This is a genomic window from Moritella sp. 5 (genome assembly GCF_018219455.1).
Taxonomy (GTDB): domain Bacteria; phylum Pseudomonadota; class Gammaproteobacteria; order Enterobacterales; family Moritellaceae; genus Moritella.
In genome coordinates this window covers 4,439,399-4,497,069 of sequence record NZ_CP056122.1, presented here as the reverse complement: position 1 = coordinate 4,497,069, position 57,671 = coordinate 4,439,399, and the positions used below count along the sequence as shown (strand labels likewise).

Below are 57,671 nucleotides of genomic sequence, written 5' to 3'. Positions count from 1 at the left end.
TCAAAAAATGTATCAAAGGTGATGACCATTTCATGCATCTCGGCAAAGTTTGAAAAGATATTACCCACAACTAACATTGTTTTAGTTTTCATAATTACTCTCCAACCTGTTGATTCTATTTTTGATAAAAGCGTTTGGTAAATAGTAAAGATTGCGAATTGATTATAGTGATGAGGTGTATAATAAGGCGCCTTATTATATTAACCATGCTTAAATTGTATTGTCAATGGCTTTTTTATATAAAAGTGGGTAGTCATTTAGTGGTGTTTTGATTGGTAAGATAATAATGTATTGCTTGTTAAATGTAGTTAGGTGTCATACTATATTTTTGAGCTGCAGGTTGTATACAATATAAGGGAAGTATTTATTACTTTAGAATGTGACTGCTGATAGGGCTGTGGCGATAGGTATTATCGGTTTATTCTAGATAATAAACCGATAATCAATGATAACTTAACCGTGTTACAGTTAGTCTACGTCTACCAATGAATATGGTAATTGCATGAAGGCTAACGTTGATTCGTTATCGGTAATTTTAAACACGCTATCTGCTTCAAGGTTATTTGGCATCACACTTGAAATCAATTGCACGCCGTCACTATAACGGTAGCTTAGGTTTACTTTACCGCTGCTACGCCAGTTCTCACCCAGTTGCAATTCAATGTTATCGCCACTGTTTACTTCAGTAGCTGTTGCACCAGTTAAGATCGCCATGGCACGTTTGTTGGTACCACGGTATTTAGCACGAGCGACTGTTTCTTGTCCTGTGTAGCAACCTTTCTTAAAACTAATACCATCATAAGCTTGTAAGTTGAATGCTTGTGGGATCTGCACGCTGCTCATTGCTGCGCTCACAATCGGTGCTGCGGCTAAAATATCTAACGCATCCCAGAATGAACCATCATCGGTTGCTGCTTCAGCTAAGTGTTGGCTGATTTGTTGCAGAGAGGCATCACTTTTTTGTAATAAGACTAAGAAACGCGGTGTTTCACCAATAAGTCGCATCACAAAACCATTTGGTAAATGAGTAACAGCTTCTTCGCCTAACGTCATTGCAAAAGTCTTATTCAACCACTGCTCTGCTTGTTCGCCAGCGACACCGTAAAGGTTACAAAATGCAGAGGCATCGGTAAGTTCTACTTTTGAGAATACCGCGTATTTCTTTAGTTCAGGCAGGGTGATCGCTAATGCGTCTTTGCGCATGATGAAATAAAATGAATTGCCTTTTTTAGCTACTTGGAATGTTGACCACAGTTTGCCTTTTGGATCGCAATGACCACCCCAAGTTGTTTGTTGATCTTCTAAGCCCACCAGATCACAAGTCAATTGGCCTTGTAAGTAACTTAAACGCTGCTCACCTGTTGCAGTCATCAATCCCCAGTGCGATAGTTCGCTTACGATCACATTTGGTAATGCGTCTGTTGATGCTAGGGTCAGTTTATTAAATTGCGTCATTGTTTACTCTTCTCTGGCTGGTTTTCTCTATGGTAGATTGAACGCAAGCATTTGTCTTTATAAGATCTTGTTTATTTTTATGATAGAATTAACTTATGGACAATATGATAAGGGAAAAAGATGACTAAGTTAGATTCAAAGGCGCGTTTACGCTGGGCTTGTCGCCGTGGCATGCTAGAACTCGATGTATTATTTCGTCCGTTTGTGGATGAAGCTTATGATGATTTATCAGATGAAGATAAATTGATTTTCCAACGCTTGTTAGAAGGCGAAGATCCAGAGTTATTTGCTTGGGCAATGGGTCATGAAAAGTGTGAAGATCCAGAGTTAGCCTATATGATGAATAAAATTGTCTCAAGAGTTAAAGTGTAGCGTCACGTTACGCCCATCTAAATACTGGTTGTTACTGTGTATTGTAATACATAGTTTGGTGCTCGGTTTGCTGCTTATTTGGCTAGCACTTGTACCCCTGCAATTGGTTTATTCCGTAGTCATTATTGCTTTGTGTGGTTCTCAATGCAGGCAACATTGGCTACGCCGTCCCAGTTTTACCTATTTCACCAATGGTTACATTCAGTTTGACGCTGGGGGTGAGTTATTTGCAATTACCCCATGTTCACGCAGCGCCGACCTTTTTATTCAGTTAAGTTATATCAGCTTAAATAAGGGGCGCGTTCAGTCATTATGTATAATGCGTGATGCTATCGACGATACTGATTATCGCCGTCTAGTTCGGACTATTAAAATTTTAAAATAGCAGCTTGAAGTAACTTGGGTATACACTTTATTTGAGCGTAAAGAATTGTTTAAGTACTGGTAAGTTCATCTTCAAACTGTAACTGTTCACGTTTATTCTGCAATAGCTTTACTTTTTTATTAAGAGCGATAAATGCCAACGTCTACTTCTGAATCATTACCACTTATTATTGCTGGACCGATATTACGTCATTGCGATATACAACATTTCACTTTATGGTTTGTGAGTTCAACGTTGTTAGCTGAATTGAATTTAACCTTACAGGGAGCCAGCTTTTCACGTCAGTTAACGGGTGATGAAGTACACACGATTCAACTCGGTAAGCATGCCTATCAGTATTTAATTAATGTGACAGCCGAGGTGTTATTGCCTGCGGAGATTGAAGTTAAATATCAACTCTGTGATGCGATATCAGGAAATGTTTTTGCTCAAATTGAAGGGCTTTGCTACACAGATATACACGCTGTCGATAATACAATACCTCCTCTGCCAAGTGTTATTGTTAAGCCGACAATTAATGATTTGTTGCATGGCTCATGCCGTCAGCCTCACCATGATAGTGCTGATGCGTTAGTCGCTGCTGATACTCGATTGCAGCAAATGCCTTCATTAGATGAGCGACCTGCATTATTGATGCTGAGTGGTGATCAGGTTTATGTCGATGATGTGGCTGGACCCATGCTATATGCTATCGGGAAAGTAATTGATTTATTAGGCTTACCAGATGAGACGTTTCTTTCGGCAAATATTAGTAATAGTCGTGAACTGGGTTATCAGCCAGAAGATATGTATCAACGGCATATAGACCTATTACCCCGCACTGAATACCCCGCTAAAACAGCACTGCATAATTGGTATGTTAATCATGCTGTTTTTACTTCAACATCGGCAGAAAACCACTTAGTTAGTGCCAGTGAAGTGATGGCCTTATATCTACTCTCTTGGTCACCAGAATTATGGCAACAGATCTCGATTCCCCGTGACGTAGAAGGCTTAACCGCTGAACATTTGACGCGTTGGCAGCATGAATGGGATAACTTACTAGTCTTTAAAGCGGGGCTAAGTAAAGTTCGTCGCCTGATGGCTCATTTACCGACTTATATGATGTTTGATGATCATGATGTTACTGATGACTGGAACCTGACTGCGAAATGGGAAGAAGCCGCTTATGGCCATACATTTTCGAAACGGATCATTGGTAATGCGCTAATTGGTTATACTTTGTTTCAAGGTTTGGGGAATAATCCACAGTGTATGATTGCTAATTTAAGCGTGCCATTAGCAGGTTACTTCAACTCACCCTCGATGCAGACTCAGGATGACTTAATTACCGCCTTACTTAAGTATGAACAATGGCACTATACCTTAGCAACATCGCCTAAATTAGTGGTCTTAGATACACGTACAAGGCGTTGGCGCAGTGAATCTAATTTAGCTAAACCTTCAGGGCTTATGGATTGGGAAGCCTTGATGGAATTTCAGAATGAGCTAGTAGGGCAGGATAAAGTCATTATAGTGTCGCCTGCGCCAATGTATGGTGTAAAAGTGATTGAAACGATCCAGCGAATTGCGACTATGTGCGGGGCTTCGTTAATGGTTGATGCTGAAAACTGGATGGCACATCCGGGTACAGCTAATACCTTGTTGAGTATTTTTATGCACCGTAAAACTCCGCAGCAGTTTGTGATCCTGTCGGGTGATGTACATTACTCGTTTGCGTATGAGGTCGGTATTCGCTTTCGCCATGGAGGACCGAAAATATACCAAATCACTTGTAGCGGACTTAAAAATCAGTTTCCCGAAAAATTGTTATCGTGTTTTGATAAGCTCAATGCTTGGTTATACGGTTATTATTCACCTCTGAACTTTTTTACTAAGCGTAAGCGTATGACAATTAGAGGTTGTAAACCTAATAATGCCAGAGATAAACGTTTGGTAAATCACAGTGGTATTGGCATGGTTAGTTTTGCTGAGAATGGTGCTCCGAGCAAGATCGCAGTATTACACAGTGATATGACTGAAACTCAGTTTGTTCCGCCCAAGCATGATTAAAAAAAGCAGCTGGTTAGCTGCTTTTTGGTGATGTTTACTGACGGTATGACGAAACAGTTGTATTGTTGATTATACCTTAGGCTGTAATATAGTTGGTTGTGGTTCGTTGAATTGTTCTGGGTAGTCGAGCGTGTAGTGCAAGCCGCGACTTTCTTTGCGATCTAACGCACAACGAATGATCAAGTCTGCTACTGTCACCAGGTTTCTTAATTCCAATAAGTTATTACTGACGCGGAAATTACTGTAGTACTCATCAATTTCTTGCTGCAATAGATTCACACGGCGCAGGGCGCGCTCTAGACGTTTTGTCGTTCTTACAATCCCCACGTAATCCCACATAAATAGACGTAGTTCGTGCCAGTTATGTTGAATAATGACTTCTTCATCTGAGTTCGTCACTTTACTCTCATCCCAGGCTGGAATACGGTAATCTTTACGGGTTTTATGCAGTTTTGATAAAATATCGTCTGCCGCTGCGTGGGCAAACACAATACATTCTAATAATGAGTTACTGGCTAAACGGTTTGCACCGTGTAAACCCGTATAAGCTACCTCGCCAATCGCGTATAAACCGCGCATATCAGTTTGACCCGTTAAGTCAGTCATTACACCACCACAGGTATAATGTGCAGCGGGTACTGCTGGGATTGGGTCGGTCGTGATATCAATACCTAACTTCAAGCAACGCTCATAAATAGTCGGGAAATGACTAATAACGAACTCAGCAGGTTTATGACTGATATCTAAATACACACAATCACTACCTAGACGTTTCATTTCAAAGTCGATAGCACGGGCAACAATATCACGCGGAGCCAATTCTGCACGTTCATCGAAACTTGGCATAAAACGGGTGCCGTCTGCATGACGTAAATAGGCACCTTCCCCACGTAGTGCTTCGGTTAATAAGAAGTTTTTTGCATCCGGGTGAAATAAACAGGTAGGATGGAATTGATTGAATTCCATATTGGCGACACGGCAACCTGCGCGCCATGCCATAGCAATACCGTCACCACTAGAGACATCAGGATTACTGGTATATTGATAAACCTTACTTGCACCGCCCGTTGCTAAGATAACAAAGCGTGCTTTAATCACTTCTACTTTCTCGGCTTCTCGGTTCCACACATAAGCACCGACAATACGGTTGGTCGCTTGGTTAAGCTGTTTAGTCGAAATAAGATCAACCGCGTTAAAACGTTCCATTAAGGTAATGTTAGGATGTTGACTGACATTTTCGATTAACGTGGTTTGTACCGCTTTACCAGTGGCATCTGCGGCATGCAAGATACGGCGATGGCTATGACCACCTTCTTTGGTGAGATGATAATGTTGTTCACCATTATCATCGGCTACTTGATCAAATGGTGCGCCTTTATCTATTAACCAGTTTAGGCTGGCGGCCGCGCTGCTTGCTGTAAAGCTAACGGTATCTTCATCACATAAACCAGCACCTGCCACAAGGGTATCGGATACATGGCCTTCAACACTGTCAGCTTCATCAAAAACGGCGGCGATACCACCTTGTGCGTAGAGAGTTGAGCCTTCGGTTAAGCTACTCTTACTTAATACTGTCACTTTAGCGTGATCTGCGAGTTTCAAGGCAAGTGAGAGTCCTGCGGCACCACTGCCGATAATCAGTACATCGCTTTGGTATTCCGCATTTGTTCTCATAGTTTCCGCTCTATTTGTAGTATGCTGTTATGTCTATACCCAAGTTACGTCAAAATGCTATATCAGAGATGAGCAGGTTGTGCATCTTGAGGTTGTTTAGGTATAACTCTAAGTAGGGCATTATAAGCTTTAAATCTCGGGCAATAAAAAGGTATTTTGATTTATTTGTCCTTATTTTGATTTAATTAGCACAATGGCGAACTTTATTTGGCGTTAAAACGAACTTTATTTATATAACGCAGTCTGAAAAATACACATTAGTAATACTAGTGTCATCAGAATAATAAGAGGTTATGAGTTACTAATGAGTGAAAAAGAGACGGACTTGCAATTAGTCGAGCGAGTTCAAGGCGGTGACAAAGCCGCATTTAATTTATTGGTGACTAAATACCAACAGAAAGTGGCGAACCTGATCTCACGTTACGTTTCAGCCAGTGGTGACGTTGCCGATGTGACTCAGGAAGTGTTTATTAAAGCGTATCGTGCGTTGCCTAATTTTAGAGGTGATAGCGCGTTTTATACTTGGCTATATCGGATTGCCAGTAACACAGCTAAAAATTATTTAATTGCGCAAAGTAGACGACCACCTGCAAATGATGTTGATGCTGCAGATGCGGAGTTTTACGAAGGTAATGATGGCATGCGCGAGTCATCAACACCAGAACGGATTATTTTGGCGGAAGAAATGAAAGCGGTAATTTTTTCTGCTATTGACGCGTTACCTGATGAATTACGTACAGCGATAACATTACGTGAAATGGAAGGCATGAGTTATGACGATATAAGTATTGTCATGAGCTGCCCAGTGGGTACTGTTCGCTCACGTATTTTTCGAGCGCGTGAAGCGATTGAAGTAAAATTAAAACCCTTACTTCAACAGTAAGTTAAACACAGATTACGGACGAATAAATTTAGGTAATTAATTATGATAGAAAAAGAACGTTTATCCTCCTTAGTAGACAATGAATATATCGATGCTGCACTACTTGATGAGTTAGGTAAGGATGAAGCATTATCTTCAAGTTGGCAGCATTACCACATGATAGGTGATGTGATGCGTGGTGAAACACCTGCAACGGTTAATTTAGATCTTACCCGTGCCATCACAGCTGCTATTGCCGAAGAACCTGAACTGACAATGCCAAAAGAAAGTGCAAACGACAGCTCTTTCTATCAGAAAGTAATCCAGCCTTGGCTAAAAACAGGTGGTCAATTTGCGATTGCGGCATCAGTTGCGTTAATGGTGATTACGGGTGTGCAATACAGCAATACCGAAGCTCCAATAACAGGACTTGAACCAGCGCTGAATGTGATGCCGTTTGCCGGTGTTGCATCACCAGTTAGTTTTAGTGTTGAATCACCTGATTCGCGTCAAGTACAGCCAGAATTTACGGATGAAGAAAAGGTAGAACAAGTGCGTCGTATTAATGCATTTGTACTTGATCATCAATTACAAAAACGCATCCAGCAATAATAGTGAGCCAGTAATGTTCAAGAAAAGTGTTGGTTTGTGGATATTGTTGTTTTCATTTTTTACGCCGCAGGCATGGAGTGAAGCAACGTCAAGCAGTGAACAACGCGATAATAGTGTTGCTAATAAGAGTGTTTCAGGACAACCAAAATTATCCGCTGACGCATTGCTAGACAACATGAAAACGGCGTTTAAGCAGTTAAATTATGATCTGTCTTATGTCGAAATTGAACGTGGTAGAATTACCCCTATGCGTTATAGTCATGGGCTAATTGATGGTGTGTCTGTTGGACATTTACTGTCATTAAATGGTAATCCACGTGAATATTTACGCCGCGGTAATATCACCAGTTTCTTTGAAGCTGAGCAGCCAGGTTATTCGTTATCATCAACCGCTATACCGGGGTTATTATTTGATTTAATGGCAACTGAATTGACGCTTGATGATAGCTTATACCAAGCGATATATGTTGGTGGAAAATCACGTGTGACAGGGCGTTTAAGTCAAATTGTACGTGTTGTGCCGAATGATAAATATCGCTTTGGTTATTTAATCTGGATAGATTTAACTACCAATTTACCGCTGCGTGTTGACATGATTAAAGACAGTGGTGAAGTTGTGTTCCAAGTGATGGCTATTTCACTGTATCAATTCCCTGATGTGACGCCTTGGTTAGAGCAGCTCAATGCGGTAAAATTACCACCTGTATTATCAGCAATGCAAACACAAGCATTAATGCCTGAACCAACGAAATCGGAGTGGAAAGCGACTTGGATACCTGATGGTTTCAAACAAATTGTGAGTAACAAACACCAGATCGCAGGTATAGGTCAAACAATTGATTATATGCAGTTTTCTGATGGGTTAGTCGATATATCTATCTATGTTAATACTAATGCGAAAGCGGGTAGTTTAAGTCAAGGGTTAGGTGTATCGGGACAAATTAGTTTACAATCTAAAATTACAGACGACATTGAGATTGTCGTGGTGGGTGAAGTGCCTAGCTTTACCGCCAAGAAAATTGCTGAATCAGTCGTCCGTAATACTGATAACTAATTTTTCTAGCATGCGTAACCGCGTTTAACAATAAAAGGTTTGTGTTGTTAAGTCGGTTACGATTGTTTTATATAAGGCATTTACCGTATGATTATTGAAACAGCTATCGTTCAAAGTGTTACTGGTGATCAGGTTTCGGTACAGTGCGAAAGCCAATCTGCTTGTAACCATTGTCACGCGAGCGATAACTGTGGTACCGGGACAGTAGCTAAAGCATTCCCACATCGTACTCACCGTTTTACGGTCACTAAAACAGCAGATGTTGTTACGGGTGACAAAATCGAAATTGGTTTACGTGAAAAAAATTTAGTCACCAGCGCAATGCTGGTTTACTTGTTACCATTAGCGGCAATTTTACTCTCACTTGGTCTTGGTCAGTATTTATCACAAGTTTTCCAATTTGAAGGTGAAGGCTTGGTTATTCTCGCGGCTTTTGTTGGTGGTTACATTGGTTTTAGTTGCACGCGAAAAATAAGCGTAATGTTTGATCAACGCTTTGATTTTAAACCTAAAATGCTAGGTATCGTGGCTCAATCGGAAGTGATAGGGCAATGGCGCGCTGATTAAAAGCAATGAAAGATAGCAGTCATCCCTTAAATCCGTTAAAATCTGCCTCATTAAGTGTCATATCTACTAAGTATTGGATATTATCTAACTCATGAAACACATTCGTAATTTTTCAATTATTGCCCATATCGATCACGGTAAATCTACTTTATCAGATCGTTTGATCTCATTTTGTGGTGGTTTATCTGACCGTGAAATGGCTGCACAGGTTCTTGACTCAATGGATATTGAGCGCGAGCGTGGCATTACAATTAAAGCACAAAGCGTAACGCTGGATTATAAAGCGAAGGATGGTGAAACTTACCAACTTAACTTTATTGATACGCCAGGGCACGTGGACTTCAGCTATGAGGTTTCTCGCTCATTAGCAGCTTGTGAGGGTGCTTTACTTGTTGTCGACGCTGGTCAAGGCGTAGAAGCACAAACTCTCGCAAACTGTTATACCGCGATGGAGATGGACCTGGAAGTTGTGCCAATCCTCAATAAAATCGATTTACCTGCCGCTGATCCTGATCGCGTAGCAGAAGAAATCGAAGACATCATCGGTATCGATGCAATGGAAGCGACACGTTGCTCTGCAAAAACTGGTTTAGGTATCGAAGACGTACTTGAAACAATTGTCAGAGAAATTCCATGTCCATCAGAAGGTTCTGAAGACGCACCGCTGCAAGCGCTGATTATTGATTCATGGTTTGATAACTACCAAGGTGTTGTATCTTTGGTACGTATTACTAACGGTGTATTACGTAAAGGTGACAAGATTACTGTTATGTCTACGGGTGAATCTCACCTTGTTGATAAAGCCGGTATCTTCACACCAAAACAAACGGATACAGGTGTACTACACTGTGGTGAAGTTGGTTTTGTTATCTGCGGTATTAAAGATATTTTAGGTGCTCCAGTAGGTGATACGCTAACAAATACGCGTAACCCTGCTGATGCACCCGTACCTGGTTTCAGTAAAGTTAAGCCTCAGGTTTATGCGGGCATGTTCCCAATTAGCTCTGACGACTATGAAGCGTTCCGTGATGCACTGGGTAAACTCAGTCTTAACGATGCGTCTTTATTCTATGAACCAGAAAGTTCTTCAGCACTTGGTTTTGGTTTCCGTTGTGGTTTCTTAGGTCTATTACACATGGAAATCATTCAAGAACGTTTAGAACGTGAATACGATCTTGAATTGATTACGACTGCACCAACGGTTGTTTACGAAGTCGAAACCAAAAAAGGTGAAGTTATTTACGTTGATAGCCCGGCTAAATTACCAGCAATCAATGACATTGAAGAAATCCGCGAACCAATTGCAGAATGTAACATCCTCGTACCACAAGAATACCTAGGTAATGTAATTACCCTTTGTATTGCTAAGCGTGGTGTACAAACGAAGATGGATTATCACGGTAAGCAAGTTGCATTAACTTACGAGATCCCAATGGGTGAAGTAGTGATGGACTTTTTTGACCGTTTGAAATCGACAAGCCGTGGTTATGCGTCACTGGATTATTCTTTCATCCACTTTAGCGCTGCTGACATGGTACGTGTTGATGTATTGATTAACACCGACCGTGTTGATGCATTAGCGATGATCACTCACCGTGATAACGCGATGAATCGTGGTCGTTTACTGGTTGAAAAGATGAAGGAACTTATTCCTCGTCAAATGTTTAATATTGCAATTCAGGCGGTTATTGGTTCACAAGTTATTGCCCGTAGTACCGTTAAACAAATGCGTAAAAACGTAATTGCAAAATGTTATGGTGGTGATATTAGCCGTAAGAAAAAACTGCTACAGAAGCAGAAAGATGGTAAGAAACGCATGAAGCAAGTAGGTAATGTTGAAGTACCTCAAGAAGCCTTCTTGGCTGTGTTGCATATCGGAAAGGATTAGATAAATGGCAACCTATTTTTCACTAATATTGGTATTGGTTACTTTCGTTAGCGGTATTATTTGGGCGTTAGATAAACTGATTTGGGAAAAGGCACGCGCTGAAAAAGTCGCGTTTGCTCAATCTCAAGCAGAATTACCAGCGGAAGCTATTGCAAAATTAGGGCAAGAATCGTTTATTGTTGAAAATGCAAAATCGATCTTCCCTGTGATTGCAGCTGTGATGGTATTACGTTCATTTTTATACGAACCATTTCAAATTCCATCAGGATCTATGATGCCAACTTTATTAGTTGGTGATTTTATTCTGGTTGAAAAATTTAGTTATGGTGTTAAAGATCCGGTATTACGTTCTACACTTATCGAAACAGGTAAACCAGAGCGTGGTGATGTTGCGGTATTTAAATACCCGCCACAGCCAACTGTTGATTACATTAAACGTGTGGTCGGTTTGCCGGGTGATCGTATAGCCTATCGTGGAAAGCAGGTTTTCATTCAACAAGCATGCAGCGGAACAAACTGCGCAGGGTTTAAAAAACTCGATCTTAGTTTAGTCGAAATTGGCAAATTTAAAGATCAAATGGTTGAATTACAGCAATACACAGAGCAACTTGGGGATGTTAAACACAACATTTTAATTAACCCTAGCCGTCCTGATTTAGTGCGTGATTTTTATCAGCAAGATAATCCGCCAACCCGTCAATATGAATGGGTTGTACCGGATGGTCATTACTTCATGATGGGTGATAACCGTGATAATAGTGCTGATAGCCGTTTTTGGGGTTTTGTTCCGGAAGCAAATTTAGTCGGAAAGGCTGTGTTCATTTGGACGAGTTTCGAATTTGAACGCGACCCAGATTCTTTATTACCTAGTTGGATCCCAACAGGTATACGCTTTAGTCGTATTGGCAAGTTAAAATAATTATGACAATTATATTAGAAAGATTACAAACTGTATTAGGTTACCAGTATAAAGACGCTAGCCTACTGCAACAAGCGCTGACGCACCGTAGTGCTTATTACAAACATAATGAACGTCTTGAATTTTTAGGCGATTCGGTACTTGGCTTTATTATCTCAGATGCATTGTTTTGCCAGTTTCCTGAGGTGCCAGAAGGTGATTTAAGCCGTATGCGTGCCACCTTAGTGAAAGGGTTAACGCTCGCTGAAATTGCGCGTGAGTTTGAACTAAGTGAATGTTTAATCTTAGGCCCTGGTGAATTAAAAAGTGGTGGGTTCCGTCGTGAATCTATCCTTGCAGATACAGTTGAAGCCTTAATTGGTGCTATGTATCTGGATAGCGATATCGAGAAAACGCGTGAACGTGTACTGGCTTGGTATGCATCACGTTTAGCAATGATCAAACCAGGTATTGGTCAGAAAGATGCTAAAACACAATTACAAGAATGGCTGCAAGGACGTAAGCAAGCTCTTCCATTGTATCAAGTAGTGGAAGTTAAAGGTGAAGCTCATAATCAAGAATTCACTATTCATTGCGTTATTGAAGGCCTAGAGCAACCTGTTGAAGGTAAAGGTACTAGTCGTCGTAAAGCAGAACAAGAAGCAGCTCAAAAAGCATTGGAGCAATTACAATGAGTGATATGACTTATAGCGGCTTTGTTGCTATCGTTGGTCGTCCTAACGTAGGTAAATCAACGTTACTAAACCGCATTTTGGGACAAAAGGTAAGTATTACCTCGCGTAAACCACAAACGACTCGTCACCGTATTCTAGGTATTGATACTGAAGAAAATCGTCAAACTGTATATGTTGATACTCCAGGTCTGCACATTGATGAAAAACGTGCAATCAACCGTTTAATGAACCGTGCTGCTAGCAGTTCACTAAAAGATATAGATGTTGATGCGGTGATATTTGTTGTTGATGGTACCCGTTGGACCGAAGACGATGACATGGTATTAAACAAGCTACGTGATATTAAATGTCCAATTTACTTGGCGATTAATAAAACAGATGCGATTAAAGATAAAGCAGAAGAGTTAATGCCACACCTTCAGGTATTGGCGTCGAAGTTTAACTTCGCGGAAATTATCCCTATCTCTGCAACGAAAGGGACTAACGTAGAAATGCTACGTGGTATTTGTTCGAAGCAGTTACAAGAAGGTGATTTTTACTTTCCTGAAGATTATGTAACGGATCGTTCTTCACGTTTCATGGCATCTGAAATCATTCGTGAAAAATTGATGCGTTTTACTGGCCAAGAATTACCTTACTCAACCACGGTTGAGATCGAGCAGTTTAAAGTCAGTGAAAACGGCACATTCCATATCAATGCGTTAATTTTAGTTGAGCGTGATACTCAAAAACGCATGGTTATTGGTAATAAAGGCTCGAAACTAAAAACCATTGGTACCGAAGCTCGACGTGATATGGAAACTTTGTTTGATAATAAAGTATTCCTAGAATGTTGGGTGAAAGTGAAATCTGGTTGGGCTGATGATGAACGTGCACTTCGTAGCTTAGGTTACGGAGATGAAGTGTAAATAGCTTTATTGCATGGACTTACAAAACGCTTTTGTACTGCACCGTCGACCTTTTAAGGAGTCGAGTTTACTCATCGACTTCTTTACCATTCACGATGGTAAAATTTCGTTAGTGGGACGAGCAGGCCGAGGGCGTAAGAACAGTCAAAGTGCAATTTTACAGCCGTTTACCTTACTTAATATCGCCTATGCCGGCAAAGGTGGATTAAAATCTATGCGTCAGGTAGAGGCGGTATCTAATTCATTACCGCTCTCAGGTCGGCATCTCTATGCTAGCTTTTATCTTAATGAATTACTCTATCGCTTATTGGCCAGTGAACAAGCGAACCCCGAACTATTCTCCCATTACCAAAATGCATTATTAGCGTTAGCCAAACAACAACCCCTTGAACCCTTATTGCGTGAATTTGAACTTAATTTAATGCAATGTTTAGGTAACATTGGTGCGTTAAGCTATTGTGCTGATACCATGGATGCTGTGTACCCTGACCGTATGTATAAATACGTACCACATGTTGGGATTGTGCCATCTATTTATAAAGTTGCAGTGGATAGCTCATTTTTAGGTAAAGATTTACTCGCCTTTGAGCAAAGATTATTTAACCAAGAGAATTTAGCGGCTGCAAAACGCTTTTGTCGACAAATGTTGTTACCCTATTTGGGCAATAAGCCGCTGAAAAGCAGAGAACTATTTATTAATAAGGGAATTAAACGTGAATAAGATCTTTTTAGGTGTCAACATTGACCATATCGCAACCCTACGCCAAGCTCGAGGCACTACTTACCCAGATCCTGTGCATGCAGCATCTGTCGCTGAATTAAATGGCGCAGACGGTATTACGGTGCATTTACGTGAAGACCGTCGTCACATTGTTGATCGCGATGTTCGCGTATTAAAAGAAACCATTCAGACCCGCATGAATCTAGAAATGGCAGTGACTGCTGAAATGCTGGATATTGCGTGTGAGATCAAACCTGAGTTTGTTTGTTTAGTTCCTGAAAAACGTGAAGAACTAACAACTGAAGGTGGTTTGGATGTACTTGGTCAACAAGACAAGATAACTCAAGCGGTTAAACGTTTAAGTGAAGCTGGTATTCTTGTATCGTTATTTATCGATGCCGATAAAGAGCAAATTGATGCAGCGGTTGCGACTGGCGCGCCGTACATTGAAGTGCACACCGGTGCTTATGCGGATGCAGAATCTGAAGGCGAGCAACAAGCTGAATTGAAGAAGATCGCAGCTGGTGTGAGCTATGCGCATAACGCAGGATTGAAAGTAAACGCGGGTCACGGGTTGCATTACCATAACGTACAACCTATAGCGGCTATTCCTGAAATTTATGAATTGAATATCGGCCATGCAATTATTGCACGTGCGGCATTTGATGGTTTAGGTAAAGCGGTAAAAGACATGCAAATTATCATGCAAGAAGCGCGTAATAACAGCTAAGTTATTACCGCGTATACGTATGTAAAAAAGGAGCCGTGGGCTCCTTTTTATTGTGTGGTTGTTAGTAGATTTAGATTAGTGGTTAATTGGGTAAATAGGGCTGTGCTTCCTTAATCACTGTTTCAATGGCTTCTTGTAGTTCAAATATTTCGGGTTCAACATCTTCGATGTCTGCGCCCTTACGTAAACCACGCTCAATCTGATCGGCTAAATTCTGGATCGGTAATACCCCGCAACATGCTGCGCCACCGTGAAATTTATGGATGATTTTCTGAAATTCTGAGCGTGACAAACTCCGTGCTAAGGCTTGTTCAAGGTGCTCACTGATCTCAGGTAAGCTATTGATGAACATCTCTAGCATATCCACCGCAAGATCTTCTTTACCCATTGAACGTTGTAAGGTCAGTGGCCAATTTAAAATATGGTTTTTGACCGTACTGTTATCATGTGAGGAACTGCCCCATTGCTGTAAGATACGCTTTAGAATAGACTCATCAATTGGTTTCGTTAAGTAATCATCCATACCTTTACTCAGTAGACGGTCACGTTCGCCACTCATGGCATGTGCGGTTACTGCAATAATCGGTGTTGATTGATTACGGCTGCCAGAACGAATCGATCTGCAGGCGCTAATACCATCCATAATTGGCATTTGAATATCCATAAAGATAATATCAAAATCCATTTTATTGGCTTTGGCAACAGCTTCGGCACCGTTGCTACAGATTTCAATGCGAGTGACTGAATCTGTCAACATTGCACTAATAAGTTTTAGGTTCGCAGGATTATCATCGACCGCTAAAATTGACAGGTCAACTTTAGCTTTTGGTTTTTCAATCTTCAGCTGCGGGATTGGCTGTTCAGCTGTTTTTTCTAAATAGGCTAATGCATTAACAAGTTTACGGTGATTACATGGTTTCGTGAGGCAATGCCTTGCGCCAGTTTGAATGATTTCTTCTTGTAAACAAGGGTCTGAAGAGTTAATTAATACCACGACAGCCGCATTAATATCATGACACTGGCTCATCTTGTTATACATAGGTGTTAGATTGTTTTCATCGTTTTGAGCGATAATCACGCAGTGGTAAGGTTGCTCGATATAATGTTGCCACTCGGCTTCGTTAGCACAATGTAAAACGTCCAGATCCCAACTATTCAGCAAGGATATTAACGAACGTGCGGAGTAATTATCTACTTCATAGAGCAAGACTTGTTTACCTTTAAAATCACTGACTGGCAGCGGTTCAGATAATGAAGTCGAGGTCATATTAAATTTAAGCGAGAATTTAAAGTTAGAACCTTGGCCTAAGTCAGAATCAAGCGAGATCTCACCGCCCATAAATTCAACTAAGCGTTGGGTAATAACAAGACCGAGTCCGGTACCGCCATAACGACGTGAAATACTGGTATCGGCTTGGTTAAAGGCTTCAAAGAGTTGCGCTTGTTGTTGCTCTGAAATGCCAATGCCGGTATCGCGGATATTCGTTTGAATAGTGACGCTATTATGTGTGGATTCCAGTAATTCAATATGGATATCAATATTACCACTTTCGGTGAACTTGATGGCATTACCCAGTAAGTTGGTGATCACTTGCTGGAATCGGAATGGATCACCAATAATGCCATCAGGGACATTCTTATCAACATGGAGGGATAGCTCAAGGCCTTTATCATGCACTGTTGGTGCGAGTAATATGGCGGCTTCTTCAATCGTGTCGCGTAGATTGAATGGGATCTGCTCTAGGGTTAACTTACCCGCTTCAAGCTTAGAAAAGTCGAGAATGTCATTAATGATGTTAAGCAAGTTCTTGGCTGATTTCTCAATGGTCTGCAAGTAATCGGTTTGATTCGGACTGAGTGACGTTTTTAATAGCTGGCGAGAGAAGCCAATCACCCCGTTAAGTGGTGTTCTTAACTCATGACTCATATTGGCCAAGAATTCAGATTTCACTCGTGCGGCTGCTTGAGCACGTTTTTTTGCCATATCTAATTCAATATTTTGAATTTCAATCTGCTCTAAGGTTTCCCGTAAATCAGAGGTTGCTTGGTCAATATTTTGCTGCATTTCTTCGTGATAAGCCGAGAGTGACTTTGCCATCGAGTTAATACCATTCTTGAGCAGTGCTAGTTCACCCGTTTGTTCACCGATTACTCTGGCATCGAGCCGGCCTTCTCTGATCCGATCAACGACGGTGACCATGTCGGTAATGGGCTGGGTAACGTTTTTAACTAATCGCCAGGAGAAGATAAGCGCGGTAAAGAAGCCCAGTAATACAATAAATACCGAGACGGTGGTATCGCGGTATTGCAGTAATATCGCTTTGTCACGAATGAGCTGAATAGATAAATAACCGAGTATCTGTTCCGGATTTTCTAAACTTAACGGGAAATTGGTATTGTCAATTTCGGCAATAATCGGAGAACGCAGAATGATGTAATCATCAAGTACTTCGACTTGGGTGATTTCCGGCAGTTTGTTGTTGTCGGGGTTCTTCAGCACGGAAAAATTACGGTGATAATTACTGGTTACAAACAGTTTATTATTGTTATCAAAAATGGCGATACTTTTAATCGTCGGCGCAAACTTGCGGTGGGTTAAACCGAGTAGCTTTTTCAGTGATTCTCGGCTGTTTTGTAACATGCCGTACTCACTCGCGATGGCCAGTGGCTCAATGATATTAATGCCCTGTTCAATAAGTACTGTCTCTAGCTGCTGATAGCGGTTAAAGGTGAAATAGCTGGCTAATAATGTCCCGATCAAAACTGTCGGTAAAATCGTCAGCGCCATTACTTTGGCACGAAGTCCGTATTTAGTCATAAAGTCATCTTATTGGTATCTGGTTTAATGCCATCTACAGAAGTTATTTAAGTATAAAGCGGGAAAGCAGGTTAGAATAATACCCTAATGATGACATAGGCAATAGTTGTATATCAATATGGCGCAAATTTTTAAAGCAAAAAAAGTACATAAAACTCCGAGTAAAGCGGTCGAGATCACTATTGAAAAATTAGATCATCAAGGTTTAGGTTTAGGTCGCCTTGATGGCAAAGCGGTATTTGTTGCTGGTGGATTACCAGGTGAACGCGTATCAGTGAATATTATTGAACAAAAAAAACAATACGCAAAAGCGATCTTAAGAAAAGTAATAACGCCATCTGAGCAACGAATCGAACCAGCATGCCCGCATTATGCAACGTGTGGCGGCTGTAGTTTACAAACATTAGATAGCCATGTTCAGGCTGATTATAAACAAACGGCATTGTTTAGTTTATTACAGAACTTCAGTAAAAATGATGATATTGAATTTGCTGAGCCTATATTATCACAGCCTTGGCAGTATCGTCGTACTGCACGTTTAAGTGTGATGTTTGATCGTAAAGCCAAGCAATTGGTATTTGGCTTTCGTGAACGTAACAGTAAATCCCTAGTCGCAATTAATCAGTGTCCGGTATTAGTACCCGCCTTGTCAGCATTGATTCAACCTTTACGCCAATTACTTGCTACGCTTAGTGTACGTCGTGATTTAGGCCATATTGAGTTGTTTGCTGTGGATTCTGGCATTATTTGCTTATTCCGAATTTTAAAACCCTTGAAGGATAAAGATCAAGCTTTACTGCAAGCCTTTGCTGGTGAACATCAGTTAAGTATTTACCTACAACCTGAGCCTGAATCGATACTTCAATTAACCCCTGATACGCCAGCCGCTTGGTATCAGCTTGCTGATGGTGAATTTAAATTAAGTTTTACGCCGGGTAATTTTATTCAAGTTAACCCTGTGGTTAATAACCAAATGGTGGCGCAAGCACTCGATTGGCTCGATTTAAGCCCTGAAGACAAAGTATTAGATCTGTTCTGTGGTGGTGGTAACTTTAGTTTACCAGTTGCGCGTTTATGTCATTCAGTCGTAGGTGTGGAAGGTGTTGATGAAATGGTGCGTCAGGCACAAGTCAATGCAATGGCGAACAATGTTGATAATGCGGAATTCTATCAAGCGGACTTATCGGCTGACTTCTCTAAGCTATCTTGGGCAAAAAATAGGTTCGATAAAGTATTATTAGATCCTGCTCGAGCGGGGGCGGCAGAAACAGTGCAATATTTACATAAACTAAAAGTGAATAAAATTGTCTATGTATCTTGCAATCCAGCAACATTAGCGCGAGACTCGAAGTTGTTGATGGAAAAGCATTATAAATTAACACGCCTTGGTATGATTGATATGTTTCCACAAACGGGACATGTTGAGTCAATGGCGTTATTTGAACGCGTTTAGCGCGTGTATTTTTTGGTTTAATCTTGTTAGGAATTAAGACATGGTTGCGGTACGTGATTCTCATTTGACCAACCCGGAAGACTTTGATGCGAAGACCTGGACGTCTTCGTTAGCACTCACCTCGACAGAGCAAGATGAATTATTTGAGTTATATTCTCAATTAGCATTAAAAGAAGCAGCTGAATCCTTAGAGGATGAAGCTGAAATTCATTTCCCGTTACTTGCTTACGGGGTGGAAATGGTTGAAATATTGATGACCATGGATATGGATATGGAGACCTTAAAGGTCGCTTTGCTGTATCCATTTTTTGATGCCAAGTTATATGATAACGAACAAATTGACACCTTGTTTGGCTGCAAGCTACTACCCTTATTAGTCGCCGTTGTAGAGATGGATGCGATCCGTACGCTACAAGCAAAATCACAAAAGCCATCGGAAAGTCAGGTGGATAATCTACGCCGTATGTTAATGGCGATTGTGGATGATGTACGCGCGATTGTGATCAAATTAGCTGAACGTATTTGTCATCTTCGTCAGGTCAAAAATAAATCTGAAGAAGAACGCGTATTGGCTGCGAAAGAAATTTCAGATATTTACGCGCCTTTAGCCAACCGTTTAGGTATTGGCCAGCTTAAGTGGGAATTAGAAGATCTATCATTCCGTTATTCGCATCCTGATACCTATAAACAAATTGCGAAACTATTACTTGAACGGCGTATTGATCGTGAAGAGTTTATCGACAGCTTTGTAGCGCAAGTTAAAACGGGTGTTGAAGCTGCTGGTGGGAAAGTTGAAGTTTACGGTCGTCCCAAGCATATCTACAGCATTTGGAAAAAAATGCAGAAGAAAAACTTGGATTTCACCGGCCTCTATGACGTGCGAGCAGTACGTGTGATTGCCGCTGAATTACAGGATTGTTATGCTGCTTTGGGTGTTATTCATAATTTATTCCGTCCTATTCCCAGTGAATTTGATGACTATGTGGCAAATCCAAAAGCCAATGGTTATCAATCAATTCATACTGTTGTCGCGGTTGGTGACGAGAATAAAGCGGTTGAGGTACAGATCCGTACTAAACAAATGCACGATGACGCAGAGTTAGGTGTTGCTGCGCATTGGCGTTACAAAGAAGGTGCTGATACTACCAAGAAAGGCAGTTACGAAGAGAAAATTGCTTGGTTACGTAAATTATTAGCATGGCAAGATGATATGGCTGAAAGCGGTAGCTTAGTTGATGAGTTACGCAGTCAGGTATTTGATGATCGTGTGTATGTGTTTACCCCAAAAGGTGATGTGGTTGATATGCCACAAGGTTCAACGCCGCTTGATTTTGCTTACTATGTACATAGTATGGTTGGTCATCGCTGTATTGGAGCCAAAATCAGTGGTCGTATTGTCCCGTTCACGTATGAACTACAGACTGGCGACCAGGTTGAAATTATCACCCAGAAAAATCCCAATCCAAGTCGTGATTGGTTATTACCGAATCTCGGTTATGTGAAATCTGCACGCGCACGAGCCAAGATTAATACATACTTTAAGCGTCTTGATCGTGATAAGAATGTCGCCGCTGGTAAAGACATGCTAGAAGGTGAGTTGCATAAACTTAAACTCCAGCTGTCTGATGCGAGCTGTGCCTTCGAGCGTTTTAACTCTAATACGCTAGAAGATTTATTGGCCCAAGTTGGTAGTGGCGATGCGCGTCTTAACCAAGTAATTAACCATATTAAAGTGCTGCTATTACAGCCCAGTGCGGAAGAAGAAGATAAGCTTGCGCTAGAGTTGGTTGACCAGCAAGTACAAAAATCACAAAACCAGCAGAAGAAAAAACGCAATAAAGATCATATTGTGGTGGAAGGCATGGGAAATTTGATGACCCATATTGCGAATTGTTGTCAGCCGATCCCAGGTGATGACATTGTCGGTTATATCACGCAAGGCCGTGGTATCTCTATCCACCGTCATGGCTGTTTACAGTATGTTGATTTAAGTAATCGTCAACCAGAGCGTATTATTGATGCAGTTTGGGGCGACGATTTTAGTGGCGGTTATCGTGTTACTCTGGTGGTACATGCAACGGATCGTAGTGGTTTATTACGTGACTTAACGACTATCTTTGCTAATGATCGTATCCATGTCGTGGGTATGAATACGCGTTCTGATCCTAAGTTACAAACAGCGACGTTAGAAATTAATATCGAGCTGTATAATATTGATACCTTAAGCCATTTGACCAATCGCATGAGTCAGGTAAAAGGGGTGATTTACGCGAAGCGTTTAAGATAATTGATTACGTAAAATATGTATCTGTAATGTAGTGATCTATAAAGCCGGGATTGTGATTTCAATACCGGCTTTTATCTCAGAAATAATTTTACTTGTCGGTATGTCTACATCTGAAGTATTAGGGTAGGTATTATAGGCAAGTCTTTTTCTTGTCATTTTGCATGTTATTTCCTTCTTACCAAATAAAACTCACACCACAAAACATACTTTAATCCACACGTTAGAAACTCCTATCACCTAATTACTTGATGTACATCGCATTCCCTTTATTTTTATCGAATACTCTTTCTAATTAGACAGAGTGCTCTGTTTATTTGCGGTAGCGTATGAAAAGCATGCTTTAAAGTTGTATAAAGTCATTGAATTTAAGGAAGAATAGCGATGAAATTAAGGAAGTTTTCACTGCGCTTTACTGTCGGTACCATGTTTGTGCTTGCAACACTTATCACTGGATTTGTTGCGGTATCTTTGCAATACCATTTCAGCAAAAAAATGGCGATGGAACACACGTTGCAAAGTTTATCTAAGGCATCTTTCGATTTATCAGTATATATACAAAATTTAGAACGTGATGCCTCTAATACGGCACGCTTATTGGTTGCGATGAACCAGATGTTTGATATTCAATCTAATGAGACAGATCTTCACAATATTCTGGCCGAAGTTATGACCGAACATCCATTATTTTATAGTATCTATATTGGCTCTGATAATGATGATTTTTATCAATTAATTAACCTTGAGTCTTCGCCAGTTGTACGGGATAAAATTGCTGCCAATCGAGATGACCGCTGGGTCGTTATCAAGATAACGGGTGACAGAAATAATCGAGTTCGTGAAACTTATTATTATAATCGTGAATTTCTATTACGAGAAATGGTTACTACAAAAAGTAACTATTTCCCAACTGAAAGACCTTGGTATGAGGCTGCAAACACAGATTCAGTATTTAAAACCAAGCCCTATTTATTTCAACATTTAAAAGTTACGGGTCAAACTTACTCACTTAAGTTTAAAGAAAAAAATAACCAAATTCAGAATAGTATCTTAGGTATTGATATTGTATTGTCTTCAATCGCAGAAAAGCTATCAAGTAATTCATTCGATTTAGGTGATACCAGTGGCGTAGCGTCTTATCTATACACAAAATCTGGCGAAGTTATCTCTTCAAGTCGTGAAGTGGCTAAGAATGTTGTCATCCCTAAGTCCAACATGTTGGCGTTAACAGCGTACCAACGTAGCATTATCAGCAAAAAATCTAAAATTAAGATATCAAACCAAAACGACTGGGCGCCGCTTGATTTTTCTTTATCCGGGCAACCTCAAGGATATGCTATTGATATCTTGTTGTTGATTGAGGAAATGACTGGAATTGATTTTGAGTTTATTAATGGCTTTTCTTGGGTTGAGTTAATCGGCAAGTATAACAATAACTCTCTAGACGGATTGCACTCGTTACAGAAGAATAAGAACCATGAATATACGGGTGTATATAGCGATCCTATTTATGACTTTAACTTTGGTTTAGTGACGCGTACCACTAGTGCTGATATTCATAATTATGCCGAATTGGCAGGGCGTAAAGTCGCTATCTTATCGGGTTGGCCTATTGCAGCTAAACTACGCCAAGATTTTCCTAATATTGAGTTGATTGAATTTGCTGATAGATACGTAGCATTTGAGTCTGTTTCGAAGGGGCAAACGGATGCATTGCTAGATGTTAAACCTGTACTTATTTCTGGGTTATCACAATATTTTCACCAAAACCTCAAGTTACATGATGATATTATCGATTTAGAGAAAGAATTTTCGTCAAAATTCTATATTTTACTTAAGTCTGAAAATAATGACCTTATTCCTATTATTAATGCTGCGATAGAAAATATTAATGATAGCCAACGGGCTGCACTCACGAGTAAATGGCTTGGGGATAAAGCCATACGAGACAACATTATGGTGCCTTATCAAGACTTAGTATCACTAATAGACTTGCAAGGCAATCACGATCAAATTATTGAACGTGTCATTAATGATCAGGAAAAACTTATCTATATCAGTCCTGTTAAAGTGAACTCTAAGTCAGAAGAGTTCTTTGCTGTTGTTATCCCTAAGGCTGTGATTTATAGCAAGGTGACTGGCCAGGTACAAATATCTATTTTAGTTACAATTGTTTTCATGTTACTGATGTTGCCCGTAGCTTGGTTGTTTGGGGCTCCAATTGTACGGCCAATCCGTCAATTACGAATTGAAACTAAAAAAGTACAAGAGCGCCAGTATGATGATGTTAAATTAGTAAGTACGCCGATAAAAGAAGTCTGGGAATTATCTGAAGCCATGATGGAGATGTCAAAAGACTTACAGCAATATGAAATAGCACAAGAAGAATTCTTAGAAGCGTTTATTAAGCTTATTGCGCAAGCGATTGATGATAAATCGAAATACACGGCTGGTCATTGTAATCGTGTGCCAGAGCTTGGCATAATGTTAGCAGAGGTTACTGAGCAATGTGATTCTGCGTTATTTAAAGATTTCAAATTTGCTAACGCGGATGAGAAACGTGAATTTAGAATTGCGGCTTGGCTGCATGATTGTGGCAAGATCACGACACCTGAATATATTGTCGATAAGGGCACTAAATTAGAGGCTAATTATAACCGTATCCACGAAATTAGAACACGGTTTGAAGTGTTATGGCGTGATGCTGAAATTACCGCGCTCAAACAACAAATCGTATTACCAGAGCATAAGAGTACGATTGATGCTGCGCTTAAGGCCAAACAACAGAAGTTGACCGATGATTTTGCGTTTATTGCGGCATCGAATGTTGGCGGTGAGTTTATGAGTGATGATAAAGTTGCCCGTGTGAAGGCTTTATCAGAACAAACATGGTTACGTCATTTCGATGATAGTTTAGGACTGTCTTCGGTTGAAGAGCTGTTGAAAAAAGAATCGTTAAATACCCGTTTACCTGTGATTGAAAAATTGCTTTCAAATAAAGCCGCGCATATTGTTGAGCGAGATCGTAAAGTGGAGTTTGACCCTAAGTTTGGTATTAAGATGGATGTTCCAGAGCATCAGTATAACTTAGGAGAAGTCTATAACTTAACGATTAGCCGCGGCACGTTAACCGCGGAAGACAGGTATAAAATCAACGAGCACATGATCAGTACCATTAAGATGTTAGATAATCTCCCCTTTCCACCAGAATTAAGTCGTGTCCCGCGTTATGCTTCAACTCACCATGAAACATTAAAAGGCACGGGTTATCCGCGTAAATTGACTGCTGATGACCTTTCTATTCCTGAACGAATCTTAGTGATCGCGGATATCTTCGAAGCCCTGACCGCGTCTGACCGTCCTTATAAGAAAGCAAAACCGGTTAGTGTTGCCGTTGATATCATGTACCAGATGGCCTTGGACCAACATTTAGATATTGAGTTATTTAGATTATTCTTACAAAGCGGCACGCATATTAAATATGCGCAAAAATACCTTAACACTGAACAACTCGATGAGATTGATTTAAGTAAATATCTGCAACCAGAACAGTTAGATAATGTTGATTTAAGTAAAAAATGGACTGCTTAATAGCATCATAACGTACTGTTGATCATCATCAGATGATTCATCGTGCGTTATAAACCCTTCCTAGATCATTTAGTCACACTTCTCCAAACGTAATGAATATCATTATATACTCACTGATAAATCATTTAGTCTCAGTTATGGTTCTATATAAAGTAATGAGTCAGGATCTTGGGATTTCACATAAAAGTTGAATTAATAGGATTTATTTTGAAAGAAAAGTACACGATTAATGATTTACGGCATATTGTTGAGAAATTACGTAATCCAGATACAGGATGCCCTTGGAACCTGCAGCAAAGCTTTGCATCGATAGCTAAATTCACTTTGGAGGAAGCTTATGAAGTGGTTGATGCTATTGAACATCATGATCTAAAAGGTCTAAAAGGTCTTAAAGGTGAAGTCGGTGATCTGCTTTATCACGTACTCTATTATAGCCAATTAGGACAGGAAGAGGCGTTGTTCAGCTTCGATGACGTTATTCAGCAGCTCGCTGAGAAATTAATCCAACGTCACCCATATATTTTTGGTGAAATAAAACTACAGTCTGAATCTGAAGTTATTGCCGCATGGCAAAAACAAAAGTCGAAAGAGCGTTTTGAAAATCATAAAAAACCGGCTCAACACAGTGCATTAGACAATATTCCCAATGTTTTTCCTGCACTGGTTAGAGCGGCTAAAATACAGCAAAGAGCTGCCGATGTTAACTTTGACTTTGAAGAGTATAAGCAAGCATTATCAAAGGTTTATGAGGAGGTTGACGAAGTTGTTGCAGAAGCGGATGCTGCGGTTGTTGATCAGGCTAAGTTAGAAGAAGAATTAGGTGATTTATTGTTCTCTGTAGTGAATGTCACACGCCACCTAAAACACGATCCTGAGCAAGCACTTCGTAAGGCAAATGAAAAGTTTGAAAAAAGATTTAGACAGGTTGAAGTACTTGCATTACAGAATGGTAAGATACTAAGTGATTGTTCTGTAGAGGAAATGGAGTCATTTTGGCAGGAAGTGAAATAAAATTACAACATATGATCTACCGCACAGTTATCGAAAAACGACAATGCTATACTTGTCAACATTGTGGGATGAGGGGGATTTGTTTATAATGTCGTCCCTTCTGGTATATATTCAATAATACACATTTAATCCCTAACAACTTCAGGTTATGTATGACAACTAAGTACGTTTTTGTTACTGGTGGGGTAGTATCCTCATTAGGTAAAGGTATTGCGGCAGCATCATTAGCAGCTATTTTAGAAGCACGTGGCTTAAACGTCACAATGATGAAACTAGACCCTTACATTAACATTGATCCGGGCACAATGAGCCCGATTCAACATGGTGAAGTATTCGTAACGGACGATGGTGCTGAGACAGATCTAGATTTAGGTCACTATGAGCGCTTTATTCGTACTCACATGACTAAACGTAATAACTTTACAACAGGTAAAGTGTATTCATCAGTGCTTGCTAAAGAGCGCCGTGGTGATTACTTAGGTGCAACGATTCAGGTTATCCCACACATTACGAATGAGATCAAAGAACGCGTAATCGCGGGCAGTGAAGGCTTTGATGTTGCAGTAGTAGAAGTGGGTGGTACGGTAGGTGATATCGAATCTCAACCTTTCCTAGAAGCATTACGCCAAATGGGCGTGCAACTAGGTCGTGACCATACAATGTTTATGCATTTAACATTAGTTCCTTATTTAGGTGCTGCTGGTGAAGTTAAAACAAAACCTACACAACACTCAGTGAAAGAGCTACGTTCAATTGGTATTCAGCCTGACATCCTAATTTGTCGTTCTGATCGTAATGTACCAGCGAACGAACGTGCTAAAATCTCGTTATTCTGTAACGTAGAAGAAAAAGCCGTTATCTCACTGAAAGATGTAGACAGTATTTACAAAATTCCTGCGCTATTAAAATCACAAGGTCTAGACGAGCTAATTGTTAACCGTTTCGGTTTAACAGCACCAGAAGCCGATCTAGCTGAGTGGGAACAGGTAATTTTCGAAGAAGCTAACCCAACTGATGAACTTGTTATCGGTATGGTTGGTAAATACATCGAACTACCAGATGCTTACAAATCAGTAAATGAAGCACTTAAACATGGTGGTTTGAAAAACCGTTTCAGCGTGAAAATCAAATATATTGATTCACAAGACCTTGAAGCGAAAGGCACTGACATACTTAAAACTGTTGATGGTATCTTGGTACCAGGTGGTTTCGGTGAACGTGGCGTTGAAGGTAAAATTCTTGCAGCGAAATTTGCACGTGAAAACAAGGTTCCTTACTTTGGGATCTGTTTAGGTATGCAAGTAGCATTAATCGAGTTCGCCCGTAATGTTGCAGGTCTAGAAGGTGCACATTCAACAGAATTTAACCCAGAAACTAAGTTCCCTGTAGTTGGTCTAATTACAGAATGGATTGATGAATCAGGTAACGTTGAAGAACGTACTGGCTCATCAGATCTGGGTGGTACTATGCGTTTAGGTGCACAACTATGCCATCTGAAAGCGGGTAGTAAAGTAAGAGAAATGTACGGTAGTGCGACGATTAAAGAACGTCATCGTCACCGTTATGAAGTTAACAACAACCTTCTTCCTAAAATCGAAAAAGCAGGCCTAAAAGTAACAGGTTTATCTGCAGATAAGAAATTAGTAGAGATTGTTGAGAATCCGAATCATCCTTGGTTTGTTGCTGCGCAATTCCACCCGGAATTCACGTCAACACCACGAGATGGTCACGCATTATTTGAAGGATTCATTAATGCTGCTGGTGAGAATAAAAAATCATCAACTAGCTAATCAGAGATTTTAATATTAGTGCCGCGGTAACGCGGCATACTTAAATTTTTAATAGTTAAGGAAGTAAAAATGTCTAAGATCGTTAAAATTATTGGTCGCGAAATCATTGATTCACGTGGTAACCCTACTGTAGAAGCTGAAGTTCACCTAGAAGGTGGTTTCATCGGTATGGCACCTGCTCCATCTGGTGCATCAACTGGTTCTCGTGAAGCACTTGAATTACGTGACGGCGACAAAACTCGCTTTTTAGGTAAAGGTGTTCTTAAAGCTGTTGCAGCAATCAATGGTCCAATCGCTGAAGCACTCATTGGTAAAGATGCAACTGATCAAGCTGCAATCGACCAAGTGATGATCGACTTAGACGGTACTGAAAACAAAGCTAACTTCGGTGCTAATGCTATCCTTGCTGTTTCTCTAGCTAACGCTAAAGCGGCTGCATCTGCAAAAGGTTTACCACTTTACGCTCACATTGCTGAGTTAAACGGTACTCCTGGTCAATACTCTATGCCTCTACCAATGATGAACATCATCAACGGTGGCGAGCACGCTGATAACAACGTAGACATTCAAGAGTTCATGATCCAACCTGTTGGCGCTAAAACTCTTAAAGAAGCACTACGTATCGGTGCTGAAGTATTCCATAGTCTAGCTAAAGTACTTAAGTCTAAAGGCCTAAGCACTGCAGTTGGTGATGAAGGTGGTTTCGCCCCTGACCTAGAATCAAATGCTGCTGCACTAGCTGCAATTGAAGAAGCTGTTAAAGCTGCCGGTTATGAAATGGGTAAAGACGTTACACTTGCTATGGATTGTGCTGCTTCTGAGTTTTATAACAAAGAAGAAGGTATCTACGATCTTAAAGGCGAAGGTAAGAAATTTACTGCTGAAGAGTTTAACCACTATCTTGCTGGTCTTGTTGATCAATACCCAATCGTATCGATTGAAGATGGTCTAGATGAATCAGATTGGGCTGGTTTCAAACACCAGACTGAACTACTGGGTGACAAGATCCAATTAGTTGGTGATGATTTATTCGTGACTAATACTAAGATTTTGACACGTGGTATTGAAGAAGGTATTACTAACTCAATCTTAATCAAATTCAACCAAATTGGCACACTAACTGAAACGTTAGCTGCAATCAAAATGGCGAAAGACGCAGGCTTTACAGCTGTAATCTCTCACCGTTCTGGTGAAACTGAAGATGCAACAATTGCTGACCTTGCTGTTGGTACATGTGCAGGCCAAATCAAAACGGGTTCTATGAGCCGTTCTGATCGTGTTGCTAAGTACAACCAATTAATCCGTATCGAAGAAGCGCTAGGTGATGCTGCTCCTTTCCACGGTCTTAAAGAGGTTAAAGGTCAAGCTTAATTTGCTTAACTATTAATTCTGAATAGATTAAAAAACCCGCCTTTGAGCGGGTTTTTTTTATGTATACGCTAACCAAATTCTGCATTATATGTGACAATAACTGATTCATTTACGGGATGATTGTCATGCGCCTTCTTTATTTTTTATTAATCTCAATTCTCAGCTTGCTGATCTATCATTTTATTGCTGGTAATAACGGGGTGATGGATTACACTCGTATCGAACGTGAAGTCATCGTCCAGCAAACGAATAATCAAGTTTTAATTGATCGTAATACCGCGTTAAAAAATGAAATATTAGATTTACGCAATGGGTATGATGCGATAGAAGAGCGTACCCGTAATGAACTTGGCATGATTAAAGAAGGTGAGACCTTCTACCGTATTATTAGTGATGATAACTAGGTTAGCTAGATGACTGAACAATTTATTGCGGTTGTCCCAGCCGCTGGCGTCGGCGCCAGAATGGGCGCGAGTATACCCAAGCAATATTTGATGTTGCAAGATAAAACAGTGATTGAACACACGTTAACTGCGTTGTTAAGTCACCCTCGTATTGCGCAAGTCGTTGTGGCCCTCGGTCCGGAAGATGGCTGGTTTACTGATATTGCTATCGCCAAAGATCCGGCTATTATCCGTGTTAATGGCGGTAAAGAGCGTGCAGACTCGGTACTCGCGGGATTACATGCTTGTCAGTCGTATAATTGGGTTCTGGTACATGATGCCGCACGGCCCTGTCTTACTCATGCAGATGTGGACAGTTTGATTGCTGGCGCTCTGGCATCTGAACATGGTGCTATTCTAGGGTGTCAGGTTCGCGATACAATGAAACGTACTGATGCTAATGGTAGTATTATTGCGACGGTCGAGCGTGATTTATTATGGCATGCGTTAACACCACAAATGTTTCCCGTTAAATTATTAACCGATGCGTTAACTGCGGGATTAGCGGGTAATGCGAATATTACCGATGAGGCTTCAGCCATTGAACTATTCGGTTTAATGCCCAAAATGGTCGTTGGTCGCGCGGATAATATTAAAATTACACGTCCAGAAGACATGCCGTTAGCAACACTGTATCTACAACAGTCAGTGAATAATAAATAGGGAAAATATTTAATGTTTAGAATTGGTCATGGTTTTGATGTTCATAAATTTGGTAATGCTGGCCCTGTTATGATTAACGGTGTCGCGATCCCTTATGAACAAGGTTTTCTGGCTCACTCAGATGGTGATGTGGCGTTACATGCGATTTGCGATGCGCTACTTGGCGCTTTAGCGCTTGGTGATATTGGCCATCATTTCCCTGATACGTCGGTGGAATTCGAAAATATCGATAGCCGTATTCTATTACGCGATGTGTTTAGTAAAGTCAAAGAACTGGGTTATCGCATTGGTAATTTAGATGTCACTATTATTGCTCAAGCACCTAAAATTGCCCCACATATTCAAGCAATGCGTGCAGTATTAAGCACGGATCTTGAAACCGAATTGTCAGCGGTGAATGTGAAAGCAACGACCACTGAAAAACTCGGATTCACTGGTCGTAAAGAAGGCGTGGCATGCGAAGCTGTCGTTCTGTTAATGAAAAATACATAATAAGTGAACATAAATTAATGCAAACTAATCCTAATGCGGAGACATCAATGCTTCCTGAATTTGAATATTTATATGGCAAACCTAACGTAACTGGTTTTATTAAGCAGGAAGCTGCCGATTTTGTGGTTATTGAAGACCTTGGTTTTGAATTAACGGGTGAAGGTGAACACATCTTTATTTCCATCCGTAAAATAGGTGAAAATACCCAATATGTTGCCCGTGCATTAGCCAAAGCAGCCGGTGTTTCAGGCAAGGATGTGAGTTATGCAGGGCTTAAAGACCGCCATGCTATTACAGAACAATGGTTTGGTATTCACATGGCGGGTAAAGAAACTCCCGATTTTTCTGTGATTGAAACAGCGCAAATTAAAATATTAAAAATTGTTCGTCATAACAAGAAGTTACGTACTGGTGCATTAAAAGGTAATCAATTTACATTAAAATTAACGGACCTAAGCAGTACCGATGGATTAGCCGAGCGTTTAGAGAAAATTAAAACCACTGGCGTGCCAAACTATTTCGGTGAACAGCGATTTGGTCAAAACGGTAATAATATTGTGCGCGCACAAGCGATGTTTGCGGGTGAAAAAGTAAAAGATCGTAATAAACGAAGTTTTTATATTTCAGCTGCACGTAGTTTGATATTCAATCACGTTGTCAGTGAACGAATTAAACAGGATAAATGGCAAACTGCAATGTCAGGTGATTGCTACATTTTACAGGGGTCTAATTCATTTTTTGCGGAAGAAACCTTAACCGACGACATTATTGAACGTGTTGCCCAAGGCGCGCTACAACTATCGGCACCACTCGTTGGTAAAGGTAACAGCAGCGCGACGAACGAAGCGCTAGCATTTGAAAGCAGCATCATTACGCAATACCCAGAATTGCTTGAAGGTTTAAGTGCTGCGGGCCTACGTCAAGAGCGTAAAGCGTTAATATTACGTCCTCAAAATTTTAGCTACCAGTTAGCTGAAGATAGCCTAACAGTCAGTTTCTATCTGCCATCGGGTTGTTTTGCGACGAGTATTGTACGTGAATTGATTGAAGATAAAGTCGTTATTCGTGATTTTGACCAAGCGCCAACATCAGGAACCGTATGATTGAATTGGGTAATACAGGAGTAGCAGGGCAGCGTATAAAAGCGCTGCTTGAAGAACAAGGAATTCGAGAACCTAGCGTGTTAGCTGCAATGCAAAATACACCTCGAAACTATTTTGTTGAAGAAGCGCTAGCGTCACAGGCATGGGGAAATCAGGCTTTACCTATTGGGGCTGGGCAAACGATATCTCAGCCTTATATTGTTGCACGAATGACGGAACTGTTATTGCAAACTAAGCCAAAAAAAGTATTGGAAATCGGCACGGGTTCAGGTTATCAAACGGCTATTTTAGCGCAGGTATTTCCACTGGTTTATTCGGTGGAACGGATCCAAGCGTTACAATGGCAAGCGAAGCGTCGGTTAAAGAATCTCGATTTGCATAACGTGATGATGAAATATGGTGATGGTTGGCAAGGTTGGCAGAGCAAAGGCCCTTTCGATGCTATTATCGTGACTGCTGCCCCCGCTTCTGTACCACAAGCATTACTGACGCAACTAGTTGATGGCGGGCAACTAATTTTACCATTAGGTGTCGAATCTCAGGTGTTGCAAGTGATCACTCGTAATGGTGATACTTATACCAGTCAAAACATTGAACATGTTCGATTTGTGCCATTAATTATCGGCGATTTAGCGTGACGGTGTTTTTGCTAGGCTTGAGGAGTATGGCATTTAAATCATGAGATTAGGGAGGATTAAGCGGTGACCATCAGCAGCAGGCCTTTATGCAATATACGCCGATACCATTTATGGCTTCGTATCGCTGTTGTCTTTTTTTTAGTTCAGTTAGTTGGTTGTTCTACTGCTAATCATAGCCCTGCACCCGTCACGAGTGTTCAGGGTTATAAAACAGAGTTGAAATCAAGTATTAGTACGTCGACGTATCGCGTTAAAAAAGGGGATACCTTATATGCAATTGCATGGCGTAGTAATCAAGATTTCAAGCATCTTGCGGCATTAAATAAGATCCCTAAATCATTTCAAATTTATCCTGGGCAGCTACTTAAGCTGAAAGGAAAAATTCCGGCTCAATCTTATAGAAAGCCAAAACCAGTGACTGTGGCTAAAACTAAAACTAAAACTAAAACAACGACATCAGGCACGACTAAAACGAGTGTTAAAGCGCCCACTAGGCCATTAGTTAAACCGGTGCCGACAAAAACTGTTACGGCTAAAGTAACTCCTCCGGTAAAAGTTAAAGCGCCAGTGAAAGCAAAACCAGTTGTTGTCAAAGTCTCGAAACCGGTCGTTCGTAATAATAAATTGTCATGGGCATGGCCTGCATCAGGTAAGTTAATTAGCACTTACTCCAGCAGCAAGTCGGGACAGCAAGGGATTAACATCGGTGGTTCATTAGGGCGTAACGTACTGGCTTCTGAATCCGGTCGAGTGGTTTATTCTGGTAATGGTCTGCGTGGTTATGGCAACCTTATTATCATTAAACACAACGATGATTATCTAAGTGCTTATGCCTATAATAAAAAGTTATTAGTTAAAGAGCAGCAATGGGTTAAAGCGGGACAGAAGATTGCGAGTATGGGGAACTCTGGACCTAATTCGGGCGCTGAGCTGTATTTCGAAATTCGTTATCGTGGTAAACCCGTTAATCCGATACGTTACTTACCCAAACGTTAAGCCCGACCGAAAGTTGTTTATTAGGCTAATCTTAATAGGCTATTTACTTCAGTCAGGAGCCTATACCTAATGAGCAAGATAACTGATGCAGATAAGTTAGACGTTAAAGATCATGATGTATCTGAAAACGATAAAAAAGCAAAGCCAGGGATGGATATATTTAACGATGAGCACCTTATCCCTAACGATGCGAAAAGCTTAGATGCAACACAGCTTTATCTTGGGGAAATTGGTTTTTCACCGTTATTGACCGCAGAAGAAGAAGTTTTTTATGCCCGCCGAGCGCTACGCGGTGATGCCAGTTCACGAAAGCGTATGATTGAGAGTAATCTGCGTTTAGTTGTTAAGATTGCGAGGCGTTATAATAACCGTGGTTTAGCTTTACTTGATTTAATTGAGGAGGGTAATCTTGGATTGATCCGCGCGGTCGAAAAATTCGATCCCGAACGGGGCTTTCGTTTCTCTACTTATGCAACATGGTGGATCCGGCAAACGATTGAACGGGCCATCATGAACCAAACCCGCACTATACGTTTACCTATTCATGTAGTTAAAGAACTTAATGTTTATCTTCGTGCAGCACGTGAACTTGCTCATGAGTTAGATCATGAACCGACAGCCGAGGACATTGCGGAAAAGTTAGATAAGCCAGTTGCCGATGTCAGTAAAATGCTGCGTTTAAATGAGCGTATTAGCTCTGTGGATACGCCTATAGGGGGCGATTCAGAGAAAGCGTTATTGGATATTATTTCGGATGAAAAAGGTGATGGTCCTGAGCGCTGCACGCAGAACGACGATATTAAGTTTAGCATTGTGCGTTGGCTTGAAGAGCTAAACCCGAAACAACGCGAAGTATTGGCCAGACGTTTTGGCTTACTCGGCTATGATGCCTCGACACTTGAGGATGTTGGTCGTGAAATTGGCTTAACCCGTGAACGCGTTCGTCAAATTCAAGTGGAAGCATTACGACGTTTACGGGAGTTATTAGCACAGCAAGGACTCTCTGTTGAAGCCTTGTTTAGGTTATAAAGTACTGCTAAATGACCTTATTGAGTTGTTAATAATTAAGCTATTCCCTAGTCTTAGTTATTAACACTTTAATCAACCTTTAGTCTTATTTTATTAAAATCAGTCATCCTCTTTATTTTTTTCTAGTATCTTGATAACCCTCTGAAAACAAAGATTGTTTAAGGACGGTTATGTTATCTACTCATTGTTTCATTAAGTCATTTTTGACAGTTAGTTTTGTTTTATTTGTCACGTCTTGTTCAACACCGCGATTATTTATTAATAGTGATCTTCCAGCCATTGAGAATGATGCTAAATTGATTGTATTGCCAACAGACATACACGGATTATCGGGCTCAAGGTCAGATAAAGAAACGATTTTTTATGAGTCGTTTAAAACGGCATTTGGTCAACAAGCAATGGAGACTCCACAGCTTACAGCACGCTTAAAAGCGAAGGGCTATGCAGATATATCCTGGAAAATGAGTCATGCTATGTACCGCGTTGTTACCAAGAGTGACGGCTTTAGTTATACCGATGCGTATTACTCAGCGCTTAATAATGGTGAAACTAGAAGTAAATTCAGAACACTTGATAATGAACTATATTATTTGAGTCTATGGTTAAAGCATGCCTATCAACTATCCGCGGTGCCGGAATATATTGCTGTTGCGCATATCGATAGTATGGGGGTGTCACAAGCGAAGAATTCGATCAAATATCGGGTGATTGCGGGGATGTATTCTACCCAACGACAGGCGTTAGTGCGGGTGGTTACTTATGTAACAGAAAGCCCAAATAATCATATCGCCATTTTTCATGACTTAGATAATCTGGGCTTTTTGATTTATCGCGAACTATTTAATATTTGAATGTAGCAATTAGAGTTGTTCTTTTAATCGGTATAACACATCCAGCGCTTCACGTGGCGTCATATTATCGATATTTAACGCATCGAGATCGTCGATTACTGGATGAGAAACGGGTGTTGCTGGCTCAACGTGTGGGCGTTCACCTGTTATAACGGCTTGGTGCGAGTTTAATTCTAACTCATGTAACTTGACTTTAGCCGCATGAATAACCGTTTTTGGTACGCCTGCTAATGCCGCAACTTGCAAGCCATAACTGCGATCTGCGGCGCCGTCTTGCACTGCATGCATAAATACGATCGAGTCACCGTGCTCAACCGCATCGAGATGCACATTGACTAAACTTGGGTGCTGTTCTGCTAACGTGGTTAGCTCAAAGTAGTGCGTTGCAAAGAGAGTATAAGCCTGGATCTTATTCGTTAGGTATTCTGCACATGCCCATGCTAATGATAAACCATCGTAAGTGCTGGTGCCGCGACCAATCTCGTCCATCAATACCAAACTATTTGCCGTCGCATTGTGCAAGATATTCGCTGTCTCGGTCATTTCTACCATGAAGGTCGAACGACCTGACGCGAGATCATCTGATGCACCAATACGCGTAAAAATACGGTCGATTAATGACGTTGTAACTTGCTCGGCGGGTACGAAACTACCAATGTGTGCCATTAGAGTGATCAAGGCCGTTTGACGCATGTAGGTCGATTTACCACCCATATTAGGTCCGGTAATGATCAACATACGACGTTCAGGATTAAGCTGAACAGGATTGGCAATGAAGGGGTCCGTCATCACTTGCTCTACTACAGGATGACGCCCATTAGTAATGTCGATACCCGGTTGGACACTAATTGTTGGTCGGCAATAATGCAAGGTTTCTGCGCGTTCAGCAAAGTTACACAATACATCAAGTTCAGATAATGCCGCAGCGCTGTCTTGCAGTGCGGGAATATACGGTAACAACTTATCTAATAGTTGCTCATAGAGTTGTTTCTCTAGCGCCAGTGACTTACCTTGGCTACTGAGAACTTTATCTTCGTGTTCTTTCAGTTCAGGTATGATGTAACGTTCGGTATTCTTCAGTGTTTGACGTCTGATATACGTTGCTGGTACTTGATCTGATTGAAGACGACTGACTTCGATGAAGTAGCCGTGTACCCGGTTATAACCGACTTTTAAGGTTGGGATACCGGTTTGCTGTTTTTCGCGATCTTCCAATGCTTGTAGATAATCGGTAGCACCTTTACTTAGGGTACGCCATTCATCTAACTCTTGGTTATAACCGGGGGCTATCACGCCACCGTCTCGGATTAATACTGGCGGGTTGTCGATAACGGCGAACGTCAGTAGCTGTTCTAGTTCAGTGAACTCACCAGCTAATTGCTGCAATGAGCTTAAGTGTTCGGTATCGTGTTCTGCTAACAGTGTTTGTAATTCGGGTAACTGCTGGAAAGCATTACGTAAACGCACAAGATCACGAGGACGTGCAGAGCGTAATGACAAGCGTGCAATGATACGTTCAATATCACCAATAGTACGTAGAACTGGCTGGATATCGTTTAATGCACCCACATCAAGTAAGGATTGAATACTCGATTGGCGTTGTTGCAATACCAAGCTGTCACGAATTGGCTGGTGTAACCAACGTTTTAATAGTCGGCTGCCCATTGGTGTTGAAGTATGATCAAGTACTTCTGCAAGGGTATTATCAAAACCACCAGATAGGTTTTGGGTCAGTTCTAGGTTACGGCGAGTTGCTGCATCCATGACGACCATTTGTTCGGTTTGTTCAAGTTTGATCGCGCGAATATGTGGCAGTGCGGTACGTTGGGTTTCTTTCACATACTGCATCAAACACCCTGCAGCACATAACGCCACTGGTGAGTTTTCAACCCCAAAACCAATCAGATCTTTAGTGCCAAACTGTTGGCATAAGACGTTGCGAGCAGTTTGTAAATCAAACTCCCATTCAGGGCGGCGACGTAAGCCTTTAAGTTGGTTGATGTGTTGCATTGATTCAAATGATTCGCAATACAACAGCTCTGCAGGGTCGGTACGTTGCAGTTCTGCCAGTAGTGTTTCTTCTGACGTAAATTGATTGATCAGGAAACGGCCGCTGCCCATATCTAACGTCGCATAACCAAAAGTAATGCCATCATGGAATAATGCTGCTAATAAATTGTCATTTTTCTCGGTGAGTAAGGCTTCGTCACTGACAGTGCCAGGTGTCACAATACGAACCACTTTACGTTCAACAGGGCCTTTGGATGTCGCAGGGTCACCAATTTGTTCACAGATCGCTACCGATTCACCACTACGTACTAGCTTTGCTAAATAACCTTCCAATGAATGGTAAGGGATACCAGCCATTGGGATAGGATTACCATTTGACTTACCACGCTTGGTCAGAGATATACCTAATAATTGCGACGCTTTTTTGGCATCATCATAAAATAACTCATAAAAATCGCCCATGCGATAAAAGAGTAAGATCTCTGGTTGCTCAGCTTTTAACTTAAAGAATTGCTGCATCATAGGGGTGTGATTGGTTAAGTCTTGAGGTGCAAGAAAGTTAGGTTGCATAGCGGCTCGGTTTAAAAATAATAGTTGCAGCTATAATAACAATGCTAAAGCACGGTGGCGACTGTATTTTTTGTACGTAAGTATGAGCCACTAATAATAATTAAAAAAAATATTCGTTTATTACTTGATACTGTATGAACGAACAGTATACTTATGCCTATAAATTAAATACTCGATTATGCCTCAGGGGAATAAAATGGACGCGAATAAAGAAAAAGCCTTAGCTGCAGCACTTGGACAAATTGAAAAACAATTTGGTAAAGGTTCTATCATGAAGCTAGGTGATAACCGTACCATGGACGTAGAAACTGTTTCTACAGGTTCACTTTCTCTTGATATTGCGTTGGGAGCTGGTGGTTTACCGATGGGGCGTATCGTAGAGATTTACGGTCCTGAATCAAGTGGTAAAACGACGTTAACGCTAGAAGTTATCGCGTCAGCACAACGAGAAGGTAAAATCTGTGCCTTTATTGATGCAGAGCATGCACTTGACCCTATTTATGCAGGTAAACTTGGCGTTGATATTAATGAACTATTAGTCTCTCAACCAGATACTGGTGAGCAAGCATTAGAAATATGTGACATGCTCGCACGTTCTGGCGCTGTTGATATTATCGTAGTCGATTCTGTAGCAGCACTAACTCCGAAAGCTGAAATTGAAGGCGATATGGGCGATAGCCACATGGGTCTGCAGGCACGTATGTTATCGCAAGCGATGCGTAAATTAACGGGTAATTTAAAAACGACTAACACCATGTGTATCTTCATTAACCAAATTCGTATGAAGATTGGTGTTATGTTTGGTTCACCTGAAACGACTACAGGCGGTAATGCACTTAAATTCTACGCGTCAGTACGTTTAGATATCCGTCGTATTGGTTCAGTAAAAGATGGCGACGAGATCACGGGTAATGAAACACGTGTTAAAGTTGTGAAAAATAAAATTGCAGCACCATTTAGACAAGCTGAATTCCAAATATTATACGGTAAAGGCTTTAACCGTAATGGTGAGTTAATTGATCTAGGTGTTAAAGAAAAGCTAATCGAAAAAGCAGGCGCTTGGTATTCATACAAGGGTGATAAGATTGGTCAAGGTAAAGCTAAATCAACACAATTCCTTATTGACAACCCAAAGATTGCAGCTGAAATTGACGGTATGATCCGTGCTAATCTACTTGGTAATAAAGATGAAGTTGAAGTTGAAGCTAAGGCTAAGGCTCCTGAAGCTGAAAACGAATTTTAATTCTGATATTAATTAACGTGTAATCTTTGATTTTAGTATTTATTGATTCGCGTTAATTGAACAGATATTAATAGAAATAAAGGCAGGTATGGCTAACATACCTGCCTTTATTATTTTATAGTTATCGATGATTTCTTGATCATGACAATACCAGTTAGCGCCATCAATACCAATAATCCTAAGCCGATATACCCAAACCACTGATCGAACGTTTTGTTGCCTGTCCAGCGTAGGTAATGAATATCATACATAGTGTTAAAAATACGACTGTCCGCACCTTGTTGGTGTAGGCTTAAGCGCGACCAATCAAACATCAGTTTTACGTCGGTATCCGTAACGGCGATACCATCTTTGTAGTTCAAAACCAAACCATAGCGTTGTGGATTATGTTTCACAGCATCTTGTAATAAACTTATTATATTTTTTGCATTTGGTTCTGACAGCACTTGGTTATTTAGTGGATTAATATGCTGCCATTTATTCTCTATTTGAACACGGTAATGACGACCTAAGATTGTTTGGTTTATTGCTACTGCTTGCCACTCTGGTTCAGGAGAAAGTTGTAAAATAGAGGACAACGGATAGCGAGTTATTTGCAATTGTTCGTAGGCATCTTTATAACCGGGCTTAATTAAAAAAAATACGCCAGTGAACGCCCATAGCGTCATCGGTAGAATTAATAAATAGCCAAGGTAACGATGTAGTTGATAAATATTCATTGTCGTCTATCTAAGAAAGTGAATACACGTATTTTACGGTTTAATAATAAAAACACCAGTTCAGGTGAATGTTATAGCGGTATTTTATCATTATACTTGTACTATTATTCATTCCTATTTGATGATGAACTACCGTGTTGATAAATAACAAAAAGCACCTTGTGGAAGGTGCTTTTGACATGTATGAATATAGCGTATTAAAATATCAAAAGCTTAGAATTTAGCCGATACTTGCAATACAAAACCGTCGATACCATAGACGGCATCATCACCCGTCGAACGGGCTGAATTAAGTCCGCTATCGTTAAATTTACCGTCTTGATAGATACCATAAGCACCGTTTTTACTCACTGTGGCAGCTAGGTCAATATGTACTAGAACCATCGGAGAGATACCAAAACCTAAGGTGAATAGGTCTTCACGGATATCATTTAGATCATGGCGAATACCTGCGCGTAATTGTAAGAAATCAAATAGATTAGCTTCAATACCTGCGCGGGCATAACGTGATTCACTGTTGCTTTCAAACCCTATCGCATCATTTAAATCCATTTCTGCTGTCAGTATTGCGTAATCATGGTGTAATGCAAAACCTGCCGTCACGAGAGGTGCTAACGTGAAAACCATTTTCTCATTTGTTTGGTTGATACTTTTGTATGCCGTTGTTTCTACTTTCAGATTTTTCTTAAGCATGTTACGGCCACTGACTGCAACGCGGAAGGTATCATAAAAATCAAAGGCAATACCGGCATCGAGATTGAAATGGCTTTGTTTATCTAACCCGTCAAGAAAGCCATCTTCAAATTCACGTAGGCCGTCGTCATTAATTGAAATATCATAACTATACGTGTCGATACGTTGATATTTTGGTGATATACCAATCGATACTTTGGCGATTTTGGCATCCCAGTTCATTGATAGTGCCAAACCAAGATCAGAAACCGATACTCCTGCCAGATTAACTTTGCTATCAAGGTCATCTAAGGTTTGGTTATTTGCTGAATCAATATCATTTTGACTCACTTTTGCTGTCGCGACACTGGTCATGTAAGAGTTACCAAAAAAGGCCACAGATAATGCACTGCTGGGTAATGCAATCGCGAAACTGGTACCGGCATTAACGCCCATGCGTTGACCATCAAAATTGCCAAGCGCATTGGCATAAGCTGCAGCCGTTATTGGATTTTTGTTATTGTCATAAGCGTCTTGCGCAGTTTTAACATTGTCTAAGGCACCTAAAAACGCATCCGATGTTTCGGTTTGAACACCAAAAGAGGTGGGGGCATAGCGGGTATGACCATCATCACTGTATGGGATTGCAGGCAGAATGAGACCAATATAATCATCTTTGCCTTGACCCAGTAATGCAGGGTTTACAAAGGCTGCAGTAACAAAGTCCGAAGACGCGACACCAGCTCCCCCCATTGCATCATTACGGGCATCAAAATATAGTTGAGAAGCAAAAGTGGTTGGTGCGATAGCGCACGTTAGTGCTGAAATAATAAATATACGTTTCATATCAATCCCTGATTTTTATGCGGTGCTATGTTTGCTATACAAGCGTTTATTAGATAAATAATTAAAGCGAAAATGTGTTGATTAATCCTTTAATCAACGAGCAATATCGCTTGATGTATCGTTAATGATGTTGGTTATTTTCTGGATCAATATTAGCACTGGTTGAGATGAACTTAAGTTTGATGTTAAGTACTAGATTACAAGAATGAATTTGTGATCATGATCTTTTCAGTGTTATTAACGACGATTTAGTTAGATTGGTTTTCTCAGCCTTGTATCTCACTAATATAGCGCGTATAAATAGCTGCACTTATACTGAGATAATCAGTAAAGCAATATAAAAAACTTATCGCGCGGTTTGCTAAAGCGGTAAATGAAGTAGCAAAGCATTAGGTTGTTTTCTCATGCTTTGCTCGGCTAATCGATAGCACCATTGTTTTCATGACTGGAAACGGTAGAAAGATGTAGGTCTTTAGTTAAATATCACCATCAAGTTTGGTTATATTTAGCTATTATAGAAAGAATAAAAACAATAAATAAGAGGCTATTTTTGTGCTTGAAGAAAACTATGAACAGCAATTAACGAAATTATTACCTTGGCAGAAAGTGAGTTTTATTGCGTCACTTGCTGAGCGCAGCTTTCCTAATTACAAATTATTTTCTGAAGCTTGTGAAACCGGAGATGCGAAGCAGTTCCGTTCATCATTAGATCTGTTTTGGGAATCTTTAACGGTTAAAAATAGCAAAATCAATTTTACTATTCAATTTGATCGTTTCGAACCGATTATTCCAAATGTAGACAAATTTGATGTGTATGGTGTTTATCCTGCACTGGATGCGTGTGTGACTTTAAACAGTGCTTTTAATAGTTTAGTCGGCCCTGATCCGGATGTGAACGAAGCTATTAATGCATCGCGAGTATCAATTGGTACTGTTGCAAGCTATTTAGAAGCGTTGGCAGGTGAAGAACTTGACGACGAGGTTATTTTTGCTGAAGAGTTAATGCAAGAAGAGCTTAAATTTCAGCAAGCGGTGTTGGATTTACTCACGGTACAAAAATCACCAGAGAGTATGAAGACGTTACGTCAGTTTGCTAAAAATGATGGGATTTCTAACATTGGTATTACCTTAGATTAATTGATTGAAATTTCATTAAAGAGGCGTCAGAGCTGGTGAGGCGGCGATCGGGAATTAGTTTTAAGGGTAGCCCCTCACCTTTTTTATGGTGTTTTTTTGTACATAGAATGAGATTAGTGTGAGCGCTACCCCATTTGTTGATTATTCTCTCAGCAATTGACTTAATTAAGGCGATAAATCCTTTGCGGTCAACGGTTTTTTTGAATACAGTGTTTAACAGTTTAATGTTATTGAATAGTGGAAAGGACATTCTTATGAATAAAACTCAATTAATCGATGCAGTTGCAGCGAAAGCAGATTTAACTAAAGTACAAGCTAAAGCAGCACTAGAAGAGATCCTAAGTGCGATCACTGATAGCCTTAAAGAAAAAGAAGCTGTACAGCTAATTGGTTTCGGTACTTTTAAAGTAAGCGAACGTTCAGCACGTACTGGTCGTAACCCACAAACGGGTGAAGAAATTCAAATTTCTGCAGCGACAATTCCAGCATTCGTTGCTGGTAAAGCACTGAAAGATGCAGTTAAAAACGCAAACAAATAAGCATTAACTTTTATTAATTTAAAGTTTAATGAAAAAAAGCACCTATGTTAGGTGCTTTTTTATTATCTACAAGTCATGTCCAAGACGAAAATATCCGTTATGGTTTGCTTCTTCGCTTCTTTTTATCCGCTGGTTGGACACGAACACGTTGGATTACATTGTTGTTTATTTCTAATACTTCTAACGGATGGTCTGCAATTTTTAGACTAATATTCGATTCCGGTATCTCTTCTAAATATTCTAAGATTAAGCCGTTTAATGTTTTTGGACCATTGGTTGGAAAGTGCCAGTTCATCTCTTTATTAATATCACGCACGTTTGCCGTACCATCAATGATATAACTGCCGTCAGGTTGCGCCTCAATTTCTTCACTCGCTGAAGGTGCCATGGTAGTGGTAAAGTCACCGACAATCTCTTCTAAGATATCTTCGAGTGTCACCAAACCTTGGATGTCACCGTATTCGTCAACAATTAAACCGATACGCTCTTTTTTACGTTGGAACTTTAATAGTTGCACGTTAAGTGGTGTTGCTTCAGGAATGAAGTACAGCTCTTTTACTGCTCTGAGTAGCGTTGTTTTATCAAACTGTTCTTTCAGTAATAGACGCAATGCATCTCGAGTATGCACAAATCCAACTGCATCATCGATGGTGTCACGGTACAGCAATACCCTCGTATGTGAAATATTACGTAATTGGCGTAATAAAATCTCCCAATCATCATTAATATCAATCGCGATGATCTCGTTACGCGGCACCATAATGTCATCCACAGTGACTTTTTCAAGGTCGAGAATACTGATCAGCATATCTTGGTGACGCTGAGGGATCATTGTACCTGCTTCATGCACAACGGTACGCAATTCTTCGGAGCTCAATGCACCATTATCATTGTGATTGAGATTAACGCGCAATAGTTGCAACAGGCCATTAGAAATGATGTTTACCAGCCATACCAATGGATAAAACAAGGTTAGCATCGGGCGTAATAACAATGAGCTTGGAAATGCGACTTTTTCTGGGTGCAGTGCAGCTAAGGTTTTAGGCGTTACTTCAGCAAAAATAAGGATAACGATTGTTAAGAGACCAGTCGATACGGCTAAACCAAGCGCTTCATTTTGTGCAAATAAACGCATACCAATAATCGTTGCGATGGAAGAGGCCAAGATGTTGACTAGATTGTTACCAATAAGAATAAGACCAATCAAACGATCCGGTCTGTTGAGGAGTTTCTCTACACGTTTCGCACCTGTATGGTTATTTTTAACCAGGTGCTTAAGCCTATAACGATTGAGAGACATCATACCTGTTTCTGAGCTAGAGAAATAAGCTGATATGAGGATTAAAATAGTCAGGAGGCCGAATAAGGTTCCTGTTGATATGTCGTCCAAGTGTTATCCTTTGATTACGCAAGTGTATAGTAATTAATATATGATAGTTTTAAGTATGTTTAAGTATTAATGAAGTAGGATCTCTTTTACAAAGCGAGAACCGAAATAGGCCAAAGAGAGCAATACAGTGCCAAATAATGTACCAAAAGCAATCTTGTTGCTACGCCAGCCTTGTTTAAAGTGACCCCACAGCAATACCGAATAAAATAGCCAAGCTAAAATAGATAAAACAGTTTTATGCGCTTGAGAGTGGGTAAAAGCATCTTCAAAAAAGACAAAGCTTGTCACTATTGCCACGGATAGCAGCACTAAACCGATACTTAATAACCTGATGAGTTGTTTTTCTATGGTCATTAACGATGGCAGTGCTGGGTGCATTGCGGTTGGGCGTTTGTGCTTGAGTTGATAATCTAAGTAAGCCATTTGCAGGGCAAGTAAACTCGCCACAATGAAGGCCGCATAGGCAAATAATATCACGATAATATGGACAACAAGTGGTGTGTTATCACTTAAATTGGAAATGTAAATCGTTGGTAACAAATAGCTTATCGCAATGACAATGATTGAAAAACCATACACGATCGGTAATAAAGGTAATATTTTAAATTTATTGATCGAGAGTGTCATGATCATCGAAATCAGCAAACTGATAAGTGCGGCTACATTGACAATACTCAGGTTAATTCCTGCTGCCGTCACAATATCAAAGCCCATCCAGAATAGATGGCAAAGTGTCGCGCCTGCGCCTAAGGTAAAAATAGTACGTATACTCGCCTGTTGTTTTACAGTTAAGGCTTTAATGCAATGATAAATTGCAGCTATATAGAAAATAATAGCGCCAAGAGCAAACAGTTCCATAGGGCTCACTTTAATGTTGATTTATATGTAATTATGCAGTCCAGTATACGCTTGCTGTACCTATAGAGCTATATTCAAATGCATTATTTGGAAAGGAAAATATTATTTTTTTATAAAACAATACCTAGCCACACCTTGAGAGTGTGATTTTTGCCCTCAAATAAGGTTATAATCATCAGTAATAATTGAATTTAATCTAATCTAAAACGGATAACGTCATGTTTGAGAATTTAACCGATCGCTTATCGGCCACGCTGAAAAACGTCAGCGGCCGTGGTCGTTTGACTGAAGATAACGTCAAAGACACACTACGTGAAGTACGCATGGCGTTACTCGAAGCGGATGTTGCTTTACCTGTCGTACGCGCATTTATTAAAAATGTAAAAGAAAATGCCCTAGGCCAAGATGTATCTAAGAGTCTGAATCCAGGCCAAGCCTTCATTAAGATTGTCCAAGCAGAGCTTGAATCGGCAATGGGTAATGCTAACGAAACATTAAATCTTGCTGCGCAACCGCCAGCAGTATTAATGATGGCTGGTTTACAAGGTGCAGGTAAAACTACCACTGTAGCGAAATTATCACGCTTCTTAAAAGAACGAGAGAAAAAATCAGTATTGGTTGTGAGTGCAGACGTCTACCGTCCAGCGGCAATCAAACAGCTAGAAACATTAGCAGCAGAAGTTGATGTGGAATTTTTCCCAAGTAATATCGAACAAAATCCAGTTGATATTGCGAACGCTGCAATCGAATACGCACGTAAATCATTTATTGATGTTGTGATTGTCGATACTGCGGGTCGTTTACATGTCGATTCTGACATGATGAAAGAGATCCAAGACTTACACGCTGCGATTAATCCAGTTGAAACACTGTTTGTTGTGGATGCGATGACAGGTCAAGATGCGGCAAACACAGCTGCGGCATTTAATGAGAGTTTACCATTAACGGGTATTATCTTAACAAAAGCTGATGGTGATGCACGTGGTGGTGCTGCATTATCGATTCGCCATATTACGGGTAAACCAATTAAGTTTATCGGTATGGGCGAAAAAATTGATGCATTAGAACCTTTCCATCCAGAACGTATTGCATCTCGTATTTTGGGTATGGGTGATGTGCTATCACTTATCGAAGAAGTTGAACGTAAAGTAGATAAAGACAAAGCTGAAAAACTGGCGAAAAAAGTTCAAAAAGGCAAAGGTTTTGACTTAGAGGATTTCCGTGACCAGCTTGTGCAAATGAAGAGCATGGGTGGCATGATGGGCATGATGGATAAGTTGCCTGGCATGAATCAGGTTCCTGATGCTGTCAAAGATCAAATGGATGATAAGTTAACTAATCGTATGGAAGCGATTATTAATTCAATGACACCCGCAGAGCGCAAACGTCCAGAGATCATTAAAGGTTCACGTAAGCGTCGTATCGCGATGGGCTCAGGTACACAGATTCAAGATGTGAATAAGCTGCTTAAACAATTTACGCAAATGCAAAAAATGATGAAAAAAATGTCGGGTAAAGGCGGCATGAAGAAAATGATGGGTAAGATGAAAGGTATGATGCCACCCGGAATGGGCGGTGGTATGGGCGGTGGTAAAGGACCGTTTGGTTAACAACCTCGCGGTTTAATCCCTTCCTTATATATGTATTTTATTCCAAGCCCTGCTTATTAACAGTAGGGCTTTTTTATTTCCGCGGATTCTGGCTAACCTGCTTTTGATCACTGTAATAGCAACATAATGATTGTTTATAGTATAAATAGCGCTAACTAAAGCAGTCATGACTCACAATAAGGTTGCATTTAGTTAAAATAAGAGTAAAATTGCGCGACTTCGAATCGTCTCATTCGTGAGTACTATTTGAACTATGGGGCCTTGTCAGTGCAAGGTCGGAATACACACTTAATTTATAAAGAGGACGATATGGTAACTATTCGTTTATCTCGTGGTGGTTCTAAGAAATCACCTTTCTACACAGTTGTTGTTACAGACAGCCGTAATGCTCGTGATGGTAAATTCATCGAGAAGCTAGGTTTCTTTAATCCAATGGCTGCTGGTCAAGAAGAACGTGTTCGTCTTGACAACGTGAAAATTGAAGCTTGGGTTGCTAAAGGCGCTACAGTTTCTAACACAGTTGCTAAGTTAATCAAAGACGCTGCTAAAGCTGCTTAATTATCTTAAGGTAAGGAGATCTTGTGAGTTCAACTGACAAACCTATGGTAGTTGGTCGTCTTGGTGCTGTTTACGGCATTAAAGGCTGGATGAAAATCAACTCCTTTACCGATATTCCTGAAGGGATTTTTAACTATTCACCTTGGCTCATTGAGCAAAAAGGCGAATGGGTTGAAGTGGCGATTGAAGATTGCAAACGCCATGGCAAAGGTTTAATTGCTAAGTTAGTCGGCATTGATGTTCGTGAAGAAGCGCAGTCCCTTACGGGTGCTGAAATTGCTATTCATGCTGATCAACTTCCAGATTTAGAAGATGAATATTACTGGCGTGACATTATTGGCTGCTCTGTTGAGACAGACAAGGGTTACACGTTAGGTAAAGTCACTGATATGATGGAAACCGGTTCTAACGACGTATTAGTAATTAAAGCGAATGCAACAGATGCCTTCGGAAAAAAAGAACGGTTAATCCCGTATCTTGATGGGCAAGTAATTATCAGTGTTGATATTACAGCTCAAAAAATTATTGTTAATTGGGACCCGAGTTTTTAAGACTCGTTGTCAGCGGAGGCTAGTATGTGGTTAGGGGTTATTAGCCTTTTTCCAGAGATGTTTAATGCCATCACTGAACAAGGAGTTATCGGTCGAGCAATAAAACGCGACTTGCTTAAGTTCCAAACTTGGAACCCTAGAGATTTTGCCCACGATAAACATAAGACGGTCGATGACCGCCCTTATGGTGGTGGCCCTGGCATGTTGATGATGGTTCAACCATTACGAGATGCTATCCATGCAGCAAAACAGGCAGCAGGTGGTGAGGCGAAAGTTATTTATCTTTCACCGCAAGGACGTAAATTGGATCAAGCTGGTGTACTGGAGTTGGCAACAAATGAAAAGATGATTTTTATTTGTGGCCGTTATGAAGGTATTGATGAGCGTATCATCCAATCGGAAGTTGATGAAGAGTGGTCTATCGGTGACTTCGTGTTAACCGGTGGTGAACTTGCAGCAATGACGATGATTGATGCTGTCTCACGCATGATTCCTGGTGTTTTAGGCACTCAGGCATCTGCGGAGCAAGATTCGTTTGCAGATGGTCTTTTAGACTGTCCACATTATACGCGTCCGGAAGTGTTAGATGGTATGGCTGTTCCTAAGGTTCTCCTTAGTGGCAATCATAGTAAAATTAGCCAATATAGACAGAAACAGTCTTTAGCTCGAACGTTAGAACGACGACCTGATTTATTAAGTAACCTAGCTCTGACTGATCTGCAAGAAAAACTTCTTGTTGAGATCGTTCGCGAAAGTCGCGAGTTAAAGTAGAGTTTTTCAGTTTATTCTAGGGTATAGAAAATGAGCAACATAATTGCACAGATCGAACAAGAACAAATGAAAACAGATCTACCAACTTTTGGCCCTGGTGCTACTGTTGTAGTACAAGTAAAAGTTGTTGAAGGTGATAAATCACGTCTACAGGCTTTTGAAGGCGTAGTTATCGCTAAACGTAACCGTGGTCTGCACTCTGCATTCACAGTTCGTAAAATCACTTCAAACGGTGAAGGTGTGGAACGTGTATTCCAAACACATTCTCCAGTGGTAGCAAGCATCACTGTTAAGCGTCACGGCGATGTTCGTCAAGCTAAGCTATACTACCTACGTGGTCTTACTGGTAAAGCTGCACGTATTAAAGAAAAATTGGGTAAGCGTAAAAGCAAATAATCCATTTTTCATGCAGTTTAAGGTCCGTCTTCTGACGGGCCTTTTTTTTGCCTGCGATTTATCATTATCACATTTTGATAGATTAGATATTAAAGTGTTTTTTGAGTAGCTGATGCGTAAAGGCCTTTTTAAGATAGAAGCCACGCGGTCGTACCTGAATGATCTCTCCCTCGCTGCCATACGCCTTTGTACGGACCTTATTATTTGCTGCCTTAGGGCGAAGCTGTAAATACTTACCGTGACGTGCAGTGATCTGTTCTACCTGTCCAAGTGCGATCATATCCATCAGCTCTTCCCAATCTTCTTGTAATTGCATATTTTCAAGTGCATCGGGTTGCCACAGTAATGGTGAGCCTACGATACGATCTGCGACCGGAATATCGCGTTCACCGAGTACTGGTATCCATAGCACTTGTTTTAGCTTATTAGCCACATTACAGGTTGACCAGGTAATGCCGTGATTACCGGTTAAGGGCGCAACGCAGACGAAAGTTGTTTCAAGTGGTTTACCTTGTGCATTAATTGGAATGGTTTTTAATTCTACCCCTAACTCAGGGAAATCTTGAATTGGTTTACTGCCCGCCGTAGCGCCAAGGTGCAGCTCTAAGAGTTGTCCAATCCAGCCTTTTTCTTTACGCAGATCATAGGGTACACAGAGTTGGTGTAATGCGGCTATTTGTTGCAGGTTGAATCCGGCAATGGCTTGTGCGCGATCCATAAGCTCATTGATATCACGGGGTTCGTTAATTAGTGAAGGCATATCAAGTTATTCTTATATCTCAAGGTTTCTTTTAGCAGAATAACACTTTTAAATCTAGCTGTTAACGGTCGTTTTTCATACAAAGTGAGATGTGAATCTCGTTTTTATGTTACGTAGATATTTCAAGTGAAGCGTTGAATTTAAGTGATTGTTTTTAAACGTCTTTTGTTTGGGTTTTTATTCTTGTGGATAATTATACCATTTTTTTATTATGTTAAATGGTAATAATGTAAACACTTCACAAGGTTATCCACAGAAAAGGTGGATAACTTGCTATTTCCCCCCTGCATTTGTTAATAAATATCGAAAGTCGCGATTAATAAGACTACTTATCGCTATTTCTATCACTTTTCCACACATGTAATGTGTATAACTATGTATATTGTGGATGAGGAGAGATATTATTGGCATATTGGTGTTTTATTACTCAATCGAGAGTAAGGTAAATGTCTATATATTGGAGTGAAAGGTAGAACTCTGCTTTCATTGCATGTTTTCTTTTAAGATATCTATCATACTTGCTTCTCTATAAAGAAGGGGGTTATTTCAACAACGCCGCTCAGAAGTTCTGAATTAGAGATAAATCGGCGGTATTTTGTCTTTGTAAATGGATCTTTGGTAAAACTGCTGGTGTAAATTTGCTGCTCATTGATTTATATGAAACAATCAAGTTAACTAAGTTCTACCCTTAAGGTGCTAATGTGATTGATAGCGATGGCTATCGTCTTAATGTAGGCATCCTAATTTGTAATCGTGAAGGTCAAGTTTTATGGGCTAAACGTTGTGGGCAGCATTCTTGGCAATTTCCGCAAGGTGGTGTAGATAATGGAGAGTCTGCAGAGCAAGCAATGTATCGAGAACTATATGAAGAAGTTGGACTTAAAGCGAAACATGTTTCGATTCTAGCCACTTCTAAAACATGGTTGAAATATAAATTACCAAAGCGATTAGTCAGATGGGATAGCAAACCAGTCTGCATTGGGCAAAAGCAAAAATGGTTTTTACTGCGTCTGGAAGCGGATGACAGTCAAATCGACTTCAAATGCACAGGACATCCCGAATTTGATGATTGGCGTTGGGTCAGTTATTGGTATCCTGTACGTCAGGTTGTATCGTTTAAAAAAGACGTTTATCGTCGTGTTATGAAAGAGTTTGCACCAGTGGCATTACCTTTTTTACGCAAAGACATTAAACGTAAACGACGTTAATGTTAAATAGTGCCTGCGCATTGAATTATTATACGATTCAATGCAAAGGCATTACTTATTCACTGAACTTTTTTCCATTCCAGTACTCCTAATTTATCTCTCTCATACTTTGGTTTAATTTATCTTACTTTACCGATTCTATTGCGGCTAATTCTATGTTGTGGCAAGCATTTGGTGTAAGGTGTATTTTATAAATAATAACGAATGTATTAATATATAAATACATAGCTTACGTTATTTTGTAATTTTATTGCCTTAGCATAGGTGATCACTTTCTTTTACTCAGGAACTCAATGATGTCGCAGACATATCTACAATATCCAGAAATTGATCCCATTGCGATCAGTATCGGCCCGATTCATGTTTACTGGTACGGGTTGATGTATTTACTTGGTTTTTTATTTGCTAATTGGATGGGTAATCGACAAGCAGCGAAGCCGGGTAGTAGCTGGAATAAAGACGAAGTAGGTGATTTATTATTTTACGGTTTCCTTGGGGTGATCCTTGGTGGTCGTATTGGTTATGTGCTGTTTTATAACTTCGGTTTATTCCTTGATGATCCAATGTATTTATTCCGCATTACGGATGGCGGCATGTCATTCCATGGCGGTCTGATTGGTGTATTGTTAGCATTTGCTTATTTTGGTCGTAAAACCCAGCGTTCATTCTTTGTTATTGCTGATTTTATTGCCCCTATGGTGCCGTTTGGCTTAGCGGCTGGACGTATTGGTAACTTTATCAATGGCGAGTTATGGGGACGAGTGACAGATGTGCCTTGGGCGATGATCTTCCCCACTGGTGGTGATTTACCGCGTCATCCGAGTCAGTTATATCAGTTTGCAATGGAAGGTGTGTTACTGCTTATTATCTTACAAGTATTTGCACGTAAACCGCGTCCAGTAGGCGCTATCTCTGGTTTGTTCTTATTAGGTTACGGTATTTTCCGCTTTGTTGCCGAGTACTTCCGTCAACCAGACTCACAACTAGGGTTGTATTTTGATTTGATTAGTATGGGACAAATTCTATCGACCCCGATGATCTTCTTAGGTGCGCTTATTATGTTTATTGCTTACAAAAAGCCGACTTTGTTTGCAGGTAAACAAAACAAATAATTGGTTTACGCAGATAAAGAATGAAAAAGGGGTTAACTAAATTTAGTTAACCCCTTTTTATTTTAATCATCTATGTATGTTTACACCGAAAATGGATATTTGATCGCATCATGATGCTGATAACCTATCACTTAATTTTCTTGGGCTATATGCCATTTATTACCAAATTTCGATAACAAAATAATTAACCCCGGTATAAATAACAACATGTGTAATGTTAATAATAAAGGTGTTGTCAGATCAAGACGTTGCGTCAAACTTACCATTGCTCCTGCGCCGCTCATCTGAAACAAGCCAAGTAATGCGGCTGCGGTTCCTGCGCGATCACCAAAGGGAGCTAGAGCATTACCTGCCGCGGTTCCAAAAATAAATGCAAAACCTAACGATGTCATAAATGTTGGTATCATAAAAGCCCATGCTTGTTGGATACCGCTTAGACTAAACATCGTAGCACCGGAAATTACCAAAATAATGAATCCCGCATATAGGATACGACGAGTCCCGAATCTATCCATGAACTTAGGTGCGATTAAGCATGACAAGATATTAAGTATCGCATTAATACCGAACCACACTATAAATTGGTTCATATTGAGCCCTAACTTCATCATTAACCACACTGGTGCTGAAGTGACATAAGCCAAAATAACAGCCATCGCGAGCATACATAACGTTGCGTGATACAGAAAAGTAGGCTCTCTAAGTATTGAAAAGTAGCGTGAAAAACTGAATAGGGTCTTTTCTATATCGATACTGCTTGGCCTCGTTTCTTTAAAGTGTAATAAGACGAAAATACCAGCAATGACAGAAAACCCTAGCATAAAGCTAAAGTTAGAACGCCAGCCAAAGTGGTATGTCAGCCAAGCCCCTAAGAGTGGTGCTAAAACTGGAACACAGCAAATAGCGCCATTAAGGTAGCTAATCATACGTCCACTTTTTTCTGGACCAAAACTGTCGCGCACTGCTGAAAATGCAGCTACCGATGTTGCACAAGCGCCAAATCCTTGTAATAAGCGAGCTATTAAGAGTAAATCCAGAGTATCAGCAACATACGCCAAAGCTGAACTTAAAGTGTAGATCAGTATGCCGCTTAATGCGATAGGACGGCGTCCGAACCTGTCGGCCAGTGGACCTGCTAATAATTGGCCAACTCCTAAGCTAAACATGAACCAAGTCACGGTATCTTGGAGCCGGGTTACATCGACAGAAAATTCTTCAGCCATTAAAGGAAATGCCGGTAGATAGATGTCGATTGCTAAAGGGTTAAACAGGACTAGAGTAACGACTAGGGCAACAAGTCGAGTATGAGAAGATATTGAAAGCATCACATTATGTTCCTAAAAATTATAATGTTACTAATTTAAATCCTTGAAGATATGAATAGAAATGGTTTATATTCAGTATAGTTATTTACCTATGGAATATCTTTGTTTTATAAAGTGATATGAGGTTTTATGTCTTTTGATAAGTTGGCTCGGCTTGATCTTAATTTGTTAGTGTGTTTGTATATTTTGCTAGATGAACGTAGTGTAACTCATGCTGCTGATCGCTTGAATCTAAGCCAATCTACAATTAGTAAAAGCCTCCATCGATTGCGCGAACAATTTGATGACCCACTCTTTACTCGTACGGCATATGGTATTAAGCCAACTCAATATGCCCTTGATTTAGCACCACAACTTGAGGCGCTATTATTTAACATCGAACAACTCACTGCTCCGAAGACATTTGTTCCTGCAACGAGCCAAAGGCACTTTAAAATGGCTGTAGTAGAAAATGCATACCCACTTTTATTACCTGAGTTTCTTGGCCATATTTTTTCAGAGGCTCCTCATCTTGTTATTGATAATCAAAATTGGGATAGTGAGACGTTTGAACGATTACGCAAAGGTGAACTTGATTTTGGTATCATAGGTAAAGATTTTAATCCACAAGATGCGGTGCCTACCTTGATTCCCCCCAAAGGTATTCACAGCCATGAGTTGTGTCAAGATTCTCAAGGTTGTTTAGTCCGTAAGAATCACCCGTTACTGAAGCAAACTTGGGATCAGGATAACTATCTGCGCCAACGGCATATACAAGTACGCAGCCTGAAGAATGACCTATGGTTGTTGGATTACAAATTAGCTGAAAAAGATTTAGCTAGAGATATTGCTATTTATGTTCCTGATTTCAATAACGCGGCAAACTTATGCACTCGTACCGACTTTGTTTTGACCGCACCTAGTCACTTTACTCGCGAGATGGCTACGCAGTTAGATCTTGTTATTTTACCGTTACCAACGATACTTTCCCCTATGGTTTACACTCTCTATTGGCATCAAAATAAAGATAAGGATCTCGGTCATAATTGGTTACGCCAAATAATTATGCGTTGCTGTAAAAAATTGTCTGTTAATAGTTAATTTTAGGCGTTTCTTACTAAGATACCCCCGTAACAATTAGAGTTTTAACTCTAATTGTTAGTGCTCCCCTCCTGATTTATGTTCTTAGTGTTAAAGTTAATTTAAAATGTAAACTATCTCTTTTTTATATGAGATAAGTTCGTAGGTTAAATTAAAATAATGGCTGGGAATTCAAGACTTTTTACTCTGAATTAGTAGCGTATTAGCTATGTTTAATCATAGCTTTAACCCACCTATCTCACCTAGCGACCACTTAAATATCAATCTAACCGTTAAAAAATCCTTTAAAGAAAATAAATGTATGCATGTGTGACCAAATAACGCTTGTTTTTTTGTGCAAATAATACCTCATCGGGATAAATGTGGTAGTTAGTTATATAGCTATTAATTTGGGTTCTCACGTTGTAATTACTTTAAATACAAAAATTAAATGTGTAAAAGTGTGTAAAAATGTATAAGAAACATGAGTGAATGTATAATAATATGCCTAATTGGGTATTTATGTTTCTAGTGTGTTATGTGTTTGGTTTCTTTTGGTGTTGTGTGTTGCCGGTTTGTTTTATGGCGAAACAATGCATTGTTCACGTATGTGCATATATACATTTATAAATAAAGGGTAATAAGTTAATGAATGAGCAAGATATTAAAGCAGAGCAACTTGGATTTTATCAATCGGGCCGTTCGGGATGTGTATTTGCTGCAATTGCAGCGAACGATTTGCAAAAATATGAATGGAATCAAGAGGTTTTTGAAAGTGTAGAACCTGATGAAATAGATCGGGCTATTAATTTTTACAAAGACAAAAAAGGTATTAGTACTTTGTCCCTGATATTCCCAAATGTTAAAACTGTCTATGATCTTTGCACATTGATTAATACGCTTGGGAAATGCAAAAACATCATTATCGAATCTAATGATCATGAGGGTTATAATTGTTTTGGTATTCGGGTTAAGTATGGGGAAATGTTATCTTGGGTAACTGGATTTGGGCCTTTTTGTTTTTTTCCTGCCACGAGACAAGCCCCGTACACTGAAATATCTTTTAGAATAAAACCTAAACCTCATTACGACTATGAGCTTAAAGAAGCCCCTTCAGATATTCTGCACCTTGCGCACATGGACGTTAAGAATGTAGGCGCAAAAAGTTTTAAAAAAATGTGGGACACTTCATTGAAGAAAACAGAAAAAATATTAGGTCATAAACCAGATTTTATAAGTGCTGCGAAAACAACATTCTCTATCCCGGCTGTATTTAAAGGTCATAAACATGCAGCTTGATAATCTAACTTAGTTCACTTCTAGCAGTTAGTGATCTATAAATACAAATAAAATAGGTTACTTTATTTAGATTCTAGTTGATATATTAGGGATTTTTTTTTGTATTATGTAATTAATACATCTGCTTTCTAGTGTATACAATTATTTATTGGATATATAAATGGAACAACGTAAAAATAAAATGGAAAACTCTATTGTAAGGGGCTCAATGACCTCAATTGATACTGCAATGATGCTTAGACGATTTATGGTCGATGCAGAAATGCTGAAAAAAGAATTACGTCATAGTTCTTTATCTGATGGAAGAATGGAGAGTGTTGCTGATCATGTTTGGCGTATGTCGTTGTTAGGGATTATGATCGTCCCTTATATTAGCCAGAAACTAGATGTTTTAAGATTTTTGAAAATAATAATAGTGCATGATTTAGTTGAAATTTATGCTGGTGATATGCCAATTACAGAATCCTCAACTAATGCTAAATCTAAAAAAATAAAAGAAGCAAGTGAAAAGAAGGCGATAGAAAAAATAAGAGTTAACCTTCCTGCATTTGTTGGTGACGATATTTATAATTTATGGTGGGAGTACGAATCTAATTCTACTTATGAATCTAAAATCGCACATGCGTTAGATAAGATTGAAGCTCAAGCACAACACAACGAAGCAGGAATTGAGACTTGGGTCGAAGAGGAGTATCACTTTGCTTATAAATTGCCAAACTACACTATGAATGAAAAAATTCTGGAAGATATAGCTAGTATTTTGATTGAAGAGGTCGATGATATGCTTGATAACATCAAGCAGCATGAGCAGTATAAAGAGAGCTGTTCATGTAATACTATCTTATGAGAATAATACTTTACCGCTCAGACCTTGTCTTTAATTATATTTAGAACCTAAATAAAAGGATGTTACATGATAGAAAAGCTGTTTATAAAATCAAGCAGTCAAGAAGCTAACATGACGTTGAAAGATAAACTAATAACTTCTTCAAAAGGAATTCATGGTCATAATGTTTGCCATGAATGGAGGCAAGTATTAATTTTACCTCGTTCGGTTCTAGTAGAGTTTGGGCTAGAACCTGGACAACTTAAAGAGAACATACTTATTGATGAAGATTTTGATATACACGCTTTACCCTCTGGTAGTGTTATACAAGCTGGTTCGGCTAAAATTAGATTAACTTTTCATTGTGAGCCATGCGTTAAAATTAAACACTTGGTTAGCACTCGAAAAATTACTTTCAAGCGTGGTTATTTAGGTCAATTTATTAATGAGGGTGTAATAGAATGCGGTGATAAAATAAAAATTCTTAATGAAAGACATGAGAGTATACCCTATTTATTAGGAGATAGAATAAAGTGGTATCTTGATGGGATTGAGGGGCAGATTATGGTTTCAGACTTAGTATTAAATATAGGCTTATCGAAAAGTTATTGTCGAGCTATTCCTAATATTATTAGAAATAGAGACGATATCGATAAAAGTAAAATAATTTACAAAAAAAATAAATGATGATTCGGAAAGTAGAAAATATTAAACTAATCGATTATGTTGAAAATTATTTTTACTATGGTAGTGCAAAGCAACTAATGAATAAATAATTTAATTTATTCATTAGTTGTAGATATATT

52 protein-coding genes (1 of these 52 cut by a window edge) are annotated in these 57,671 nt (G+C 39.9%); 41 read left to right on the top strand and 11 right to left on the bottom strand.

All coding sequences use genetic code 11. The features are described from left to right. Nucleotides 1-92 carry the 5' portion of an AfsA-related hotdog domain-containing protein gene (locus tag HWV01_RS20050; protein WP_211673193.1) on the bottom strand. The gene continues 685 nt to the left of window position 1, outside the view, so 92 of the gene's 777 nt are visible here — the first part of the coding sequence; the start codon lies at nucleotides 90-92; its stop codon lies off the left edge, out of view. A gap of 376 nt (nucleotides 93-468) precedes the next feature. After that, nucleotides 469-1,455: a tRNA-modifying protein YgfZ gene (ygfZ, locus tag HWV01_RS20045; protein ID WP_211673192.1), complete on the bottom strand. Its 987-nt coding sequence runs from the start codon at nucleotides 1,453-1,455 to the stop codon at nucleotides 469-471. A gap of 120 nt (nucleotides 1,456-1,575) precedes the next feature. On the opposite strand from ygfZ, the gene HWV01_RS20040 reads away from it, so the two are divergent. The 3 genes from HWV01_RS20040 (at nucleotide 1,576) to HWV01_RS20035 (ending at nucleotide 4,264) form a co-directional block, all read left to right on the top strand. After that, complete coding sequence (locus tag HWV01_RS20040) at nucleotides 1,576-1,827, top strand: succinate dehydrogenase assembly factor 2 (protein ID WP_211673191.1); 252 nt, start codon at nucleotides 1,576-1,578, stop codon at nucleotides 1,825-1,827. After that, a complete protein-coding gene (locus HWV01_RS22540; protein ID WP_371816346.1) occupies nucleotides 1,805-2,212 on the top strand; it encodes a protein YgfX in 408 nt (135 codons plus the stop codon). The genes HWV01_RS20040 and HWV01_RS22540 overlap by 23 nt, the downstream gene beginning before the upstream one ends. Before the next feature lie 132 nt (nucleotides 2,213-2,344). Then, nucleotides 2,345-4,264: an alkaline phosphatase family protein gene (locus HWV01_RS20035; protein ID WP_211673190.1), complete on the top strand. Its 1,920-nt coding sequence runs from the start codon at nucleotides 2,345-2,347 to the stop codon at nucleotides 4,262-4,264. A 69-nt stretch (nucleotides 4,265-4,333) separates the two neighbouring features. On the opposite strand, the gene nadB is transcribed toward HWV01_RS20035, so the two are convergent. Beyond that, nucleotides 4,334-5,938: an L-aspartate oxidase gene (gene nadB / locus HWV01_RS20030; RefSeq protein WP_211673189.1), complete on the bottom strand. Its 1,605-nt coding sequence runs from the start codon at nucleotides 5,936-5,938 to the stop codon at nucleotides 4,334-4,336. Nucleotides 5,939-6,242: 304 nt separating this feature from the next. Here nadB and rpoE point away from each other — a divergent pair, with 304 nt between their 5' ends. The 10 genes from rpoE (at nucleotide 6,243) to pdxJ (ending at nucleotide 14,873) form a co-directional block, all read left to right on the top strand. Next, a complete protein-coding gene (gene rpoE, locus HWV01_RS20025) occupies nucleotides 6,243-6,821 on the top strand; it encodes an RNA polymerase sigma factor RpoE (RefSeq protein ID WP_211673188.1) in 579 nt (192 codons plus the stop codon). A 42-nt stretch (nucleotides 6,822-6,863) separates the two neighbouring features. Continuing rightward, nucleotides 6,864-7,412: a sigma-E factor negative regulatory protein gene (locus tag HWV01_RS20020; RefSeq protein WP_211673187.1), complete on the top strand. Its 549-nt coding sequence runs from the start codon at nucleotides 6,864-6,866 to the stop codon at nucleotides 7,410-7,412. A 13-nt stretch (nucleotides 7,413-7,425) separates the two neighbouring features. Next, nucleotides 7,426-8,466 carry a MucB/RseB C-terminal domain-containing protein gene (locus HWV01_RS20015; protein ID WP_211673186.1) on the top strand — a complete coding sequence of 347 codons (1,041 nt, stop codon included), beginning with the start codon at nucleotides 7,426-7,428 and terminating at the stop codon, nucleotides 8,464-8,466. An 87-nt stretch (nucleotides 8,467-8,553) separates the two neighbouring features. Continuing rightward, nucleotides 8,554-9,033 (top strand): SoxR reducing system RseC family protein, encoded by a 480-nt coding sequence (locus HWV01_RS20010; RefSeq protein WP_211673185.1) that lies wholly within the window; start codon nucleotides 8,554-8,556, stop codon nucleotides 9,031-9,033. A gap of 91 nt (nucleotides 9,034-9,124) precedes the next feature. Beyond that, nucleotides 9,125-10,921, top strand: a complete 1,797-nt coding sequence (gene lepA, locus HWV01_RS20005; protein WP_211673184.1) for a translation elongation factor 4 — start codon at nucleotides 9,125-9,127, stop codon at nucleotides 10,919-10,921. Between the two features lie 4 nt (nucleotides 10,922-10,925). After that, a complete protein-coding gene (gene lepB / locus HWV01_RS20000; RefSeq protein WP_211673183.1) occupies nucleotides 10,926-11,840 on the top strand; it encodes a signal peptidase I in 915 nt (304 codons plus the stop codon). 2 nt (nucleotides 11,841-11,842) lie between these two features. After that, nucleotides 11,843-12,514, top strand: a complete 672-nt coding sequence (gene rnc / locus HWV01_RS19995; protein WP_211673182.1) for a ribonuclease III — start codon at nucleotides 11,843-11,845, stop codon at nucleotides 12,512-12,514. After that, nucleotides 12,511-13,422 (top strand): GTPase Era, encoded by a 912-nt coding sequence (gene era, locus HWV01_RS19990; protein WP_211673181.1) that lies wholly within the window; start codon nucleotides 12,511-12,513, stop codon nucleotides 13,420-13,422. Before rnc ends, era begins: the two co-directional genes overlap by 4 nt. Before the next feature lie 13 nt (nucleotides 13,423-13,435). Beyond that, complete coding sequence (gene recO, locus HWV01_RS19985) at nucleotides 13,436-14,143, top strand: DNA repair protein RecO (protein ID WP_211673180.1); 708 nt, start codon at nucleotides 13,436-13,438, stop codon at nucleotides 14,141-14,143. Beyond that, nucleotides 14,136-14,873, top strand: coding sequence for a pyridoxine 5'-phosphate synthase (gene pdxJ, locus HWV01_RS19980; protein WP_211673179.1), 738 nt, complete (start codon nucleotides 14,136-14,138; stop codon nucleotides 14,871-14,873). Before recO ends, pdxJ begins: the two co-directional genes overlap by 8 nt. A gap of 82 nt (nucleotides 14,874-14,955) precedes the next feature. Here the strand turns inward: pdxJ and barA are convergent, their stop codons facing one another. After that, nucleotides 14,956-17,691 carry a two-component sensor histidine kinase BarA gene (gene barA, locus HWV01_RS19975; RefSeq protein WP_211673178.1) on the bottom strand — a complete coding sequence of 912 codons (2,736 nt, stop codon included), beginning with the start codon at nucleotides 17,689-17,691 and terminating at the stop codon, nucleotides 14,956-14,958. Between the two features lie 118 nt (nucleotides 17,692-17,809). Between barA and rlmD the strand changes: the two genes are divergently transcribed. From rlmD to HWV01_RS19905, 14 genes are all read left to right on the top strand, one after another. Continuing rightward, nucleotides 17,810-19,144 carry a 23S rRNA (uracil(1939)-C(5))-methyltransferase RlmD gene (gene rlmD / locus HWV01_RS19970; RefSeq protein ID WP_211673177.1) on the top strand — a complete coding sequence of 445 codons (1,335 nt, stop codon included), beginning with the start codon at nucleotides 17,810-17,812 and terminating at the stop codon, nucleotides 19,142-19,144. 40 nt (nucleotides 19,145-19,184) lie between these two features. Further along, complete coding sequence (relA, locus tag HWV01_RS19965) at nucleotides 19,185-21,431, top strand: GTP diphosphokinase (RefSeq protein ID WP_211673176.1); 2,247 nt, start codon at nucleotides 19,185-19,187, stop codon at nucleotides 21,429-21,431. A 381-nt stretch (nucleotides 21,432-21,812) separates the two neighbouring features. Then, nucleotides 21,813-25,019, top strand: a complete 3,207-nt coding sequence (locus HWV01_RS19960) for an HD domain-containing phosphohydrolase (RefSeq protein WP_211673175.1) — start codon at nucleotides 21,813-21,815, stop codon at nucleotides 25,017-25,019. Nucleotides 25,020-25,226: 207 nt separating this feature from the next. Then, nucleotides 25,227-26,030: a nucleoside triphosphate pyrophosphohydrolase gene (mazG, locus tag HWV01_RS19955; RefSeq protein ID WP_211673174.1), complete on the top strand. Its 804-nt coding sequence runs from the start codon at nucleotides 25,227-25,229 to the stop codon at nucleotides 26,028-26,030. Between the two features lie 152 nt (nucleotides 26,031-26,182). After that, a complete protein-coding gene (locus HWV01_RS19950) occupies nucleotides 26,183-27,820 on the top strand; it encodes a CTP synthase (RefSeq protein ID WP_211673173.1) in 1,638 nt (545 codons plus the stop codon). 69 nt (nucleotides 27,821-27,889) lie between these two features. After that, nucleotides 27,890-29,191 carry a phosphopyruvate hydratase gene (gene eno, locus HWV01_RS19945; protein ID WP_211673172.1) on the top strand — a complete coding sequence of 434 codons (1,302 nt, stop codon included), beginning with the start codon at nucleotides 27,890-27,892 and terminating at the stop codon, nucleotides 29,189-29,191. A 125-nt stretch (nucleotides 29,192-29,316) separates the two neighbouring features. Continuing rightward, nucleotides 29,317-29,595 carry a cell division protein FtsB gene (gene ftsB / locus HWV01_RS19940; protein WP_211673171.1) on the top strand — a complete coding sequence of 93 codons (279 nt, stop codon included), beginning with the start codon at nucleotides 29,317-29,319 and terminating at the stop codon, nucleotides 29,593-29,595. A 9-nt stretch (nucleotides 29,596-29,604) separates the two neighbouring features. Further along, entirely contained in the window at nucleotides 29,605-30,297 is a 693-nt protein-coding gene (ispD, locus tag HWV01_RS19935) for a 2-C-methyl-D-erythritol 4-phosphate cytidylyltransferase (protein WP_211673170.1), read from the top strand. 12 nt (nucleotides 30,298-30,309) lie between these two features. Then, a complete protein-coding gene (gene ispF / locus HWV01_RS19930) occupies nucleotides 30,310-30,789 on the top strand; it encodes a 2-C-methyl-D-erythritol 2,4-cyclodiphosphate synthase (RefSeq protein ID WP_211673169.1) in 480 nt (159 codons plus the stop codon). A 17-nt stretch (nucleotides 30,790-30,806) separates the two neighbouring features. Continuing rightward, nucleotides 30,807-31,892 carry a tRNA pseudouridine(13) synthase TruD gene (gene truD, locus HWV01_RS19925; protein ID WP_249185388.1) on the top strand — a complete coding sequence of 362 codons (1,086 nt, stop codon included), beginning with the start codon at nucleotides 30,807-30,809 and terminating at the stop codon, nucleotides 31,890-31,892. Beyond that, a complete protein-coding gene (locus HWV01_RS19920) occupies nucleotides 31,889-32,530 on the top strand; it encodes a protein-L-isoaspartate(D-aspartate) O-methyltransferase (protein WP_211673168.1) in 642 nt (213 codons plus the stop codon). The genes truD and HWV01_RS19920 overlap by 4 nt, the downstream gene beginning before the upstream one ends. A 63-nt stretch (nucleotides 32,531-32,593) precedes the next feature. Next, complete coding sequence (locus HWV01_RS19915; protein WP_249185387.1) at nucleotides 32,594-33,526, top strand: peptidoglycan DD-metalloendopeptidase family protein; 933 nt, start codon at nucleotides 32,594-32,596, stop codon at nucleotides 33,524-33,526. A gap of 69 nt (nucleotides 33,527-33,595) precedes the next feature. Next, on the top strand, nucleotides 33,596-34,555 hold the full coding sequence (gene rpoS, locus HWV01_RS19910; protein WP_211673167.1) for an RNA polymerase sigma factor RpoS: 960 nt from the start codon (nucleotides 33,596-33,598) through the stop codon (nucleotides 34,553-34,555). Nucleotides 34,556-34,725: 170 nt separating this feature from the next. After that, nucleotides 34,726-35,406: an RNA polymerase subunit sigma gene (locus tag HWV01_RS19905; protein WP_211673166.1), complete on the top strand. Its 681-nt coding sequence runs from the start codon at nucleotides 34,726-34,728 to the stop codon at nucleotides 35,404-35,406. A gap of 9 nt (nucleotides 35,407-35,415) precedes the next feature. On the opposite strand, the gene mutS is transcribed toward HWV01_RS19905, so the two are convergent. Further along, nucleotides 35,416-37,986, bottom strand: a complete 2,571-nt coding sequence (gene mutS / locus HWV01_RS19900; RefSeq protein ID WP_211673165.1) for a DNA mismatch repair protein MutS — start codon at nucleotides 37,984-37,986, stop codon at nucleotides 35,416-35,418. Nucleotides 37,987-38,164: 178 nt separating this feature from the next. On the opposite strand from mutS, the gene recA reads away from it, so the two are divergent. After that, a complete protein-coding gene (gene recA, locus HWV01_RS19895; protein ID WP_211673164.1) occupies nucleotides 38,165-39,229 on the top strand; it encodes a recombinase RecA in 1,065 nt (354 codons plus the stop codon). Between the two features lie 110 nt (nucleotides 39,230-39,339). Here the strand turns inward: recA and HWV01_RS19890 are convergent, their stop codons facing one another. Then, on the bottom strand, nucleotides 39,340-39,948 hold the full coding sequence (locus HWV01_RS19890) for a PepSY domain-containing protein (RefSeq protein WP_211673163.1): 609 nt from the start codon (nucleotides 39,946-39,948) through the stop codon (nucleotides 39,340-39,342). 213 nt (nucleotides 39,949-40,161) lie between these two features. Further along, nucleotides 40,162-41,466, bottom strand: coding sequence for a conjugal transfer protein TraF (gene traF / locus HWV01_RS19885; protein ID WP_211673162.1), 1,305 nt, complete (start codon nucleotides 41,464-41,466; stop codon nucleotides 40,162-40,164). A 552-nt stretch (nucleotides 41,467-42,018) separates the two neighbouring features. Between traF and HWV01_RS19880 the strand changes: the two genes are divergently transcribed. Then, nucleotides 42,019-42,603, top strand: a complete 585-nt coding sequence (locus HWV01_RS19880; RefSeq protein ID WP_211673161.1) for a YjaG family protein — start codon at nucleotides 42,019-42,021, stop codon at nucleotides 42,601-42,603. 254 nt (nucleotides 42,604-42,857) lie between these two features. Next, nucleotides 42,858-43,142, top strand: a complete 285-nt coding sequence (locus tag HWV01_RS19875) for an HU family DNA-binding protein (protein WP_017221893.1) — start codon at nucleotides 42,858-42,860, stop codon at nucleotides 43,140-43,142. Between the two features lie 97 nt (nucleotides 43,143-43,239). On the opposite strand, the gene HWV01_RS19870 is transcribed toward HWV01_RS19875, so the two are convergent. Both HWV01_RS19870 and HWV01_RS19865 read right to left on the bottom strand, forming a co-directional pair. Beyond that, nucleotides 43,240-44,532, bottom strand: coding sequence for an HlyC/CorC family transporter (locus HWV01_RS19870; protein ID WP_211673160.1), 1,293 nt, complete (start codon nucleotides 44,530-44,532; stop codon nucleotides 43,240-43,242). A gap of 66 nt (nucleotides 44,533-44,598) precedes the next feature. Beyond that, nucleotides 44,599-45,390, bottom strand: a complete 792-nt coding sequence (locus tag HWV01_RS19865) for an inner membrane protein YpjD (RefSeq protein ID WP_211673159.1) — start codon at nucleotides 45,388-45,390, stop codon at nucleotides 44,599-44,601. A 218-nt stretch (nucleotides 45,391-45,608) separates the two neighbouring features. Here HWV01_RS19865 and ffh point away from each other — a divergent pair, with 218 nt between their 5' ends. From ffh to rplS, 5 genes are all read left to right on the top strand, one after another. Further along, nucleotides 45,609-47,000, top strand: coding sequence for a signal recognition particle protein (gene ffh / locus HWV01_RS19860; protein WP_211673158.1), 1,392 nt, complete (start codon nucleotides 45,609-45,611; stop codon nucleotides 46,998-47,000). Nucleotides 47,001-47,309: 309 nt separating this feature from the next. After that, the gene (gene rpsP / locus HWV01_RS19855; RefSeq protein WP_006033748.1) at nucleotides 47,310-47,558 is read left to right on the top strand and encodes a 30S ribosomal protein S16; all 249 of its coding nucleotides are present in this window, start codon (nucleotides 47,310-47,312) and stop codon (nucleotides 47,556-47,558) included. Between the two features lie 23 nt (nucleotides 47,559-47,581). After that, nucleotides 47,582-48,109, top strand: coding sequence for a ribosome maturation factor RimM (gene rimM, locus HWV01_RS19850; RefSeq protein ID WP_211673157.1), 528 nt, complete (start codon nucleotides 47,582-47,584; stop codon nucleotides 48,107-48,109). Between the two features lie 24 nt (nucleotides 48,110-48,133). Beyond that, nucleotides 48,134-48,880, top strand: a complete 747-nt coding sequence (gene trmD / locus HWV01_RS19845) for a tRNA (guanosine(37)-N1)-methyltransferase TrmD (protein WP_211673156.1) — start codon at nucleotides 48,134-48,136, stop codon at nucleotides 48,878-48,880. Between the two features lie 30 nt (nucleotides 48,881-48,910). Beyond that, nucleotides 48,911-49,276: a 50S ribosomal protein L19 gene (rplS, locus tag HWV01_RS19840; RefSeq protein ID WP_006033745.1), complete on the top strand. Its 366-nt coding sequence runs from the start codon at nucleotides 48,911-48,913 to the stop codon at nucleotides 49,274-49,276. An 82-nt stretch (nucleotides 49,277-49,358) separates the two neighbouring features. Here rplS and mutH read toward each other — a convergent pair whose 3' ends face one another. Continuing rightward, nucleotides 49,359-50,036, bottom strand: a complete 678-nt coding sequence (gene mutH / locus HWV01_RS19835) for a DNA mismatch repair endonuclease MutH (protein ID WP_211673155.1) — start codon at nucleotides 50,034-50,036, stop codon at nucleotides 49,359-49,361. A 701-nt stretch (nucleotides 50,037-50,737) separates the two neighbouring features. Between mutH and rppH the strand changes: the two genes are divergently transcribed. Both rppH and lgt read left to right on the top strand, forming a co-directional pair. Beyond that, a complete protein-coding gene (gene rppH, locus HWV01_RS19830) occupies nucleotides 50,738-51,244 on the top strand; it encodes an RNA pyrophosphohydrolase (RefSeq protein ID WP_045108918.1) in 507 nt (168 codons plus the stop codon). A gap of 296 nt (nucleotides 51,245-51,540) precedes the next feature. Further along, nucleotides 51,541-52,356 carry a prolipoprotein diacylglyceryl transferase gene (gene lgt, locus HWV01_RS19825; RefSeq protein ID WP_211675924.1) on the top strand — a complete coding sequence of 272 codons (816 nt, stop codon included), beginning with the start codon at nucleotides 51,541-51,543 and terminating at the stop codon, nucleotides 52,354-52,356. 131 nt (nucleotides 52,357-52,487) lie between these two features. Here lgt and HWV01_RS19820 read toward each other — a convergent pair whose 3' ends face one another. Beyond that, nucleotides 52,488-53,681 (bottom strand): multidrug effflux MFS transporter, encoded by a 1,194-nt coding sequence (locus HWV01_RS19820; RefSeq protein ID WP_211675923.1) that lies wholly within the window; start codon nucleotides 53,679-53,681, stop codon nucleotides 52,488-52,490. 129 nt (nucleotides 53,682-53,810) lie between these two features. Between HWV01_RS19820 and HWV01_RS19815 the strand changes: the two genes are divergently transcribed. From HWV01_RS19815 to HWV01_RS19800, 4 genes are all read left to right on the top strand, one after another. Then, a complete protein-coding gene (locus tag HWV01_RS19815; RefSeq protein ID WP_211673154.1) occupies nucleotides 53,811-54,761 on the top strand; it encodes a LysR family transcriptional regulator in 951 nt (316 codons plus the stop codon). A 627-nt stretch (nucleotides 54,762-55,388) separates the two neighbouring features. Beyond that, nucleotides 55,389-56,039, top strand: coding sequence for a hypothetical protein (locus tag HWV01_RS19810; protein WP_211673153.1), 651 nt, complete (start codon nucleotides 55,389-55,391; stop codon nucleotides 56,037-56,039). A 160-nt stretch (nucleotides 56,040-56,199) separates the two neighbouring features. Continuing rightward, nucleotides 56,200-56,886, top strand: a complete 687-nt coding sequence (locus HWV01_RS19805) for an HD domain-containing protein (protein ID WP_211673152.1) — start codon at nucleotides 56,200-56,202, stop codon at nucleotides 56,884-56,886. 66 nt (nucleotides 56,887-56,952) lie between these two features. After that, on the top strand, nucleotides 56,953-57,552 hold the full coding sequence (locus HWV01_RS19800) for an MOSC domain-containing protein (RefSeq protein WP_211673151.1): 600 nt from the start codon (nucleotides 56,953-56,955) through the stop codon (nucleotides 57,550-57,552). Nucleotides 57,553-57,671 lie beyond the last annotated feature (119 nt).

Bases quoted from the DNA above. Each gene is read 5' to 3' on its own strand.
- rpoE (WP_211673188.1), top strand. From the start codon at position 6,243: ATGAGTGAAAAAGAGACGGACTTGCAATTAGTCGAGCGAGTTCAAGGC.
- HWV01_RS19960 (WP_211673175.1), top strand. From the start codon at position 21,813: ATGAAATTAAGGAAGTTTTCACTGCGCTTTACTGTCGGTACCATGTTT.
- rpsP (WP_006033748.1), top strand. From the start codon at position 47,310: ATGGTAACTATTCGTTTATCTCGTGGTGGTTCTAAGAAATCACCTTTC.
- nadB (WP_211673189.1), bottom strand. From the start codon at position 5,938: ATGAGAACAAATGCGGAATACCAAAGCGATGTACTGATTATCGGCAGT.
- HWV01_RS19805 (WP_211673152.1), top strand. From the start codon at position 56,200: ATGGAACAACGTAAAAATAAAATGGAAAACTCTATTGTAAGGGGCTCA.
- rlmD (WP_211673177.1), top strand. From the start codon at position 17,810: ATGGCGCAAATTTTTAAAGCAAAAAAAGTACATAAAACTCCGAGTAAA.
- HWV01_RS20040 (WP_211673191.1), top strand. From the start codon at position 1,576: ATGACTAAGTTAGATTCAAAGGCGCGTTTACGCTGGGCTTGTCGCCGT.
- HWV01_RS20020 (WP_211673187.1), top strand. From the start codon at position 6,864: ATGATAGAAAAAGAACGTTTATCCTCCTTAGTAGACAATGAATATATC.
- lepB (WP_211673183.1), top strand. From the start codon at position 10,926: ATGGCAACCTATTTTTCACTAATATTGGTATTGGTTACTTTCGTTAGC.
- ispF (WP_211673169.1), top strand. From the start codon at position 30,310: ATGTTTAGAATTGGTCATGGTTTTGATGTTCATAAATTTGGTAATGCT.
- recO (WP_211673180.1), top strand. From the start codon at position 13,436: ATGGACTTACAAAACGCTTTTGTACTGCACCGTCGACCTTTTAAGGAG.
- traF (WP_211673162.1), bottom strand. From the start codon at position 41,466: ATGAAACGTATATTTATTATTTCAGCACTAACGTGCGCTATCGCACCA.
- rnc (WP_211673182.1), top strand. From the start codon at position 11,843: ATGACAATTATATTAGAAAGATTACAAACTGTATTAGGTTACCAGTAT.
- mutS (WP_211673165.1), bottom strand. From the start codon at position 37,986: ATGCAACCTAACTTTCTTGCACCTCAAGACTTAACCAATCACACCCCT.
- lepA (WP_211673184.1), top strand. From the start codon at position 9,125: ATGAAACACATTCGTAATTTTTCAATTATTGCCCATATCGATCACGGT.
- rpoS (WP_211673167.1), top strand. From the start codon at position 33,596: ATGAGCAAGATAACTGATGCAGATAAGTTAGACGTTAAAGATCATGAT.
- HWV01_RS19820 (WP_211675923.1), bottom strand. From the start codon at position 53,681: ATGCTTTCAATATCTTCTCATACTCGACTTGTTGCCCTAGTCGTTACT.
- truD (WP_249185388.1), top strand. From the start codon at position 30,807: ATGCAAACTAATCCTAATGCGGAGACATCAATGCTTCCTGAATTTGAA.
- ispD (WP_211673170.1), top strand. From the start codon at position 29,605: ATGACTGAACAATTTATTGCGGTTGTCCCAGCCGCTGGCGTCGGCGCC.
- ffh (WP_211673158.1), top strand. From the start codon at position 45,609: ATGTTTGAGAATTTAACCGATCGCTTATCGGCCACGCTGAAAAACGTC.
- relA (WP_211673176.1), top strand. From the start codon at position 19,185: ATGGTTGCGGTACGTGATTCTCATTTGACCAACCCGGAAGACTTTGAT.
- HWV01_RS19905 (WP_211673166.1), top strand. From the start codon at position 34,726: ATGTTATCTACTCATTGTTTCATTAAGTCATTTTTGACAGTTAGTTTT.
- barA (WP_211673178.1), bottom strand. From the start codon at position 17,691: ATGACTAAATACGGACTTCGTGCCAAAGTAATGGCGCTGACGATTTTA.
- HWV01_RS20010 (WP_211673185.1), top strand. From the start codon at position 8,554: ATGATTATTGAAACAGCTATCGTTCAAAGTGTTACTGGTGATCAGGTT.
- HWV01_RS19865 (WP_211673159.1), bottom strand. From the start codon at position 45,390: ATGGAACTGTTTGCTCTTGGCGCTATTATTTTCTATATAGCTGCAATT.
- ygfZ (WP_211673192.1), bottom strand. From the start codon at position 1,455: ATGACGCAATTTAATAAACTGACCCTAGCATCAACAGACGCATTACCA.
- HWV01_RS19810 (WP_211673153.1), top strand. From the start codon at position 55,389: ATGAATGAGCAAGATATTAAAGCAGAGCAACTTGGATTTTATCAATCG.
- HWV01_RS19875 (WP_017221893.1), top strand. From the start codon at position 42,858: ATGAATAAAACTCAATTAATCGATGCAGTTGCAGCGAAAGCAGATTTA.
- lgt (WP_211675924.1), top strand. From the start codon at position 51,541: ATGTCGCAGACATATCTACAATATCCAGAAATTGATCCCATTGCGATC.
- mutH (WP_211673155.1), bottom strand. From the start codon at position 50,036: ATGCCTTCACTAATTAACGAACCCCGTGATATCAATGAGCTTATGGAT.
- recA (WP_211673164.1), top strand. From the start codon at position 38,165: ATGCCTCAGGGGAATAAAATGGACGCGAATAAAGAAAAAGCCTTAGCT.
- HWV01_RS19920 (WP_211673168.1), top strand. From the start codon at position 31,889: ATGATTGAATTGGGTAATACAGGAGTAGCAGGGCAGCGTATAAAAGCG.
- era (WP_211673181.1), top strand. From the start codon at position 12,511: ATGAGTGATATGACTTATAGCGGCTTTGTTGCTATCGTTGGTCGTCCT.
- HWV01_RS19815 (WP_211673154.1), top strand. From the start codon at position 53,811: ATGTCTTTTGATAAGTTGGCTCGGCTTGATCTTAATTTGTTAGTGTGT.
- HWV01_RS19890 (WP_211673163.1), bottom strand. From the start codon at position 39,948: ATGAATATTTATCAACTACATCGTTACCTTGGCTATTTATTAATTCTA.
- trmD (WP_211673156.1), top strand. From the start codon at position 48,134: ATGTGGTTAGGGGTTATTAGCCTTTTTCCAGAGATGTTTAATGCCATC.
- ftsB (WP_211673171.1), top strand. From the start codon at position 29,317: ATGCGCCTTCTTTATTTTTTATTAATCTCAATTCTCAGCTTGCTGATC.
- HWV01_RS19800 (WP_211673151.1), top strand. From the start codon at position 56,953: ATGATAGAAAAGCTGTTTATAAAATCAAGCAGTCAAGAAGCTAACATG.
- eno (WP_211673172.1), top strand. From the start codon at position 27,890: ATGTCTAAGATCGTTAAAATTATTGGTCGCGAAATCATTGATTCACGT.
- HWV01_RS19950 (WP_211673173.1), top strand. From the start codon at position 26,183: ATGACAACTAAGTACGTTTTTGTTACTGGTGGGGTAGTATCCTCATTA.
- HWV01_RS20015 (WP_211673186.1), top strand. From the start codon at position 7,426: ATGTTCAAGAAAAGTGTTGGTTTGTGGATATTGTTGTTTTCATTTTTT.
- HWV01_RS20035 (WP_211673190.1), top strand. From the start codon at position 2,345: ATGCCAACGTCTACTTCTGAATCATTACCACTTATTATTGCTGGACCG.
- rplS (WP_006033745.1), top strand. From the start codon at position 48,911: ATGAGCAACATAATTGCACAGATCGAACAAGAACAAATGAAAACAGAT.